Annotated in this window: 49 protein-coding genes (2 of these 49 cut by a window edge); 25 read left to right on the forward strand and 24 right to left on the reverse strand. The window is 68.0% G+C overall.

The window, feature by feature from the left end; all coding sequences use genetic code 11:
* The 3 genes in view from I8N54_RS12915 to I8N54_RS12925 are tightly spaced (at most 54 nt apart) and all read right to left on the reverse strand, a layout consistent with a single transcriptional unit that may run on beyond the window.
* A protein-coding gene (locus tag I8N54_RS12915) for an ABC transporter ATP-binding protein (RefSeq protein ID WP_140197252.1) crosses the window boundary here: on the reverse strand, positions 1 to 344 show its start. 739 nt of this gene lie to the left of the window's left edge; 344 of the gene's 1,083 nt are visible here — the first part of the coding sequence; its start codon is at positions 342 to 344; its stop codon lies off the left edge, out of view.
* A gap of 13 nt (positions 345 to 357) precedes the next feature.
* A complete protein-coding gene (gene arfA / locus I8N54_RS12920; protein ID WP_140197253.1) occupies positions 358 to 1,869 on the reverse strand; it encodes an arabinosylfuranosidase ArfA in 1,512 nt (503 codons plus the stop codon).
* 54 nt (positions 1,870 to 1,923) lie between these two features.
* Positions 1,924 to 2,805, reverse strand: a complete 882-nt coding sequence (locus I8N54_RS12925; RefSeq protein ID WP_140197254.1) for a GguC protein — start codon at positions 2,803 to 2,805, stop codon at positions 1,924 to 1,926.
* A 231-nt stretch (positions 2,806 to 3,036) separates the two neighbouring features.
* Here I8N54_RS12925 and I8N54_RS12930 point away from each other — a divergent pair, with 231 nt between their 5' ends.
* The 4 genes from I8N54_RS12930 to I8N54_RS12945 all read left to right on the forward strand — a co-directional run bounded on the left by I8N54_RS12930 (position 3,037) and on the right by I8N54_RS12945 (position 9,088).
* A complete protein-coding gene (locus I8N54_RS12930; RefSeq protein ID WP_231592753.1) occupies positions 3,037 to 4,020 on the forward strand; it encodes a LysR family transcriptional regulator in 984 nt (327 codons plus the stop codon).
* 201 nt (positions 4,021 to 4,221) lie between these two features.
* Positions 4,222 to 4,692, forward strand: a complete 471-nt coding sequence (locus tag I8N54_RS12935) for a GbsR/MarR family transcriptional regulator (protein ID WP_197097665.1) — start codon at positions 4,222 to 4,224, stop codon at positions 4,690 to 4,692.
* A 5-nt stretch (positions 4,693 to 4,697) separates the two neighbouring features.
* The gene (locus I8N54_RS12940) at positions 4,698 to 5,975 is read left to right on the forward strand and encodes an efflux RND transporter periplasmic adaptor subunit (protein WP_140197256.1); all 1,278 of its coding nucleotides are present in this window, start codon (positions 4,698 to 4,700) and stop codon (positions 5,973 to 5,975) included.
* A gap of 5 nt (positions 5,976 to 5,980) precedes the next feature.
* Positions 5,981 to 9,088, forward strand: a complete 3,108-nt coding sequence (locus I8N54_RS12945) for an efflux RND transporter permease subunit (RefSeq protein WP_140197257.1) — start codon at positions 5,981 to 5,983, stop codon at positions 9,086 to 9,088.
* Positions 9,089 to 9,097: 9 nt separating this feature from the next.
* On the opposite strand, the gene I8N54_RS12950 is transcribed toward I8N54_RS12945, so the two are convergent.
* The 6 genes from I8N54_RS12950 to I8N54_RS12975 all read right to left on the reverse strand — a co-directional run bounded on the left by I8N54_RS12950 (position 9,098) and on the right by I8N54_RS12975 (position 16,387).
* Entirely contained in the window at positions 9,098 to 10,210 is a 1,113-nt protein-coding gene (locus tag I8N54_RS12950) for an ABC transporter ATP-binding protein (protein ID WP_140197258.1), read from the reverse strand.
* Positions 10,192 to 12,129: a glycoside hydrolase family 127 protein gene (locus I8N54_RS12955; RefSeq protein WP_140197259.1), complete on the reverse strand. Its 1,938-nt coding sequence runs from the start codon at positions 12,127 to 12,129 to the stop codon at positions 10,192 to 10,194. The genes I8N54_RS12950 and I8N54_RS12955 overlap by 19 nt, the downstream gene beginning before the upstream one ends.
* A gap of 26 nt (positions 12,130 to 12,155) precedes the next feature.
* The gene (locus tag I8N54_RS12960) at positions 12,156 to 13,052 is read right to left on the reverse strand and encodes a carbohydrate ABC transporter permease (protein WP_140197260.1); all 897 of its coding nucleotides are present in this window, start codon (positions 13,050 to 13,052) and stop codon (positions 12,156 to 12,158) included.
* Complete coding sequence (locus tag I8N54_RS12965; protein ID WP_140197261.1) at positions 13,049 to 13,996, reverse strand: carbohydrate ABC transporter permease; 948 nt, start codon at positions 13,994 to 13,996, stop codon at positions 13,049 to 13,051. Before I8N54_RS12965 ends, I8N54_RS12960 begins: the two co-directional genes overlap by 4 nt.
* 72 nt (positions 13,997 to 14,068) lie before the next feature.
* Positions 14,069 to 15,322, reverse strand: coding sequence for an ABC transporter substrate-binding protein (locus tag I8N54_RS12970; protein WP_140197262.1), 1,254 nt, complete (start codon positions 15,320 to 15,322; stop codon positions 14,069 to 14,071).
* 30 nt (positions 15,323 to 15,352) lie between these two features.
* Positions 15,353 to 16,387 carry a LacI family DNA-binding transcriptional regulator gene (locus I8N54_RS12975; RefSeq protein ID WP_140197263.1) on the reverse strand — a complete coding sequence of 345 codons (1,035 nt, stop codon included), beginning with the start codon at positions 16,385 to 16,387 and terminating at the stop codon, positions 15,353 to 15,355.
* A gap of 281 nt (positions 16,388 to 16,668) precedes the next feature.
* Between I8N54_RS12975 and I8N54_RS12980 the strand changes: the two genes are divergently transcribed.
* From I8N54_RS12980 to I8N54_RS13010, 7 genes are read left to right on the forward strand one after another with little or no spacing between them, the layout of a single operon-like run.
* Entirely contained in the window at positions 16,669 to 18,024 is a 1,356-nt protein-coding gene (locus I8N54_RS12980) for an ABC transporter substrate-binding protein (protein WP_140197264.1), read from the forward strand.
* Positions 18,005 to 19,390 (forward strand): carbohydrate ABC transporter permease, encoded by a 1,386-nt coding sequence (locus I8N54_RS12985; RefSeq protein WP_197097666.1) that lies wholly within the window; start codon positions 18,005 to 18,007, stop codon positions 19,388 to 19,390. Before I8N54_RS12980 ends, I8N54_RS12985 begins: the two co-directional genes overlap by 20 nt.
* 9 nt (positions 19,391 to 19,399) lie before the next feature.
* Positions 19,400 to 20,224 carry a carbohydrate ABC transporter permease gene (locus tag I8N54_RS12990; RefSeq protein WP_140197265.1) on the forward strand — a complete coding sequence of 275 codons (825 nt, stop codon included), beginning with the start codon at positions 19,400 to 19,402 and terminating at the stop codon, positions 20,222 to 20,224.
* Positions 20,224 to 21,285: an ABC transporter ATP-binding protein gene (locus tag I8N54_RS12995; RefSeq protein ID WP_140197266.1), complete on the forward strand. Its 1,062-nt coding sequence runs from the start codon at positions 20,224 to 20,226 to the stop codon at positions 21,283 to 21,285. The genes I8N54_RS12990 and I8N54_RS12995 overlap by 1 nt, the downstream gene beginning before the upstream one ends.
* Complete coding sequence (locus tag I8N54_RS13000) at positions 21,282 to 22,736, forward strand: glycerophosphodiester phosphodiesterase family protein (protein ID WP_197097667.1); 1,455 nt, start codon at positions 21,282 to 21,284, stop codon at positions 22,734 to 22,736. The genes I8N54_RS12995 and I8N54_RS13000 overlap by 4 nt, the downstream gene beginning before the upstream one ends.
* Positions 22,733 to 23,740, forward strand: coding sequence for a LacI family DNA-binding transcriptional regulator (locus I8N54_RS13005; protein WP_140197268.1), 1,008 nt, complete (start codon positions 22,733 to 22,735; stop codon positions 23,738 to 23,740). The genes I8N54_RS13000 and I8N54_RS13005 overlap by 4 nt, the downstream gene beginning before the upstream one ends.
* Positions 23,737 to 24,522 carry an inositol monophosphatase family protein gene (locus I8N54_RS13010; RefSeq protein WP_140197269.1) on the forward strand — a complete coding sequence of 262 codons (786 nt, stop codon included), beginning with the start codon at positions 23,737 to 23,739 and terminating at the stop codon, positions 24,520 to 24,522. Before I8N54_RS13005 ends, I8N54_RS13010 begins: the two co-directional genes overlap by 4 nt.
* On the opposite strand, the gene I8N54_RS13015 is transcribed toward I8N54_RS13010, so the two are convergent.
* The 9 genes from I8N54_RS13015 to I8N54_RS13055 all read right to left on the reverse strand — a co-directional run bounded on the left by I8N54_RS13015 (position 24,519) and on the right by I8N54_RS13055 (position 35,330).
* On the reverse strand, positions 24,519 to 25,262 hold the full coding sequence (locus tag I8N54_RS13015; RefSeq protein WP_140197270.1) for a sulfite exporter TauE/SafE family protein: 744 nt from the start codon (positions 25,260 to 25,262) through the stop codon (positions 24,519 to 24,521). The two genes, I8N54_RS13010 and I8N54_RS13015, sit on opposite strands and share 4 nt — an antisense overlap.
* Before the next feature lie 52 nt (positions 25,263 to 25,314).
* On the reverse strand, positions 25,315 to 26,268 hold the full coding sequence (locus I8N54_RS13020) for an aldo/keto reductase (RefSeq protein WP_140197271.1): 954 nt from the start codon (positions 26,266 to 26,268) through the stop codon (positions 25,315 to 25,317).
* Between the two features lie 196 nt (positions 26,269 to 26,464).
* Positions 26,465 to 28,465, reverse strand: coding sequence for a CocE/NonD family hydrolase (locus I8N54_RS13025; RefSeq protein ID WP_140197272.1), 2,001 nt, complete (start codon positions 28,463 to 28,465; stop codon positions 26,465 to 26,467).
* Positions 28,466 to 28,499: 34 nt separating this feature from the next.
* Positions 28,500 to 29,816: an MFS transporter gene (locus tag I8N54_RS13030; protein ID WP_140197273.1), complete on the reverse strand. Its 1,317-nt coding sequence runs from the start codon at positions 29,814 to 29,816 to the stop codon at positions 28,500 to 28,502.
* Between the two features lie 103 nt (positions 29,817 to 29,919).
* Entirely contained in the window at positions 29,920 to 31,485 is a 1,566-nt protein-coding gene (locus I8N54_RS13035; protein WP_140197274.1) for an ABC transporter substrate-binding protein, read from the reverse strand.
* On the reverse strand, positions 31,482 to 32,516 hold the full coding sequence (locus I8N54_RS13040; protein ID WP_140197275.1) for an oligopeptide/dipeptide ABC transporter ATP-binding protein: 1,035 nt from the start codon (positions 32,514 to 32,516) through the stop codon (positions 31,482 to 31,484). The genes I8N54_RS13035 and I8N54_RS13040 overlap by 4 nt, the downstream gene beginning before the upstream one ends.
* Entirely contained in the window at positions 32,513 to 33,484 is a 972-nt protein-coding gene (locus I8N54_RS13045) for an ABC transporter ATP-binding protein (RefSeq protein WP_140197276.1), read from the reverse strand. Before I8N54_RS13045 ends, I8N54_RS13040 begins: the two co-directional genes overlap by 4 nt.
* Positions 33,481 to 34,380, reverse strand: coding sequence for an ABC transporter permease (locus I8N54_RS13050; RefSeq protein ID WP_197097668.1), 900 nt, complete (start codon positions 34,378 to 34,380; stop codon positions 33,481 to 33,483). The genes I8N54_RS13045 and I8N54_RS13050 overlap by 4 nt, the downstream gene beginning before the upstream one ends.
* Before the next feature lie 5 nt (positions 34,381 to 34,385).
* Positions 34,386 to 35,330: an ABC transporter permease gene (locus I8N54_RS13055; RefSeq protein WP_140197277.1), complete on the reverse strand. Its 945-nt coding sequence runs from the start codon at positions 35,328 to 35,330 to the stop codon at positions 34,386 to 34,388.
* Positions 35,331 to 35,489: 159 nt separating this feature from the next.
* Between I8N54_RS13055 and I8N54_RS13060 the strand changes: the two genes are divergently transcribed.
* The 4 genes from I8N54_RS13060 (at position 35,490) to I8N54_RS13075 (ending at position 39,589) form a co-directional block, all read left to right on the forward strand.
* Positions 35,490 to 36,248, forward strand: a complete 759-nt coding sequence (locus tag I8N54_RS13060; RefSeq protein ID WP_231592756.1) for a GntR family transcriptional regulator — start codon at positions 35,490 to 35,492, stop codon at positions 36,246 to 36,248.
* A 79-nt stretch (positions 36,249 to 36,327) separates the two neighbouring features.
* Entirely contained in the window at positions 36,328 to 37,221 is an 894-nt protein-coding gene (locus tag I8N54_RS13065; RefSeq protein WP_140197278.1) for a LysR family transcriptional regulator, read from the forward strand.
* Between the two features lie 145 nt (positions 37,222 to 37,366).
* Positions 37,367 to 38,302, forward strand: a complete 936-nt coding sequence (locus I8N54_RS13070; protein ID WP_140197279.1) for a pirin family protein — start codon at positions 37,367 to 37,369, stop codon at positions 38,300 to 38,302.
* 30 nt (positions 38,303 to 38,332) lie between these two features.
* On the forward strand, positions 38,333 to 39,589 hold the full coding sequence (locus I8N54_RS13075) for a DUF5996 family protein (RefSeq protein ID WP_140197280.1): 1,257 nt from the start codon (positions 38,333 to 38,335) through the stop codon (positions 39,587 to 39,589).
* 24 nt (positions 39,590 to 39,613) lie between these two features.
* Here I8N54_RS13075 and I8N54_RS13080 read toward each other — a convergent pair whose 3' ends face one another.
* The gene (locus I8N54_RS13080; protein ID WP_140197281.1) at positions 39,614 to 40,582 is read right to left on the reverse strand and encodes an aldo/keto reductase; all 969 of its coding nucleotides are present in this window, start codon (positions 40,580 to 40,582) and stop codon (positions 39,614 to 39,616) included.
* A 276-nt stretch (positions 40,583 to 40,858) separates the two neighbouring features.
* Between I8N54_RS13080 and I8N54_RS13085 the strand changes: the two genes are divergently transcribed.
* Genes I8N54_RS13085 through I8N54_RS13130 form a run of 10 tightly spaced genes read left to right on the forward strand, consistent with a single transcriptional unit; the run spans position 40,859 to position 51,948 of the window.
* A complete protein-coding gene (locus tag I8N54_RS13085; RefSeq protein ID WP_140197282.1) occupies positions 40,859 to 41,878 on the forward strand; it encodes a GntR family transcriptional regulator in 1,020 nt (339 codons plus the stop codon).
* A 27-nt stretch (positions 41,879 to 41,905) separates the two neighbouring features.
* Positions 41,906 to 43,435: an ABC transporter substrate-binding protein gene (locus I8N54_RS13090; protein ID WP_140197283.1), complete on the forward strand. Its 1,530-nt coding sequence runs from the start codon at positions 41,906 to 41,908 to the stop codon at positions 43,433 to 43,435.
* Positions 43,436 to 43,495: 60 nt separating this feature from the next.
* A complete protein-coding gene (locus I8N54_RS13095; protein ID WP_231592757.1) occupies positions 43,496 to 44,689 on the forward strand; it encodes a M24 family metallopeptidase in 1,194 nt (397 codons plus the stop codon).
* 9 nt (positions 44,690 to 44,698) lie between these two features.
* Positions 44,699 to 45,679 (forward strand): ABC transporter permease, encoded by a 981-nt coding sequence (locus tag I8N54_RS13100; RefSeq protein ID WP_140197284.1) that lies wholly within the window; start codon positions 44,699 to 44,701, stop codon positions 45,677 to 45,679.
* Positions 45,680 to 45,682: 3 nt separating this feature from the next.
* A complete protein-coding gene (locus I8N54_RS13105; RefSeq protein WP_140197285.1) occupies positions 45,683 to 46,570 on the forward strand; it encodes an ABC transporter permease in 888 nt (295 codons plus the stop codon).
* A gap of 38 nt (positions 46,571 to 46,608) precedes the next feature.
* Positions 46,609 to 47,550 carry a succinylglutamate desuccinylase/aspartoacylase family protein gene (locus I8N54_RS13110; RefSeq protein WP_140197286.1) on the forward strand — a complete coding sequence of 314 codons (942 nt, stop codon included), beginning with the start codon at positions 46,609 to 46,611 and terminating at the stop codon, positions 47,548 to 47,550.
* Complete coding sequence (locus tag I8N54_RS13115; protein ID WP_140197287.1) at positions 47,550 to 48,551, forward strand: ABC transporter ATP-binding protein; 1,002 nt, start codon at positions 47,550 to 47,552, stop codon at positions 48,549 to 48,551. The genes I8N54_RS13110 and I8N54_RS13115 overlap by 1 nt, the downstream gene beginning before the upstream one ends.
* On the forward strand, positions 48,541 to 49,521 hold the full coding sequence (locus I8N54_RS13120; RefSeq protein WP_140197288.1) for an ABC transporter ATP-binding protein: 981 nt from the start codon (positions 48,541 to 48,543) through the stop codon (positions 49,519 to 49,521). The genes I8N54_RS13115 and I8N54_RS13120 overlap by 11 nt, the downstream gene beginning before the upstream one ends.
* A gap of 7 nt (positions 49,522 to 49,528) precedes the next feature.
* Entirely contained in the window at positions 49,529 to 50,788 is a 1,260-nt protein-coding gene (locus tag I8N54_RS13125; RefSeq protein ID WP_140197289.1) for a metal-dependent hydrolase family protein, read from the forward strand.
* Positions 50,785 to 51,948 carry a hypothetical protein gene (locus I8N54_RS13130; protein ID WP_140197290.1) on the forward strand — a complete coding sequence of 388 codons (1,164 nt, stop codon included), beginning with the start codon at positions 50,785 to 50,787 and terminating at the stop codon, positions 51,946 to 51,948. Before I8N54_RS13125 ends, I8N54_RS13130 begins: the two co-directional genes overlap by 4 nt.
* A gap of 48 nt (positions 51,949 to 51,996) precedes the next feature.
* Here I8N54_RS13130 and I8N54_RS13135 read toward each other — a convergent pair whose 3' ends face one another.
* The 5 genes from I8N54_RS13135 to I8N54_RS13155 all read right to left on the reverse strand — a co-directional run.
* Positions 51,997 to 54,093 (reverse strand): beta-galactosidase, encoded by a 2,097-nt coding sequence (locus tag I8N54_RS13135; RefSeq protein WP_140197291.1) that lies wholly within the window; start codon positions 54,091 to 54,093, stop codon positions 51,997 to 51,999.
* Between the two features lie 39 nt (positions 54,094 to 54,132).
* Complete coding sequence (locus I8N54_RS13140; RefSeq protein ID WP_140197292.1) at positions 54,133 to 55,002, reverse strand: 2-hydroxy-3-oxopropionate reductase; 870 nt, start codon at positions 55,000 to 55,002, stop codon at positions 54,133 to 54,135.
* A gap of 4 nt (positions 55,003 to 55,006) precedes the next feature.
* Positions 55,007 to 55,777, reverse strand: coding sequence for a 2-oxo-tetronate isomerase (gene otnI / locus I8N54_RS13145; protein ID WP_140197293.1), 771 nt, complete (start codon positions 55,775 to 55,777; stop codon positions 55,007 to 55,009).
* Positions 55,778 to 55,877: 100 nt separating this feature from the next.
* Entirely contained in the window at positions 55,878 to 57,596 is a 1,719-nt protein-coding gene (locus tag I8N54_RS13150) for an ABC transporter ATP-binding protein (protein WP_231592759.1), read from the reverse strand.
* Between the two features lie 2 nt (positions 57,597 to 57,598).
* On the reverse strand, positions 57,599 to 57,671 hold the 3' portion of the coding sequence (locus I8N54_RS13155) for an ABC transporter permease (protein WP_140197294.1). 1,124 nt of this gene lie beyond the right edge of the window; only the last 73 of its 1,197 coding nucleotides appear in the window; the start codon falls outside the window, past its right edge; the stop codon is at positions 57,599 to 57,601.

The following is a 57,671-nucleotide window of genomic DNA, read 5'->3' on the forward strand; positions in this document are numbered from 1 at the left end:
ACCTTTTCCTTCACCGTGGCCTTCGGCGCCCGTGCGAGGCGCAGCGAGAAGGCCATGTTCTCGAACACGCTCAGGTGCGGATAGAGCGCGTAGTTCTGGAACACCATGGCGACGCCGCGGTCTGCGGCCTCTTCGTCGGTGACGTCGTCACCTTCGATCTCGATCCGCCCGCCGGACGTGTCCTCCAGCCCTGCGATCATGCGCAGGAGCGTGGATTTCCCACATCCGGACGGGCCGACGAAGACCGCGAAGTCACCCTTCGGTATTTCCATCGAAACGTCGTGAATGACGTCGGCGGCGCCGAACGACTTCTTGACGTTGGTCAGACGAACGCCTGCCGTCATCGCGATCTCCTTCTCAGCCAACCTTGAGTTTCACGACATGATACGACAGCGGCGCGAGGCTGCCCTTCAAGGAACCGTCATCGACACCGATGCCCTTGCCGTCGGTCGGCGCGATGGCGTCGGGCTTGTCGGGGCCGTTGGTCGCTTCGAGGTCGTGACCTTCCATGACTTTGTGCATGATGACCTCGGCGCTGTCGAAGCCGGTAAGCGACATCGAAAGCTCCGCCGTCTCGGTCAGGTGCCGGTTCAGCGCGAAGACCGTCACGGTGCCCGCGGCACGGTCCCAGGTCGCGGCGATATCCATGTAGGGAACGTCGCTGGCGACCTCGCAATTGTAGGTCGGACCATCGACGGAGACGTTCAGCGCCTCGCCGCGGCCGTGCAACGACGCGAACTGGTAGGGCCAGTAGATCGTCTGGCGCCATGCCGGGCCGCCCTTCTCCGCCCGGATCGGGGCGATGACGTTCACGAGCTGCGCGATACAGGCGATGCGGACCCGGTCGGAGCGGCGGATGAACTCGTTCAGCAGGCCGCCGATGAACAGCGCGTCCTCGAAGTTGTAGTCCTCTTCCAGAAGCGCGGGGGCTTCCGGCCAGTCCCACGTGTGCCAGCGCTTATGGTCTTCCTCGCGGATGTGATACCAGACGTTCCACTCGTCGAAGCAGATGTAGACGTCGTTCTTGGCGCGCTTCTTGGCCTTGATGAAGTCGATGACGCCGCCGATCGCCTGGATGTAGCGGCCCGTCTCCTCGATCTTGCCGAAGAAGTTCAGCGTGTCCTTCGAGGAGTTGCCGAAATACTTGTGCAGCGAGATGTAGTGGACGTTCTCGTAGCACTCGTCGAGCACCTGGCGCTCCCACTCGGGGTAGGTCGCCATGCCGTCGTTCGAGGAGCCGCAGACGATGAACTCGGCACCCGGCGTGATCTGACGCAGGGCTTTCGCGGTCTCGTCGGCGATACGGCCGTATTCCTTGGCTTCCTTGTGGCCGATCTGCCAGGGACCGTCCATCTCGTTGCCGAGGCACCACATCTTGACGTCGTAGGGGTCCTCGACGCCGTGGCTCTTGCGGAGATCGGACCAGAAGGTGCCGCCCGGCATGTTCACGTACTCGACGAAGTCGCGCGCATCCTGCAGGCCCTTGGAGCCGAGGTTGACGGCGAGCATCATCTCGATGTCCGTCTCCTTCGCCCAGTGGGCGAATTCATTGATGCCGACCTGGTTGCTTTCGCGCGAACGCCACGCGAGGTCCATCCGCATCGGGCGATCCTCTTTCGGACCGATGCCGTCTTTCCAGTCGTAGGCCGAGACGAAGTTGCCGCCGGGATAGCGGATGGCCGGGATGTTGAGGCCCTTGACCAGCTCCATCACGTCCTTGCGGAAGCCCATGTGGTCCGCTTCGGGGTGGCCCGGCTCGTAGATGCCGGAGTAGATCGCCCGGCCCATGTGCTCGATGAACGCCGCATAGAGGCGGTCGTCGATCGTGCCGATCCGGAAATCGCGGTGGAGCGCCGCATTCACTTTCATTCGTCCTGGTCCTTCTTTTTCGGCCGCGTCAGCGACGCGGGGGAGTCCGTGGTGTCAGAGCGGTGTGACCGCGATGGCGCGCTGTCCCGTCGCCGCGAGAGCGGGGCCGAGCGGGTTGCGCAGCGGCAGGCCGAAGCCGTCCGCCTCGATTTCGAAGATGTCTCCGGGCTCGGATCGGAACTCCTCCCCATGGGAGGAGACGACGCCGCCGAAAATGTGGATGTGGACGTCTCCCGGCCGGCGGAAGGCGTCGTAGCAGAAGTGCGTGCCCTCGAGCATGGCGATGTCATGGGTCATCGTCGCCTCGCCCGTGTGGAAGCGCCGCTCGTGGACGATCGCCGTGCCCCGCCGGATGCGGGAGACGCCGATCACGTCGCGCGGCAGAGAGCCGAGCCGGAGCTCGGGGCCGACCGAGGCGGGCCGCAGCCGCGAGCGGGCGCTCGGCGCGTTCGCCCCGTCGGACGCCACGAACTCGTTGGCGAGCGCAAAGCCCAGACGGAAGGGCGCACCGTCGGTGCCGATGACGTAAAGCCCGGCGAGTTCCGGCTCTTCCGCGGCCTCGTGCGTCGGACGGGGCGGCGGCAGGTCCATGCCCGGCGCAACCAGCGAGTCGCCGTTGCCCTTGTAGTACCAGTCCGGCCCGGTGCCCTCGGCCCCGTCGCGGTCGTCGTTGCCTGCGCAGGTGAGATAGAGCCGGGACGGCTCGGGATGGGTCAGCGGCGGCAGGACGCGCCCTTCGAGGTAGCATTGCTCGAGGTCGATCACCGCGCCGAAGCCGAGCGACTGGATGCGGGCCGAGATGGTCACGCCCCGCTCGATGCAGTCACAGACCAGGTCGTAGACGGTCTGGAAGCCCCGCAGACGGTAGGCTTCCGTCCCTTCGCGCAGAACAACAGCAGTTCGTCCATCGTTATCCCTGACCTGAGAAAGCAGCATGTGTTGTTGTCGACCTCCCCCCGGCAGACAAGCAGGCAGCACGCCCGGGCAAGGTGTTCCCGTCGAGCTGTCCAGCATCTCTGTCGAAGTCTCCTCCCCTGCGCCGCACGTTGTCCGGCGCGTTCTCCGACCACACGGTTACCGGCGCCTCATATTTCATACAAATTCGATGTTTGACTTCCGATATAACGAGGCTGATATATCCACGCAGTTTTTGCAGCGCAGCAAGGGGTGTCGCCGTTGGATCGGGACTCACTTATTCGTCAGGGACTTAAGCTGTCCCAGCTCCGTCTGCTGAGGGCAATCGGCGAGACCGGACAGGTCAGCGCCGCTGCAGCGCAGCTTGCGATGTCACAACCCGCTGCGTCGCGCATGATGGCTGACCTCGAGCGTCTGACGGGGGTCAAGCTCTACGAACGCCACCCGCGGGGAATCATGCTCACCGATGCCGGGCGGATGCTGGCGGCGCGGGCGCGACGGATCACGCAGGAGCTGGAGGATGCCGGCCACGCCCTGTCGAAACTGTCGAGCGGCGTACGCGGACGGGTCATGTTCGGCGCCGTGACCGGGCCCGCGCTGGAGGTCGTGATCCCGGCGATCCGGCAGGCCCGGCTCACCCATCCAGAGATCGAGTTGAGCGTGAACGTCGACACGTCCGACCACCTCGCCGAGGCGCTGGTGGGCGGGGAACTCGACTTCTACATCGGCCGTCTGCTCGGCAATATCGACGCGTCGGACGTCGAGTTGCGCGAGATCGGGCCGGAGTGGATCCACCTGCTCGTCCGCGCCGACCATCCGCTGCTGCGCCGGCCGCAGGTGACGCTGGACGAAGCGCTCGCCTACGACTGGATCATGCAGCCGATCGGCGGTCTGATGCGCCATACGGTGGAGCTGTTCCTGCTCCACCAGGGGTTCGAACTGCCCGCCCGGACGATCAGCACCGCGTCCCTGCTCGTCACCCTCTCGCTCGTCGCGACAACCAACGCGATCGCGCCGGTACCCCGCGCGGTCTACGACTTCTACGCCAGCCAGCAGGGCCTCGGCGCGCGGCTCGACTACCTTCCGGTCGATACCGAGATCAGCGTCGTCCCCTACTCGATCATCACCCGCCGCAACGACCCGCTGTCCGCCTCCGCGCGGCTGTTCCTCGACATCATCGAGGCCCGGCTCGACGCGGAAGGGCCGGACCTGCGGGGCTGGCTGTCGAGCGAGTAGGCGGCGCCGGAGACGAAGACCGGTCCGCCAAGGAAATGCGAGACCACCTTGGTCGGGCAAGCGCGCTCTACAGCCTCAAGAACCGCGACATCTGAGACCTGCGTGCGGCGCATGGCGGGTTGCCGCAGCGCGGCCCGGGGCATTTTGCACTTGCGGCATGAGCGTTCAGTTCATACTGAACACTCTGAACGAAAGAAGCCCATGCAAGACACCGACCTGAAGTTCATCGAGTTGCTCGGCAGCATCGCCCAGGACCAGGGCAGCCCCAGGATCGCCGGAGAGATCATGGGCTACCTCACCTTGTCCGGAGACGATTGCAGTCTCAGCGAGATCGCCGAGGCGCTCGGCGTGTCCAAGGCCTCCGTCTCGACCAATGTCCGGCTGCTCGAGACACGGGGGTCCGCAGTCCGGGTGAACCGGCGCGGCTCCCGGCAGGATCACTGGCGCGCAAGCGATGACCCGCACAGCCGCATCCTCACCCGGATGTCGGAGACCTTCTACCGCTTCGCCCGGCAGATCGAGGACGTCGCCGGTGAGTTTCCCGACGACACCGAAAAACGACGGAAGGTCGAGGAGACCGCGTTCTTCTATCGCAAATCCGCCCGTTTCCTTGCGGCCTGGTCCGAGGATTTCGACCAGCCCGCCCCCGCAACGCCCGCCGAGACCGAGTAGCCGCCATGTCCGACAAACCGACCGAACCACCCAAGCCCGACTGGGCCCTCACCCGTCGCGAGCGCAAGGCGAAGCAGGCCATCGAAGACGGCCGCAAGCCGCCCCGGCGCAAGTGGCCGTGGGTAATCCTGCTGCTCGTCGCCGGGGGCTTCGGGCTCTACACCGCCAACGAACGCGGCCTCATCGACCTGCCCACCGGCGACATGACCGGTGAGGCGAGCGCCGCGCCGGCCGCCGAGGATGCCGAAGTACCCGTGGAAGAAACCGAACCGGCGGAAGAGCGGATCGTCCAGCTTCTGCCGAGCGAGATCGCCGAGATCGAGGTCGGAACGCTGCGCGAGACGGTGCGCATCACGGGCTCCCTCGCGCCGAACCGTCAGCTCGCCATCTCCGCGGAAGTCTCCGGCCACGTCGATGAAGTGACGCGCCGCGCCGGTGAAGACGTGACCGAGGGCGACGTGCTGATCCGGATCGGCCTCGAGACGCTGCGCAACCAGCTCGAACAGAGCCAGGCGACCGCCGACGCGACCCGCGCCCAGCTCGAATTCGCGCAAGGCGAGCTCGAGCGGACGCAGAGCCTCGTCGACCGGGGTGTCGCCACCTCCTCCACGCTCGACAGCAACGTCTCGAACGTTCAGCAACTGCAATCCAACCTTGCCGCGCTCGAACGGCAGGTCGATACCGCCGAGCAGTCGCTTGAGAAGGCGACGATCACCGCGCCGTTCTCCGGCGTCGTGTCGTCGCTCGATGTCGACCCCGGCGCGTTCGTGAGCACCGGCGCGCCGCTCCTGTCGATCGTCGACATCTCCTCGCTGGAGCTCGAGGGCGCCGTTCCGGTCTTCTACGCGCCGCGTGTGCGGACCGGGCAGACGGTCGAGATCCTCGTCGACGGCTTCGGCGACGACAGCTTCGAGGGCAAGGTGGAGCGCGTCTCGCCCGTCGCCGCGTCGGGCACGCGGATGCTGCCGATCTTCGCGGCGATCAGCAATCCCGACGGCGTCCTGCGCGGTGGCATGTTCGCCTCCGGCGAGCTTCAGCTCGACCGCAAGGACGACGTGATCGGCGTTCCGGTCGAGGCGATCCGCGAGGATGCCGAGGGCAACAGCTTCGTGCTGAAGATCGTCGACGAGATCGCCGTTCGGCAGGACATCACCATCGCCCGCATGTGGGACCGTGGCCGGGTGGCCGAGATCTCCGAGGGGCTGGAGCCCGGTGACACCATCGTCGCCGTCGCCTTCGAACGCCTGCAACCCGACACCAAAGTCACGTTGACAGGAGAGTAAGCCCCATGTTCCTGACGCGGATCTCCGTCAACCAGCCGGTCTTCGCCACCATGATCATGGTGGCGGTCTTCGTGATCGGCCTGTTCTCCTATCAGCGTATCCCGGTCGAGCAGCTGCCCGAGGTCGACTTCCCGATCGTCGCGGTCGTGACCTCCTACCCCGGCGCGACGCCGGAAGCGGTCGAGAGCGACATCATCGAGCCGATCGAGGACAGCGTCTCGACGCTTTCGGGCATCGACACGGTGACCTCCACCGCGCTGACCGGCTCGGCCATGGTGCTGATCCAGTTCCAGCTGGAAGTCGACAGCTCGGTCGCGGCGCAGGACGTGCGCGACCGCATCGCCCAGATCGAAGGCTCGTTGCCTGACAACGCAGAGGACCCGCAGATCCTCCGCTTCGACCCTTCGGAGCTGCCGATCATCTCGATCGGGATCTCGTCGGACATCTACGACCCCGGCACGCTGACCGCGATCGCCGAGGATCAGCTCGCCACACGGCTCGCCAACATCGCCGGCGTCGGCCGGGCCTCCGTCGTGGGTGGCCTGCCGCGCGAAGTCCACGTGCTGGTCGATCCCGACCGGCAGGCCTCGCTCGGCATCGGCGCGTCCGAGATCGCCGCCGCGCTCGCCGCGGAGAATGCCGACCTGCCCGCCGGTTCCGTCACGAGCGGCGACAGCACGCAATCGGTTCAGGTCGAGGGCCGGATCGAGACGCTTGGCGGCTTCGACGAGATCATCGTCGCCCGACGCGGCGGCTATCCCGTCCGCCTCGGCGACGTGGCCGACATCGACACCGACCTCGCCGAGCGCACCAGCCTCGCCATGCTGAACGGCGAGACGGCGCTCGCCGTCGACATCGTCAAGACCCAGGGCGCCAACACCGTCGCCGTGGCCGAAGCGGTGCGCGAAGAGATCGCCGAGCTCGCCGAGGATCCCTTCTACGAGGGGATCGACATCGAGATCATCCGCGACAACGCCGTCCCGGTCGAGCACAGCTTCGAGACGGTGCAATCCATGCTGATCGAGGGCGCGATTCTCGCGACCCTGATCGTCTTCCTGTTCCTCAACTCCTGGCGGTCGACCGTCATCACCGGCCTGACGCTGCCGATCTCGATCATCGGCACGATGGCGGCGATCTACTTCCTCGGCTTCACGCTCAACATGATGACGATGATGGCCCTGTCGCTGTCCATCGGCATCCTGATCGACGACGCGATCGTCGTGCGCGAGAACATCATGCGCCACTTGCAGATGGGCAAGAACCACCGGCAGGCCGCGCTCGACGGGACCAACGAGATCGGCCTCGCGGTGCTGGCCACGACCCTGTCCGTCATCGCGGTGTTCCTGCCGGTCGCCTTCATGGAAGGCATCCTCGGACGCTTCTTCCTGCAGTTCGGCGTGACCGTATCCGTCGCGGTGCTGATCTCGCTCTTCGTGTCCTTCACGCTCGACCCGATGATGTCGTCGGTCTGGTACGACCCGGCGGCGGACCCGAACCGCAAGCGGGGGCCGCTCGGCCGCCTGATCCACCAGTTCGAGCGGTTCTTCGAATGGCTCGGCCGGCGCTACGAGGGGCTGCTCCGGACGGCGCTGCGCTGGCGCAAGACCACGCTTATCGCGGCCTTCATGTTCTTCGTCGGCGGCCTTGCGCTGTTCCCGTTCGTGGGCGCCGAGTTCGTGCCCCCGGCGGACAATTCCGAGATGCAGGTCGACATCGAGATGCCGGTCGGCACGCCGCTGGAACGAACCGCCGAGAAGATCGCCCAGGTCGACGCGCTCCTGCGCGAGTTCCCGGAAGTCATCGGCACCTACGCGACGATCAACTCCGGCACCAACTCGGGTGAGAACGCCGCCTCCGTCGTCGTGCGTCTGACCGATCCGACCGAGCGCGAGATGGACCCGACGCAGCTGACACCGCTGGTGCGCGACGCGCTCGACCAGATCCCCGGCGCGCTGTTCCGGGCCGGGCCTCCCGGCTCCTTCGGCAGCGGCGTCGCGACGCCGGTCGAGGTGAAGTTCTACGGCAGCGACCTCGACGTGCTCACGCGGATCTCGTCCGAGCTCGCCGCGAACCTCGAGGCGACCGAGGGCTTCACCGACGTGCGCACCAGTCTCGACGATCCGCAGCCGACCATCGGCATCCGGGTGGATCGCGACGCGGCCTCCGACCTCGGCGTGTCGCTGTCCCAGATCGGGCAGGCGCTGTCACCGATGATCGCCGGGCAGACCGTGTCCGACTGGACCGCGCCGAACGGCGACAGCTACGACGTGCTGCTGCGCCTGCCGGAAGAGGTGCGCAACGATCCCAACCGGCTCGGCTCCCTGCCCGTGGCGACCAACGCCGACGGCACGGGAGTGGTGCGGCTGGACCAGCTCGCCACCGTCGGAAGTTCCGTCGGACCGGGAGAGATCACCCGCGAAAACCGCGAGCGGTCGGTGTCGGTGACCTCCGGCCTCGACGGGATCGACATCCGCGCCGCGCAACCCCTGCTGCAACAGGCGATCGCCGACACCGAGATCCCGCCGGGCTACCGCACCGGCTTCGGCGGCGACAGCGAGCAGATCGCGGAATCCGGTGCTTCCGCCGCTGCCGCGCTGCTGCTGGCCGTGGTGTTCATCTACCTCGTGCTCGCCTCGCAGTTCGCCAGCTTCGTGCAGCCGATCGCGATCATGTCGTCGCTGCCGCTGGCGCTGATCGGCGTGATGGCCGGCCTGCTGGTCGGGGGATCGACGCTGAACATGTTCTCCATCATCGGCTTCATCATGCTGATGGGCCTCGTGGTGAAGAACGCGATCCTGCTGGTCGACAACGCCAACCAGCACCGGCGCGCGGGGATGAACCTGTTCGACGCGCTCGTCGAGGCGGGCACCACCCGCTTCCGGCCGATCGTGATGACGACGCTTGCGATGATCTTCGGGATGCTGCCACTGGCGCTGAACATCCACGGCGGCTCGGGGCAGAATGCGCCGATGGCGCACGCCGTGATCGGCGGGCTGATCTCGTCCTCGCTGCTCACGCTCGTCGTGGTGCCGGTGCTGCTGACCTACATCGACAGCTTCCTGCGGGCGATCAAGCCGCTGCTGCCGCGCGCCCCGGACGAGGGCCACGCCTGACGGCGCGGCCTACCGCATACGCTGGCCGTTCGCATCGAAGATGCGGACGGCATCCTCCACCGGCGTGATCGTCACCGCCTGCCCCGGAGAGAAGTCCTCCTTCCCCCGGTACTCGGCAGAGACATCCGAACCGTCGGCGAGGGTGAGGTGCACGAACTGCGTGCCGCCGAGATATTCCGACAGCTCCACCGTTCCGGAGAGACCCGGCGCGCCCTCGCCCGACGGGCTGACGGACAGGTGTTCGGGACGCAGGCCGACGTCGATGGCGGCCCCGTCCGCCGGCGGCGCGGCGAGATTCACCGGGAAACCCTGCCCGCCGATCCACGCCTGCCCGTTCCGCCATTCGCCCCGCAGGAAGTTCATCCGGGGCGAGCCGATGAACCCGGCAACGAAGGAATTGTCCGGGTCCTCGTAGAGCTGCCGGGGCGTGCCGACCTGCTCGATCCGGCCACTCCTCAGCACCACGATCCGGTCGGCCAGCGTCATCGCCTCTGTCTGGTCGTGGGTGACGTAGATCACCGTGTTGCCGAGTTCGCGATGCAGGCGGGCGATCTCCACCCGCATGCCGACCCGCAGCTCCGCGTCGAGGTTGGAGAGCGGCTCGTCGAACAGGAAGGCGCGCGGCTTGCGCACGATGGCTCGGCCAATGGCGACCCTCTGCCGTTGCCCGCCCGAAAGCTGCGCCGGCCGCCTGTCTAGCAGCGGGCTGATATCGAGCACCTGCGCGGCAGCCTCCACCCGCTCGGCGATCTGAGCCTTCGGCAGACGCTCCAGCGACAGCCCGAAGCCCAAGTTCTCGCGCACCGTCATGTGCGGGTAGAGCGCGTAGGACTGGAAAACCATCGCGATGCCGCGCTTGGACGGGTCGTTGTCGGTGACGTCCTCTCCGCCGATCCAGACGTCGCCGGACGACACGTCCTCCAGTCCGGCGATCAGCCGCAGCAGCGTGGACTTGCCGCAGCCCGAAGGTCCGACGAAAACGCAGAACTCGCCGCTCTGGACGGAGAGGTCGACGCCGTGGATCACCTCGTGCCCGCCGAACTGCTTGCGCAGCCGGCGAAGCTCGATGGTGCCCGCGCCGGTGTCGGCGGTGAGCTCTTCGGTCAGTGTGTCCGCAGCCATACCAGCATCTCCCCCGGTTCGCGGTTGTCCCACAGGTGATAGGGCACGAAGGTCCCCTGCCCTGCCGTGACGGTCGGCGCCGTCGTGCGGTAGAGCGCGCGGCCCCAGTCCTCGTGCGTCTCGACGGTGACCGGCAGGCGGAAGCCGACCGCGTCGCCGAGTGCCGGCAGCGGCACCGTCTCCGCCTTGTCGAGCCCGCCGTTCAGCAACACGGTGTCGAGTGTCACGTCGTTGTCCGCGCCTTCCATGCAATAGACCAGCGGCCCGCGCGTCAGCGCGGAGCGGCCCCGGTCGGCCCGGACGCGCGGGTCCGCCCGCAGCGCGGTGACCGCCATCGGCAGGTCGAGGGTGACGACATCGCCATCCGACCATTCCCGCTCGATCGTGACGTAGCCGGTGCCCTCCGTGCCCGAGAGATCGACCGCCTCGCCGCCGAGCGTGACGGACGGGTCCGCGCACCAGCCCGGCAGCCGCAGCGACAGGGCAAAGCGGGCCGGACCGTCGGTGCCGATCGTCAGCTTGATGCGCCCGTCCCACGGATACTCGGTCTCCTGCTCGATGGTGACGGCGGACCCGCCGAGCGTGAAGCGCGCCTTGCTCGCCCCATAGAGATGCACGGCCAGCGCATCGTCCGCGACCCCGTACATGTAGGTCCCGATCGAAGTCACGGCGCGGGCGATGTTGGGCGGGCAGCAGGGGCAGCGGTGCCAGTCCCAGCGATGGTGATGGCCGTGGCTTTCGAGCGGGTTCTCGTAGAAGAACTGCCCGCCGTCCATCGACAGCCCCGACAGCGCGCCGTTGTAGAACGCGGTCTCCATCACGTCCGCATATTCGCGGTCCGGGCCACGGCCCAGCATCCGGCTGGCCCACATCGCCAGCGCGATCGAGGCGCAGGTCTCGGCATAGGCGGTATCGTTCGGCAGGTGGTACGGATCGGAGAAGCCTTCGTTGTGCTCCTCGGGCCCGATGCCGCCGGTGATATACATCTGGCGCTGCGTGACATCGGCCCAGAGCGTCTCCAGCGGCGCGGTCAGGCTGTTGTCGTTGAACTCCGTCGCGACGTCGGCCATGCCGCTGTAGAGATACATCGCCCGCACCGCGTGGCCGACGACGCGGTCCTGCTCGCGGACCGGCTTGTGGCTCTGACTGTATTCATGGGTGCCGTGCACGAAGCCGTCGGGCGATGCGCCGCGCCGCTTCGCCTCCTCGTCGAAATAGTGGGGCTGCTGGCCCCGGACATCGACGAAGAACTTCGCGAGCTCGAGGTAGCGCGGCTCATTCACCTCGCGGCCGAGCTTGATGAGCGCGAGTTCGATCTCCTCGTGGCCGCAATAGCCCTGCATCTGGTCCTCGCCCCAGCCGAACTTGCGGTCGATCAGGTCGGCGTAGCGGCACATCACGTCGAGCAGCACGCGCTTGCCCGTGGCCTGGTGATAGGCGACGGCGGCCTCCATCAGGTGCCCGGCACAGTAGAGTTCGTGGCAGTCGCGCAGGTTCGTCCATTCCTTGCCCGGCTGCATCCGCAGGTACCACGAGTTGCAGTAGCCGTCCTCGCGCTGGAGCGCGGCGAACATCGCGATGATCTCGTCCACCCGCGCCTCGAGCGCCGGGTCGCGGCGGCGATGGACGGCATAGGCCGCGGCCTCGAGCGCCTTGGCGACGTCGCTGTCCCAGAACATCTGGGTGGTCACGGTCGACTCCTTGCCCTCGCGGCGGTGAAACTTCAGCCGCTGCTCGGGCACCGGGCGGGAGGGGTCGATCTGGTCGAACATCCCCGCCTCGGCACAACGGTCGAGCAGGATATGCACGGTCTTCGCCGACACCGCGTCGGCACGCTCGCCCCAGAAGCCGCGAAGCTCGACATCGGGGATCGCTGGCGGGCGGTACTGGCGGGTCGCCTTGTCTGTCACGGCATCCATGTCGTTGGTCCTTTCAGGTCGTACCGTCACTTGACGGCCCCGGCGGTCAGTCCGCGCAGGTAGTAGCGTTGCAGGGTGATGAAGAGGATCAGGCAGGGCACCATCATGACGGTGACCCCGGCCTGAACCGCGCCCCAGTCCACCGCGCCGAAGTTGCCGGAGCGCACGGCGGCGATGAGAATGGGAAGCGTGTAGTTGTCCTGGTCCGTCATCAGGACCAGCGCGGCAAGGAACTCGTTCCACGCGGCGAGGAAAGCGAAGATCGCGACGGTCACGAGCCCCGGCAGCACGAGCGGCGCCATGACCCGGATCAGCACGGTGAAGACCCCGGCCCCGTCGACGCGGGCGGCTTCCTCCAGCTCCTTCGGGATGCCGTCGAACGCGTTGCGCATCATGAAGACGGAGAACGGCAGTTGCAGCGTCGTGTAGATCAGGATCAGCCCGAACAGCGAGTTCTGCAGGCCGATCTTCGACAGCAGCAGGAACAGCGGCGTCAGGATCGACTGGAACGGGATCATGATCGTCGAGATGATGAGCACGAACAGCAGGTTCTTGAACGGGAAGCTGAACCGCGAGAACCCGTAGCCGGCGAAGAAGCTCACCACGATCGACAGGGCCACCGTCGCGACTGAGACGATCACGCTGTTCATCGCGTGGGTCCAGAGGCCCGATCCCACGGTGCCGAGCACTTCGTAGCTGTCGGTGCTGAAGCCGGTCGTCGGCCACGGCGGGATCGGCGGCTGGCGCGCCTCGGTCGTCGGCTTCAGGCTCGCCAGCAGGGCCCAGGCCAGCGGGGCGAGGAAGATGGCAGATATGGTGATGCCGAACAGATGTCTGAGGACCTTCTCGATCCGGCGGCGTGGCTTGCGGCGTTCCCGCGGCGCATCGGCGGGGGCGAGGTCGTGGTCGGTGATGTCCGTCATTTCGTGTCCCTCGGGTCGCGCAGCAGGCGGAGCTGGATGGTGCTGATGATGACGAGGATGATGAGCAGCACGATCGACAGTGCCGACCCGTAGCCGAGGCGGAACGAGACGAACGACTGGGTGAAGATCCAGTAGACCGCCGTCAGCGTGCTGTTCCTCGGGCCACCGCTCGAAATCAGGTAGAACTGGTCGAACGCCAGCATCGAGCCCGCGACCGACAGCGTCAGCGCCAGCGCGATGGTGCGCCGCATGAGCGGCAGGGTGATCCGCCGGAAGCGCTGCGCCGGCGAGGCGCCATCGATGCGTGCCGCCTCGAGGATGTCGCCGGGCACGCCCTGCAGACCTGTCATCAGGATCACCATCGTCAGGCCGGCAGTCTTCCAGACGACCATGATGATGACCGACCAGAACACGCCGTTGAAGCTGGCGAGCAGGTTGACCGGCTCTTCCGTGATGCCGAGCGCCACGGCGGCGGGGCTGAACAGGCCGGTGTCGACGTTCATCAGCCACACCCACAGAAGCGCGGCGGAGCCGAAGCCGACGACGACCGGCAGGAAGATCGCGGTGCGGTAGAAGCTGTTGGCGCGGTTGGGCTGCTGCACGAACAGCGCCAGCGGGAAGGCGACCGCGAAGATCGCGATGGTGACGACGATCGTGTAGTAGATCGTGAACTGCATCGCGTCCCAGAAGCGCGTGTCGCCCCACATCCGCACGTAATTGTCGAAGCCGATGAAGCGGGCCTCGCCCATCAGTGGCCAGCGGTGGAGCGACATCCACGCGGCGCTGCAGAGCGGGATCAGGAAGAAGACGACCACGAGCAGCACGGCGGGGCTCACGAAGAGGAACCCGGCGAGCGCCCTGCGGCGCTGCTTGCGCCGGCCGCTTCTCGTCCGGTCGGGGCCGGCGATCGCTGCGGCCTCCGCGGTGTGTTCGGTGATGCTCATGGGTCTGCCTGCCAGCTCATCTTCGGGATGACGCCCGCCCCGCGAGGGGGCGGGCGATGGTGGTCACGCGTCTCAGTAGTCGGACATGTCGATGATCGACTGCATCTCGTCCTGGAGGTACTCGAAGGTCCCGTCGACGTCGTCGGTATAGAAGACCTCGCCGATGAAGCTGCTCCACGGGCTGGTGGAGGAGTTGATGAGGTCGTTGTAGATCGGCGTCGCCGGGGTCTTGCCGTTGGCCATAGCCTCGGTCGCGGTCACGTACCGCTCGTCCAGCCCTTCGAGCGCGGCATCCGCCACCGCGCCGTTGACCGGAACGCCGGTCGCCTGGGCCAGCATCGTCTGGCCTTCCTCGGAGTACATGAAGTCCACGAACTCGCGGACCGGGGCCATGTCCTCGATGCCGGCCGTGACGACGAAGTTGTCGCCGCCCGCGAAGGAGGAGAAGCCGCCCTCTTCGCCGGGGATGAAGCCGACACCGTAGTCGAGATCGGGGTAGTCGTTCTTGAGCGCACCGATCGCGAAGGCGCCGGAATATTGCAGCCCGATGTTGCCCCCCGCGAAGGCGGCGAGGAAGTTCGCGCCGCTGTCGGTCTGCGCGCCCGCCGGGACCAGCCCGTCCTCGATCATGCCGCGATAGAGGTCGACCGCCGCCCGCATCTGCGGCGTGTCGAGCGTGACGGTGCGCGTGTCGTCGGAGAACAGCGTGCCGCCCGAGGCCCAGACCATCGGCAGGAAGGTGAAGGCGTTACAACCCGGACAGGCCCCGGCGTAGTAGAAGCCGTGGATGTCCTCGCCCAGCGCGTCGACCGCGGCGGCATGTTCGGCCACTTCGGCGAACGTGGTCGGCGGGGCCTCGGGATCGAGACCGGCCTGCTCGTAGAGGTCCTTGTTGTAGATGATGAGCGAGGCGTCCGCGCCGAGCGGCAGGCCATAGATCTTGCCATCATAGGTTCCGACGCCGACGTGGGCCGGGGAAAGCTGGTCGAAGTAGGGCAGCTCCTGCGCGAACTCGGTGAGGTCCTCGAGCTGACCGGCCGCCGCGAAGGCTGGGGTGTAGATCAGGTCGATCGAGACGAGGTCGGGCGCGGAACCACCGGCGGCGGCGGTCGCGTACTTCTGAACCATCTCGGCGCTCGGTACGATCTGCAGGTCGATCTGCGTCTCGTGGCTGGCGTTGAAGGCCTCCACGAGGTCCGGCAGGAAGACGGCGACGTCGTCCCTGCCCCACATCGTGAGGGTCTCCTGCGCCGCCAGCGGCGTCGTCGTCGCGAGCAGCGTCGCGATCGTCAGTCCGGTCGTGAACTTGCGTGTCGTAAGTGTCATTGTGGTCCTCCTCCTCAAATGACGGTCCGGTCAGCCGGCCGGGCCGATGGTCGACGCCCTCGGCACCAGCGTGCAGGGCAATCGGGTCGTTCCTGTTGCCGGGCTCTCCCCCGCGATCATACGCGTCAGGGTGCGCCCGACTTCCCTGCCGAGCTCCGGCAGGTTCATGTCGATCGAGCTCAGCGGCGGGCGGGCCTGCGCGGCCAGCACCTGCCAGTTGTCGAAGCCGATCACCGCGATCTGGCCGGGCACGTCGATGCCGCGCTCCCGGAACGCGTCGATCATGCCGAGGCCGATCTGGTCGCTGCCGCAGAACACCGCGTCGGGCCAGTCGGAGGCCGGGCGCCCGTCGATCAGGTGCGCCGCCGCCGTGTGACCCCAACCTTGCGACCAGTCTCCGTGAAGCGCCTCGCCCTCCTTCCAGAGACCCTCTGCCGCGAGCGTGTCGCGCCAGCTTTCGGCGCGCTCCATCGCGACGCGGAACCGGCGCGGGCCGGTGACGTGGGCGATCCTGCGGCGCCCGATCTCGATCAGGTGCGAGACGGCGAGCGCCGCACCGTGGCGTTCGTCCGGGGCCAGCGTCACGCCGTCCGCCGGGCCGTGGCTCAGCGCGTAGACGGTCGGCACCGTCACCCCGGTCAGGTCGATGTCGGGCAGCCGGTCGACCCGGCGGCCGGATATGATGAGCCCGTCGACGCGCTTCTGCAGCAGCGCGTCGAGATGCGTCGCGCCGAGCTCTTTCGGGCCGTCGATCACACAGAGGAACACCGACATGCCCTGCGCGATCAGCCCCTCGGTCAGCCCCGCCATCAGCGGAAGGCTGAAGCGGCCGTAGGTATCGTCCGTCAACAGCCCGACCGAGGAGCTACGGTTCGACTGCAGCGCCCGCGCCATCGCGTTAGGGCGGAAGTCGAGCTCCCGCGCGGCCTCGAGAACCGCCTTGCGAGTCTCGGCAGACACTCTGCCCGTCGCGTTCATCACCTTGGAAACGGTCGCGGTGGACACGCCTACCGCGTTGGCGACATCACGAATCGTGGCGCGCCCGCTCCCCCCTTGGTCCTGCATACTCTCTCCCTGAGTAATCGTTTAACCAATACGAAAAGGTGCGCGATTCGCAAAGGGTAAACGGTTACCCATGCAATTTTCTGATGTCTGGCAAATCAGCACGGCGAAGTCGTTCAGCGATTCCAGACACCTGGCGACCGGGCCACACAGACAGCGGCGACCACCGCCGGGATTGTCGCGAAACCGACATGAAGCCTTTGTCCGGCTGTCACCGAATCCACCGATGGTCCGGCCTTGCACACGAGTGCAACGGACATGAAACCGAACATCTGGGAATTGCCATGACCATTCTCGACAAGCCCGTCCGCCTCGGGCTCGGCGCTGCGCTGCTCTCCTGCTGCGCCGTCTCCGCCCTCGCGCAGGACTACACCATCACCGTCTGGTCCGGAGGGACCGGCGACGATTCCAACTACCGCTACGACGCCATCGGCATGGCCGCCGAGATCCTCGAGCGCGAAGCCGAGATTCGCGGCGAAGAGCTCAACATCACCGTCGAAAGCCAGGCCTGGTCCGGCTGGGACGATTTCAAGCAGGCCTTCACCCTGGCCGCCGAAGCGGGCAACGCGCCCGACATCCTCGTCTCCGGACACGAAGACATAGGCCCCTGGTCCGAAGCCGGCCTGATCGTGCCGATCGAGGATTACACCTTCTTCGACGTCTGGCCGCTGAGCTCGATCTACCCGAACCTGATCGACGTCGCGAGCTACAACGGTCAGATCTGGGGCGTGCCGCAGGACGCCGAAGCGCGCGTCATGTACTGGTCGATCCCCGCGCTGGAGGCGATCGGCTGGTCCGCCGAAGAGATCGAAAGCCTGCCCGCCCGCGTCGAATCCGGTGAGTTCACGCTCTACGACATGCTCGACGCCGTGAAGCAGATGCAGGACGAGGGCGTCATCGAGGCCGGCATGGGCTTCGGCCCGCGCGTGTCGAACGGTCCGGACTACTGGCAGTTCTACCAGTCCTTCGGCGGCGAGATGGCCGACCCGGAGACCGGCAAGCTCGTGGTCGACACCGAGGCGCTGACCGGCATGTACCAGTTCTTCACCGACGCCGCCGAGATGGGCGTCGTGTCGGACACCCACCTCGGCACCGAGTGGGACAGCTGGCACCAGAACGCGGCGTCCGGCAATTACGGCGTCTGGCACGGCGGCACCTGGCACTATGCCCAGTGGACGAACCAGTTCGGGCTCGAGGATTTCTTCGGCACGGTGCAGTACACGCTGATCCCCGCCGGGGACGAGAACGGCCGCGCCAACTCGATCACCCACCCGCTCGTCTACCTGCTGACGTCCGCCGCGTCCGAGGACGAGGCGATGATCGCGGCCGAGCTGATCGCCATCGCCTCCGAACCGCGCATCAACGCGCTGCACGCGGTGAAGTCCGCCCACCTCGGCATCTCCGAGGCAGAGACGCTTGTGCCGATCTACGCCGACGACCGCTGGCTCTCCGCCGCGTCCGAGCGGCTGGCGCCCCACACCAATGCGATCCCGAACAACTCCGACTTCGGGACCTATTGGACGGCGATGTTCGACGGGCTCGAAGCCTCGTGGACCGGCGTGACCTCGGTCGAGGACGCTGTCTCGGAAGTCGAAGCCAACGTGACTCAGGCGCTCGGCGATGATGTCATCGTTCGCTAAGCCGATGACGGACGGGACGGCGCGCGCGACGCGCCGTCCCACTCGCCGAAAGGCCCGGGGGCATGTCTCCGGGCTCGGCCTGCTGATGATGGCGCCCGCGCTGATCATGCTGCTGGCCTTCTTCTTCACGCCGGTCGCGCTGACCGGGGTCTTCGCCTTCACCGACCTCTCGACCTCGACCGGGATCGGGCGGGGCACTTTCGTCATCACGCCGACCGACCTGCGCCAGCTACGCGACCGGGGCCTGACCGAGGACGAGGCGCTCGCCATTTCCGCCGCGACCTACTCCGTCGATGACGCGGGGCTCGCGGCCGCGCGCGCTGCCGGCGCCGACGCCGCCTTCGTCGACCAGATCGCAGAGCGCCTGACGGGCGAAAGCTACGAAGACCAGCGCGATTTCGAGCGCGTCCTGCGCGACCTCCCCGCCGCGCCCCGCAGCCCGCGCGCGATCAAGTCCGCCGCCGAAGCCTTCGGCCAGTCCGTCCTGAACCGCCGGCACGAGACGCGCGACGCGCTTGCCGCGCAGCTCGACGCGACCGCGCCGGACCTGTCGGACGCCGTGCGCGACATGGTGCTCGACGCCTCCTACACCGGCGCCGTCTTCACGACTGAGAACTTCACCCGCCTCGCCACGCAGCCCGAAACCGGACGGCTGATCGCCAACACCGCGCTCTACGTCGGCGCGACCCTGTCGGTCTTCAACGTCGGGCTCGGTCTCTTCCTCGCCATCGTGCTGTTCTACATGCCGAAGCCCGTGACAGGCTTCTTCAGCACCGTCTGGCTGTTGCCCCGGATCACGCCGGTCGTGCTCTACACGATCATGTGGAAGTGGTTCACTTGGGAGGACGGCTTCCTGCCGATCCTGGCCGAGCAGGTCGGCCTGCCCTCGTTCAACTACATGAAGGGCTCGGTCGTCACCGCGTGGATGACGATGATCTCCGTCAACGGCTTCATCGGCGCCTCGTTCGGACTGATCCTGTTCTCGGGCGCGCTGCGGGCGATCCCGGTGCAGCAGCTCTGGGCCTCAGAGGTCGACGGCGCGACGCGGCTCCAGCAGGTGCGTCGGATCATCCTGCCGCAGATGCGCTGGCCGATCCTGTTCGTGACCGCCTACCAGACGCTTTCGCTGCTCTCGTCCTACGAGCAGATCTGGCTCACCACCAACGGCGGCCCCGGCAAGACGACGACGGTCTGGGCGCTCGAAGCGTTCAAGACCGCGCTGTCCAACTACTCGGGCAACCTCGAATACGGAATGGGGGCAGCGATGGCGCTGATCCTCGTCGTGGTCGGGCTGGCGCTCTCCATCATCTACCTCATGATCTTCAAGTTCGGCGAGCTCGTCTCGCGTCCGAAGATCGAATTCTGAGGCACCGCCATGACGCGCAACTTCTCCACCATCCCGCTGATCCTCGCCATCACGCTCGTCAGCCTGCCGCTGATGGTGATGTATGGCTTCCTGATCCTCGACACCTTCACCGACGCCCCGCCGGGAGAGCTGTGGCCCGACCGGTTCACGCTCGAGCACTGGCGGTTCCTGTTCGATACGTCGGTGGTCGGCAACGTCTGGGCGGCGACGGGCAACAGCCTCATCCTCGCCCTGTCGATGATGGTGATTGTGCTGTCGCTGTCGACCACGGCGGCCTACGCGATCTCCCGGCTGCACCTCCCCTACCGGCGGTTCTTCCTCGCCGGAATCATGGTGATGCACGCCTTTCCCGCCGTGACCCTGCTGATCGGAGTGTTCTTCGTTCTGAACTTCACCGGGCTCTACAATTCGATGATCGGGGTGATCCTCGTGAAGGGCGCACTGATGCTGCCCTTCGGCATCTGGATCATGAAAGGCTTCTACGACGCCGTCCCGTGGGAGATCGAGATGGCGGGCGTGCAGGACGGGGCGAGCCGCTTCACCGTCTGGCGCCGCCTGATCCTGCCGCAGGTCAAACCCGGCCTCGTCGCGCTCGGCGTGTTCTCCTTCCTCGATGGCTGGGGCGAGTACCTGCTGCCGCGCATCCTCGCGCCCGGCTCGGAGATGACCGTGCTGTCGGTCTTCCTCAATGAACTCATCGCTGCCGACCAGCTCGGCTACGACTTCAACCTCTTCAAGTCGGTTGGCGTCTTCTACACCCTGCCGGTGATCCTGCTCTTCGTGATCTTCCAGAACCGGCTCATGAACATCTTCGGCGGAGGCACCAAGGGCTGATGCGACTGCACCTCGACAATTTCACCAAGCGGTTCGACGGGACCGCTGTCATCGAAGACCTCGACCTCGTGGTCGAGGACGGAGAGATGATGGCCCTGCTCGGTCCCTCCGGCTGCGGCAAGTCCACGACGCTCCTGTCCATCGCCGGTATCTACCGCGCCGACGGCGGGCGCATCCTGTTCGGCGAGCGCGACGTCTCCAACCTGCCGAGCCAGCGGCGCAACGTCGGCGTCGTGTTCCAGAACTACGCGCTCTACCCGCACATGAGCGTTGAGGAGAACATCGCCTTCCCGCTCACCGTCGGCGCCAACCGCGCCGACGCGGCCGAGGTCACGCGCCGGGTGCGCGAGACGGCGGAACTGGTCCACATCGAAGAGCTGCTGGCCCGCAAACCCGCGCAGCTGTCCGGCGGCCAGCAACAGCGCGTCGCCCTCGCCCGCGCCATCGTGCGCCGGCCGGACGTGCTACTGCTGGACGAGCCGCTCGCCAACCTCGACGCCAAGCTGCGGCTCGAGATGCGCTCCGAGATCCGGCGCATCCAGCTCGAGACCGGGATCACCGCGATCCTCGTCACCCACGACCAAGTGGAAGCGATGTCCATGTGCGACCGCGTCGCGATCATGAACAAGGGCGAGATCATCCAGCTCGACCGGCCGACCGAGATGTATCGCTCGCCCGTGAACCGCTTCGTCGCCGGCTTCCTCGGCAACCCGCCGATCGTGTTCCTCGACGGGCGGACCGCCGAGGGCGGACGGTTCGAGATGGATGGCCTGTCCCTGCCCCTGCCCTCGCACCTCGGCGCGATGCCGGGCGGACGTCCGATCAGCCTCGGCCTAAGGCCCGAACATTTCGGCGCCGGCGGAAGCGCAAGCGCGACGGGCCGCGTGACCTTCGTGGAGCCGCAGGGCCGCGAGACGCTGTTCGACGTGGAGGCTGCGCCGGGCATCGTGCTGCGGTCGGTCCAGCCGGTGCGCGAGGATGTCTCGGTCGGCGACACGGTGACCTGGCCCGTCGACACCGAGAAGATGCTTGCCTTCGATGCGAACGGAGCACGACTGTGAGACCCTCTCTCACCCATCCCTGGCCCACCCGCGCCGATGGAAGACCGTTCTGCATCGCGCATCGCGGAGCCTCCGCCCACGCGCGCGAAGGCACGCCGCAGGCGTTCGACTTCGCCGCCGACCTCGGCAGCGACATGTGGGAAGCCGACATCTGGCTGACATCGGACAAGTGTCCGATGGTGAGCCACGACCCCAGCTTCACCGCCACCGATGGCAGCATGGTGGAGATCGCCGCGCTGACCGCCTGCGAGATGGCCGAACGTCACCCCGAGGTGCCGACGCTCGCGGCGACCATCGCGCAGGCGCGGCAACGCGGACAGGCGCTCTACCTCGACCTGAAGGCGCCCGGTGCGGGGCCGCTCGCGGTCGTGGAGCTCGAGAAAGCCGGCTTTGCGCCCGCCGCGCTCGGCGCATTCGACGACGCAGAGGCCCGCGCCCTGATCGAGGCGGATTGCCCCTGGCCCGTCACCGTGCTCGTCCGGCTCGGCGAGGATCCCTTCGCTCGTGCCGACGCGACCGGTGCGGACATCATCCACCTCTGCTGGGAACATGCCGGCGACCGGCCGCAGGACCTCGTCACGCCCGACCTGCTGGCCGAAGCCGACCGGCGGGGCCTCGGCGTCGCGATCTGGCACGAGGAACGGCCCGAGGTTCTGGCCGATCTCGTCGCGCTGCCGGTCCTCGGCATCTGTACCGACAATCCCGAACGGCTCGGCGGTTTCCACGCCCTGCCCCCGACGGGCATCGAGGTGGTCTGCCATCGCGGCATCAATCATATCGCGCCGGAGAACACGATGGAGTCCGCCGCGCTGACCTACGACATGGGGTGCGACTGGCTGGAGCTCGACGTGCGGCAGGCGAAGGACGGCACGATCGTCGTGATGCATGATCCCACCGTCGACCGGACGACGGACGGCACCGGACGTGTGTCCGAGATGACGGCGGAGCAGCTCGTCAGGCTCGACGCCGGTTACTGGAAAGACCCGCACTGGCGCGGCGCGACGGTGCCGACGCTCGACGCCGCGATCGACCTCTGCCGCGCGCGCGGGCGGCGCATGTATATCGAGGACAAGGATGTCCCCGCGCAGGCGCTTGTCGATTTCGTCCGCTCAAAAGGCTTCATGGCCGACTGCTTTTTCTGGTCGCCCCACTCCGAGCTCTTGCAAGAGATCCGACGGCTTGCGCCGGAGGCGAACATCAAGGCCAACATCTTCCACTTCGACGGTTTCGACGCGATGGTCGCCACGCTGGACCCGCAGATCTGCGAGATCCAGGTCAGGGACTGGGAGGTCGAGGCGCCGCTCTGCCGGGCGCACGGCATCCGTCCGATGCTCCAGTATTTCGGCTCGGAGCCGGAGGTCTTCGACCGGATCGCGGCGTGGCGGCCCGAGATGATCAACCTCGACCGGGCGGACCTGCTGCTCGCGGCGCTGCGCAAGACGATCCGATGAAGGACAGGAACGTGACTGCGCTCGACGTGGCGCGCCATGCCGGGGTGTCCCGCTCCGCCGTCAGCCGCACCTTCACCGACGGGGCGAGCGTCTCGGAAGAGACCCGCGCCAAGGTCATGTCCGCGGCAGAAGAGCTCGGCTACCGGGTGAACTTCCTCGCCCGCAGCCTGATCCGGCAGCGTTCGGAACTCGTCGCGCTCGTCGTCTCCGACATGGACCACTCGTTCCGCGCGATCCTCGTCGACCAACTGTCGCGCGGACTGGTGGCGCGCGGCTATCGCCCGGTCCTCCTGCCGTGGACCGACGGGGACGAGCCGCGACGTCTGATCGACATGATGCTGCACTACAACGTCGCCGGCGCCATCGTCACGTCGGACACACCGCCGGTGGAGATCGCCGACGAATCCGCCCGCTGGGGCGTGCCGCTGGTGCTGGTGAACAAAGCACCGGTGCACGAACGGGCCGCGCGGGTGATGCAGGATACCGACGCGGCCGGCCTGCTCGCCGCCGAAGCGCTCTACGAGGCGGGGTGCCGCCGGGTGGCTTATGCCGGACAGCGGCGGCGATCCTTCACCATCGACGCGCGGCGTTTGGCATTCGAGCGGCGGCTGGCCGAGCTCGGCATGTCGCTTGCCGGATCGGTCGCCGGAGCGGCGCAGAACCACGCCGGCGGGATGGAGGCCGGAGAGGCGTTCCTCGCCTCGGGCCTGTCCGTCGACGGCGTGCATTGCGCGAACGACTTCATCGCGCTCGGCTTCATCGACCGCTTGCGGCAGGCCGGCATCACCGCGCCGGAGGATGTGAAGCTGGTCGGTTGCGACGACATCGCGGAGGCGGCGTGGCCCGCCTACGACCTCACCACGATCCGTCAGGATGTAGACGCGCTCGCGCAGGCCGCGCTCAAGGCGCTGGCGGGGCGTATCGAAGCGCCGCAGACGCCGGCGGACCTCTCGCTGCTCGGCGTCGGCCTCGTGCGGCGCGGCTCGACGGGGGTGCCGTCATGACTGGCCTCGAAGACCGTTGCGACGCGGGGGCGCGGATCGTCGGTCATGCCGGGGACCTCGCGCTCGACTATTTCGCGCGGCGGGCGGAGCTCGACGTGTCGGCCAAGGCAAACCCACAGGACCTCGTCAGCGAGGCGGACCGCGCCGTCGAACTGCTGATCCGCGACGCGATCCACGACGCTGTCCCCTGTGACGGGATCATCGGCGAGGAACACGGATGCGCGGCCGGTGACAGCGACTGGAACTGGATCGTCGATCCGATCGACGGCACCTCCTCGTTCCTGCACGGCTTGCGCGGATGGTCCGTGTCGGTCGCGCTCCGCCACGGTACGCGGACGGTCGCGGGCTGGGTCGCGGACCCGAGCGGCGGGCGGCTCTACCGCGCGGTCGCCGGACAAGGCGCTTGGCTTGGCGACAGCCGGTTGCGCGTGTCAGAGGCGCGCCTGCTCGAAGACGGGCTGACGGCGGTCGGCTCCGGCCATCCCGACCGGATGGGGGCACTTATCGCCGCGCTCCTGTCGCGAGGCGGCGCGTTTCAGCGGAACGGATCGGCCGCGCTCAGCCTCGCGCATGTCGCCGCTGGTCACTACCTCGGCTTCTACGAACCCAGGCTGTCCCCGTGGGACTGCGCCGCCGGGCTGCTGCTGATCGAGGAAGCCGGCGGCGTCAGCGACCCCCACCCGCTCGACCGGCCTGCGCCGGTCCTTGCCGGGGCGCCGGGCGTGATCGCGGAACTGCGCAACCTCGTGGCGACGACCGAACTCGCGGAGCCGGTGGACTAGGCGCCCAACAGCTCCGCCCCGCCGCGGAACAGCAGCGCGACGGACAGGATGAACAGCATCGCCTGGATCACCTTGAGATAGCCGTCCTCCGACAGCCACGCGGTCACGGCCTTGCCGATCACCGTGCCCACGATCCCGGTCACGGCGAGCCCGGCGATCAGCGGCCAGTCCAGCCCATCGAGCTGGCCGATCGCCCAGTAGGCCGGCAGCTTCACGAGGTTGCCGATCGCGAAGGCGATGGCAACTGTGCCCGCGAACTCCAGCTTCGGCAGCTTCTGCGGCAGCAGGTAGGCCTGGCTCGGCGGCGCGCCGGAATGGGTGATGAAGCTCGCGATGCCGGTGAGCGTGCCCCAGAAGATGCCGGGCAGCACCTTGGCCTCGGTCCTTTCCACCGTGCCGCGTTTCAGCCAGCTGCGCAGGCAGTACCAGAGGCCGATGAGACCGGTGAAGATCAGCAGCAGCGACTCCGGCGTGTAGGGCGTGATGATCGTCGCGACGCCGACGCCGAACAGCAGGGAGGGCGTGAGGATCCAGAGGTTCCGGCGCGAGTAGCTCCTGCGGTAGAGCCAGACGCCGACCCAGTCGGTCACGATGTAGACCGGCAGCAACATCGCCGCCGCCGTGACCGGGTTCATGAAAAGCGCCAGCAGCGGCACGGCGATGGCGGCCGCCGAGGCGAGGCCACCCTTCGACATGCCGACGATCAGGGCGGCGGCGATCAGCAGTACGGTTTCGGTCATCTGTCGTCCGGTTGAGCGGGCCGCGACGGTCGATCCGCCGCGGCCCCGTTGGTCAGGCTCCCGCCGCCGTCAGCCGGGAGAGGTCGTCGTCCGACAGCTCCATCGCCGCCGCTTTCGCGAAGCTCTCGACCTGCGCGACGCTGGTGGCGCTGGCGATCGGCGCGGTGACGCCGTCCTGCGCCATGAGCCAGGCGAGCGCCACTTCGGCGGGCTGCGCATCATGGCCCTCGGCGACCTCGTTCAGCACGTCGATCAGCCGGGTGCCGCGCTCGGTCAGGTACTTCTCGACCATGCCCCCGCGCTTGCGCCCTTCGAGGTCGGCCTTGGTGCGGTACTTGCCCGACAGGAAGCCGGCGGCAAGCGAGAAATAGGTGACCACGCCGATGTCCTCAGCCTTGCAAAGGTCCTGCAACGGCCCCTCGAAGGAGGCGCGATCGTAAAGGTTGTACTCGGGCTGCACGACCTCGTAGCGCGGCAGCCCTTCCGCCGCCGCGGTGTCGAGCGCCGCCTTCAGCAGGTCGGCATCGTAGTTCGACGCGCCGATGGTTTTGATCTTGCCGGCCTTGATGAGCGTGTCATAGGCACCGAGCGTTTCGGCATGGCTTACGTCCGGATCGGGCCAGTGCGAGAAATAGAGGTCGATCACCTCGATCCCGAGCCGGTCGAGCGACTTGTCGACAGCCCTGGTGATCCAGTCCTTCGACAGCCCCTTCTCACCCGGACCGCCCATGTCCGAGCCGACCTTCGTGAAGATCTTCACCCGGTCGCGCATCCCGGGCCGCGCGGCGAGCCAGCGGCCGAGCACCGTCTCGGACTCGCCGCCCGAATGGCCGTCGGCCCATGCCGAGTAGACGTCGGCAGTGTCGATGGTGTCGAAGCCGTGGTCGACGAAGGCGTCGAGGACGCGGAAGCTCTCCGCCTCGTCCGCAGTCCAGCCGAGCACGTTGCCGCCGAAGACGATCGGGGCGGTCTCGAAGCCGGTGGTGCCGAGCTTTGCGGTTTTCATGGTGTCTCTCCTTCTGGGGCGGGCCGCGCTCGGGTCGCGCATCAGTCGATGCCGAACCCGACCGCAGGCCCTGAATGTCGGGGCCGGGAAACTCCGGCGGGACGAAGCCCTTGAGTTATCCCGGCTTTCCGACGCTTCAAGCGCAGAAGGGATGTGCGCAGTCCGCCGACCGGAAGGGCCGGCGGCGGCACATGTGTCAGTAATCGACCTCGTGGCGCCATTTGCGCTCGAATACCTGCTCCTCGCCCTCGAAGGCCTCGTACTTCGAGACGAGCACCATCTTGCCGCCCTCCCAGAACACGTCGGAGGAGGATTTCATCCGCACGGTCCAGTCGTCTCGCGTGAAGTGCTGCTCTCCGACGAAACGGGCGCGGGCGGACTGGCCGTCGTCGGGCAGGATGGCATAGCTGTGCCCGCCCTGCCCTCCGATGGTCAGCCCGTCGATGGTCCAGGTCGCCCGCTGGTTCTTCGAGATCACCTCGACCTGCCCGCTGGCGAGGTCGGTGACGATGTCGCGCGAGATCGAGCCGGGGGCGACCGTCTCGGTCGGAACCGGGCAGGCATGGACCGGCGGGCCGTATTCGGGCTGCGTGTGGTCCGTCTCGGGCGGCATCCCCGGCAGGGTGAAGGACAGGCTCGCCGGATCGAAGGTGACCGCGTTGTCCTTGCCCTCGGGCCATGCCATCGGCCAGTAGCTCGTCGAGACGGCGAGACGGATGCGGTTGCCGGGGCTGAACTCGTGCGTGACGCCCTTGAGCGGGATCTCGGCCTCGAACATCTCGCCAGGCGCGACGCCCTCGGGACGCGTCAGCCGACGCAGCGCGAAGGTGATGCGGCCGGAGGTGCCGTCGGGCATCACTTCGTTCAGACGCAGCACGACGAGCGCCTTCGGCCCCATGAAGGCCAGACGGGTCTTCAGTACCGGATAACCGACGAGGTACAGCGGCTCGGTCAGCGGCATCGTCTCGAAGCAGACCGACTGGCCGTCATCGGCGCGGGCATCGGCCGCGAACTCCGGCCCGTTGCCACCGCCGTCCAGCGGGCACCACTCCCCCCCGTAGGTTCCGAGGCTGAGCGGCGAGTCGACCATGATCGCCTTCTCCGTCGCCGTGCCGCCGGACAGCGACAGCCGCCGGTCGTCGAGCGTGAACACCTGGTCCTCCTGCGTCGGCGGCCAGGACGGCAGGCCGATCCAGCGGCCGCCGATCTCGGGGTTGCGGGTGTCGGGCTCGGGATCCTTGCCGAGCCACAGCTGCAACTGCGGCTCGTCCATGATCCCGGTGTCCTCGTCCATGAGCCAGTGGCGCCACCAGCGCATGCACTCCTGCAGGAAGCCGATCTTCGGCCCAGGCTGACCCCACGTCGGATACATGTGCGTCCAGGGGCCGATCAGGGCCTTCTTGGGCGCGGACAGGTTCTCCATCAGGCGCAGGATCGGGTCGGTGTAGCCGTCGACCCAGCCGCCCACGGCCCAGACGGCGCAGGTGATGTCGTCGTAATCCTCGCAGACCGAACCATGCTTCCAGAACTCGTCGTACTCCGTGTGCTGCATCCACGTGGCGAGCGGCGGCTCGTCGATGCCGTTCAGGCGGTTCAGCCAGATCTCCTTCCAGCGGTCGCCGACGTGCTTGGGGTCGGCCGGCCGGCCGAGCTGCGCGAACAGGCCGTTGCCCCACTGCATCCCGTCCGACAGCAGCGTGCCGCCCATGTAATGGACGTCGTCCGTGTAGCGATTGTCGGTCGAACAGGCCGTCACGATGGCCTTCAGCGCAGGCGGGCGGCGCGCGGCGATCTGGAGGCCCGCGAAACCGCCCCACGAGATGCCGATCAGACCGACGCTGCCGTTGCACCAGTCCTGGCTGGCGAACCACTCGATCACCTCGCAGGCGTCGTCCTGTTCCTGCTTGAGATACTCGTCATGCAGCAGCCCGTCCGAGTTGCCCGAGCCCCGGATGTCGACCCGCGCGGCGGCGATGCCGCTCTCGGCGAAGTAGCCGTGCATCATGCTGTCGGCGAGCGCGGTGCCGTCCGATTGACGGTAGGGGATCCACTCGAGCACGAGCGGCACCTTTTCGGCCAGCGGCTTTTCAGGCAGCCAGAGACGGGCGTGCAGGATGGTGCCGTCTGACAGCGGGATCTTGATCTGCTGAAATGGCGCGGGCGTGTCGCTGGTGACGCTCACCGAATAGTTCTGCATGGGAATGTCCTTCTGGTCGTTTGGCCCGGTCCGCTCACGGAGCCGGGGGAATGGAGCGCGCGGCCTGGGCCGAGATGCGTTCTGGATTGCTGGTCGGGCCGTCGTCGAGCAGCCCGTCGGGATGGCGCAGGCGGTGCCACGCGGCTCCGAGCGCGGTGGCCGTGCAGAGCAGTCCGCCGATGACGAACACCGCCGGCATCCCGATCAGGCTGGCGAGCCCCCCGGCGACGAGGGAGCCTATCGGCACGGTGCCGAGCATCATCATCGAATAGATCGCCATCACCCGCCCCCGCATCCCCGGCGGCGCGAAGTGCTGGAGCATCGTGTTGCTGGCGAGGTTCTGGGACAGGATCGCGAAGCCCATCGGCAGCGCGAAGAGGCACGTCAGCCAGACGCTGCGCGACAGGCCCATGCCGATCAGCAGAAGGCCGAGCGCGAAGGAGGACCAGACCGGCCAGAAGCGCATCGACTCCAGCCGGTCGTTGAAGGTCAGCGTCAGCCCCGCCGCGACCGCGCCGATGCCCGAAACGCTCATCAACAGTCCCGCGAGGCTGGCGTCGGCGCCCAGCATATCGCCCGCCAGCACCGGCAGGAACGAGAAGTAGGGCACCGAGGTGAAGCTGCAGATCCCGACGAGGATCAGGATCCGCGCCGCCTCCGCGTGGGAGCGCACGAAGGCGAGCCCCTTTCGCATGTCCTCGAAGAAACGCCCGCGCGAGGTCGGCTCGGGACGGGGCAGCTTCATCGTGGCGATCACGTAGATCGGCGCGATGAAGGCGACCGCCTTGAGCGCGAAGGCCCAGCCCTCGCCCGCCCATGCCGCGACCACGCCGCCGATCGCCGGCCCGACGAGACGGGCGGAGTTGAACAGCAGCGAGTTCAGCGCCAGCGCGTTGCGCAGGTCTTCCTGCGGCACCAGTTCGGCCACGAGCGTATGGCGGGCCGGGCTCTCGAACGCCTGCACGATGCCGATGGCGGGGGTGAGCAGCAGCATGACGAGGATCGTGACGCTGTCGGTGATCGACAGGATCGCCAGGAGGCTCACGAAACAGAAGTTCAGCCCGAGCAGGATCAGCAGCAGCTTCCGCCGGTCCACCCGGTCGATCACGGTCCCCGTCAGCGGCCCCAGAAGGAACGTCGGGCCGAGGTCGCAGAGCGCCAGCACACCCAGCATGAAGGGCGAGGCCGAGAGCCGCCACATCAGCCAGCCGAGCGCGATGGAGTGGATCCAGTTGCCCACCACCATCGGGATCTGGGCATAGAAATATCGCTTGTAGGCGGGTTGCCTGAGGGCACGGAAGGCGCGCTGCCAGCGATCTATCGCCGGGGTCTGCACGGACGGACTGGACAAGGGGGGTCTCCTGCCGGGCGCGACGGTCCGGTTTGCTTGGTGGTCTGGAATTGGTCCTCCGGCGGACGGGCAAGGGGATGCCGCCCGCCGGAGGCAGGGGACATCACTCGGTTCCGGTGAAGTCCCGCAGCAGGGCCCACTGGGCGTCCGCGCTGTAGGCGGGGTCGACGTCGGGCGCCGACACCCACGCGTTCACACCGTGGTAAAGGAAGACGTAGGCGCCGGTTTCCTCGAGCTGGTTCTGGAGGTCGATGTACATCTCGGCGCGGGCGGCCTCGTCCGTCTCTTCGGCGGCGGCGGCGTTCTGCGCGTCCCACTCCTCGGAACAGGTGCGCTGGAAGTTCCAGACGCCGACCTGGCTGCAGGTGAACCACTCGGTGACCCAGCTCGGGTCGGGGGCGGTGGTGAAGGTCGAGAAGAAGAGCTCGATCTCCTTGTAGGTGCCGCCCTCGTTATCCTGCTGCTGCGCGGTCAGCGTCGCCCCGTCCATCGACCGGATCTCGAGCGAGATGCCGGCGGCGGCGAGGTGCGCCTGGATCACCTGCGCGGCGATCAGCAGGTCCGGATCGCCGCCGAAGGACAGCGTGACCGACAGGCCCTCCGCCCCGGCCCCGGCCAGCAGCGCCTGCGCCGCCTCGGGATCGTAGCCGTAGATGTTGCTCTCCCGCGCGCCGAGCAGCGGCGGCGGCACGACGCCGTAGGCCGGGGTGACCGCCTCGCCGAAGGTGGCCAGCACGACTTCCGCCGGGTTGATCGCCTGCTGGATGGCGCGGCGCACGCGAACGTCCTGCAGCTTCTCGTTCTCGACGTTCATGCCCAGCCACGTGTAGGCCAGCGCCGGCTTGACGACGAGGTTGTCGGCCTCCGGGTCGCGGGTGACGATCGAGTTCACCGCGATCTGCGTCACGTCGAGGTCACCGGCGTCGAACGCGGTCTCGGCGGCGGTCAGATCGTCGATCGGCAGGATCTCGATCGTGTCGTAATAGGGCTCCGGCCCGGTCCAGCCGGGGTTGCGCACCAGCCTGATGATCTCGCGCGGGCGCCATTCGCCGATCTGGTAGGGCCCGGAACAGGCGAGCGGGTCCGTCTCGATGTTCGGGCTGCCGGACGCCTCCATCGCAGCCTTCGAGACGATCAGGCCCGAGGCGTGGGGCATGGTCGAGGTCAGGAGCGGCGCGAACGGCTGCTTGAGATGGATGATGCCGCTGTAGGTGTCGGTCACCTCGACGGAGTCGAGCGCCACCCAATCGGAGCCGTAGACCGCGTTCACTGCCGGATCGAGGAACCGCTCGTAGGAGAACTTCACGTCCTCGGCCGTCAGCTCGCCGAAGTCGTTGGTGAACATGATGCCCGGCCGCAGGGTGAAGGCGATGTTCAGCGGGTCGCTGTCGTCGATGCTCTCGGCCGCGTCGAGCTGCCAGCCCCACTCGTCGCCGGAGGTGTAGCGCACGAGGCCGGCGTAGATCGCGAACATGATGGTCTCGTCGTACCAGCCGCCGCGCGTGGCGGGATCGAGCCGGCGGATGTCTCCGTCGTTGCGGATGCGCAGCGTCCGGCCTTCCTGCGAGATCGCCGCGCCGACGGCCAGCAGGTTGCCCGCCGACATCGCGAGGCCCCCTGCCCCGAGTGTCTTCATCAGCTGGCGTCGGTTGAGTTTGAATTCGGTCACGTCGATACCTCCAGGTCAGGTCCTGTTGTTGTCGGTTTCTTGGATTGGGCGGCTGCGCCCGCCATCACCGCCTCGGCGAAATGGCAGGCCACGATGTGTTTGCCGCCGAGGCTGCGCAGCGATGGCGCCTCGGTGCGGCAGCGGTCGGCGACGAGCGGGCAGCGCGTGTGGAATTCGCACCCTTTCGGCCGGGAGGTCAGGCTCGGGACTTCTCCCTTGATGGGCGTGCTGATGCCGCCCTTGCGCCGCGCGCCGAGAAGCGCACGGGTGTAGGGATGGGCGGGCCGGGCGAAAATCTCGGTCGACGGGCCCGTCTCGACGATCCGGCCGAGGTACATGATCGCGATCCGGTCGGTGACGTGTCGCGCCACGGCGAGGTTGTGGGTGATCAGCAGGAAGCTGATCCCGAGCCGCGCCTGCAGGTCGTTCAGAAGGTTCAGAAGTTCGCCCTGCACCGACAGGTCGAGCCCCGCCGTCGGCTCGTCCGCGATCACCAGCGACGGGTCGAGCGCGAGCGCCCGCGCCACGGTCGCCCGCCGCGCCTGCCCGCCCGACACCTCGTGCGGGAAGCGGTCGGCGAATTCCTCGCCGAGGCCGACCTGCGCCAGGAGCTCCACCGCCTTCGCGCGGCGGTCGCCGTTGAGCATCCGGTGGATCACCAGCGGCTCCGTCACCGAGGTGCCGATCCGCATCCGGGGGTCGAGCGCTGCGACCGGGTCCTGGAACATCAGGCCGACGTCGCGGCGCATCCGGTCCCAGGTCGCGCCGCCCTGCATCGAGGTCGCCTCCTCCCCGATCCGGATCGTCCCGCCCGAGATCGGCGCCAGCCCGACCGCCGCGCGGCCGAGTGTCGTCTTGCCCGAGCCACTCTCGCCGATCAGCCCCAATGTCTCGCCCGGCGCGATGTGCAGGCTCGTGCCCGGCAGGATCGTCACCTCGCGCGGCCCACCGGCGAGGCGCGACAGGATCGACCCGGAGGGATAGCGCACGGCGAGGTCGTTGATCTCGAGCAGCGGAATGGCTTGGCTCATGCGGGCTCCTCCACCAGAAGGCAGGCGGCGGTGCGGCCCGGTCCGGCATTTCGCAGCGCGGGATCCTTGGTGCGGCAGGCGGCCATCGCCTCCGGACAGCGGGGCGCGAAGACGCAGCCGTCCGGCCGGTCGTCGGGCGGCGGCACCGTGCCGGGGATGGTCGGCAGGTTTCGGGTCGCCACCTCGATCTCCGCCGGATCGCAGGCGAGCAGCGCCTTGGTGTAGGGATGCTTCGGCGCGGTGAAGATCTCGGCCACCGGACCGGCCTCGACCACCTCCCCCGCATAGAGCACCGCGACCTTGTCGCAGAGCCGCCGGACCACGCCCATGTCGTGGGTGATGAAGACCACCGCGCCCTCGATCGCCTCGCGCGCCTCGCGGATCAGTTCAATGATCTGGTCCTCGGTCGTCGCATCGAGCGCGGTCGTCGGCTCGTCCGCGATCAGCAGGCGCGGCGCGACCAGAAGCGCGGCGGCGATGGCGACCCGCTGCCGGATGCCGCCCGAGAGCTGATGGGGGAACTGCTTCATCCGCATCTCCGGATCGGACAGGCCGACCTGCTTCAGCATCTCCGTCGCCCGCGCCCAGCGCGCCTTGCGGTCGAGGTCGCTGCGCCAGTGCTGGAACTCGACCAGTTGCCGGCCGATCCGCACGACGGGGTTGAGCGAGGTGAAGGGATCCTGCGCGATGGTCGCGATCGACGCGCCGAGCAGCCTGCGCCGCGCGTCGGGCGCCATCGCCGCGATGTCGGTGCCCTCGAACCGGATCGCGCCGTCGACGCGCGCCGACTTCGGCAGCAGCCCGGTCATCGCGGCGGCGAGGCTCGACTTGCCCGACCCGCTTTCGCCGACGAGGCCGAGCGTCTCGCCCTCCTCCACGGTCAGGGTCACGTTGCGCACCGCCGGGGCGACCTTCGGGTCGCGCGAGTAGCGGATCGAAACGGCGGTGAGATCGAGAACGGCGGTCATTTGCGGCCTCCCGCGGCCTTGGGATCGAGCGCGTCGCGCAGGCTCTCTCCGAAGAAGGTGAAGGCGATGGTGGCGAAGATGATCGGCAGGCCGGCCGTCATCGCGATGTGCGGCGCCTGGCGAAGGTAGGCGTAGCCTTCCGACAGCATGGTGCCCCAGCTCGCCTCGGGCGGCTGGACGCCCTGACCGAGGAACGACAGCCCGGACTCGATGCCGATGACTGCGGGGATGTCCATCGCGACCAGCACGAGGATCGGCCCGATAAGGTTGGGCAGCAGGTGCGTCACGCCCAGTCGCAGCTTCGAGGCGCCCATCGCCTGCGCCGCAATGATGTAGTCGGCGTTGCGCAGCACCAGCACCTGATTGCGCACGACCCGGAAGTAGCCCGGCGCCATCGAGATCGTGATGACGGTGATGAGCGTCACCATCGACGGCCCGTAGATCGACACGAGCGCGAGCGCGAACAGCACAAGAGGCAGCGCCTTCAGCGAGTCGTTGAGCAGCACCAGCAGGCTGTCGAGCCACTTCGGCCCGAGCCCCGAGATCATACCGAGCGCGATCCCGACCGCCAGCGCCCCGAAGGTGCCGGACAGCGCGACGCGCATCGCGGTGCGGGTGCCGTAGATGATCCGGCTCAGCACATCGCGGCCCAGCTGGTCGGTGCCCAGCCAGTGCGCGAGCGACGGCCCCTGCATCCGCTCGAGCGGCGAGATCGCGATCGGATCGTAGGGCGCAACCAGCGGCGCGAAGATCGCGGCGAGGAACATCACGACGATGAAAGAGAGTGATGTCGCGCCGACCGGGTTCTTCAGCAGCCGGCCGAGGATCGCGGCGGCGGGCCGGGCCTTGGCGCGGCGGGCTTTGGCGGGGGGCATGGTGGCGGTGATGTCGGTCATCCGTCTCACCCCTGTTCCGCCACGCGCGGGTCGAGCAGCGCGATCGCCGCGTCGGCGAGAAAGTTCGCCGCGACATAGAGCGCCGTCGTCACCACCACCGAGCCGAAGAGAACCGGGAAGTTCCGGCTGATGACCGCATCGTAGGCGAGGCTGCCGAGGCCGGGCCGTGCGAAGACCACTTCGACCAGCACCGCACCCGACAGCAGGTTGCCCATACCAACGCCGAGGACCGACAGGACCGGCACCACCGCGATCGGCAGCACGAAGCGCATCGCGATGCGGAAGTCGGAGACGCCGAAGGCGCGGTATGTCTTGACGTGGTTCTCGCCCAGCACCTCCAGCATGGAGACCCGCACCAGCCGCGCGATATAGCCGACCCACGCGATCCCGACGGCGAGCGATGGCAGCACGAGGTGGCTGATCTGGTCGCCGAGGTCGCCCGGCTCCCCTGCGCCGATGGCGGGGAACCACTTCAGAGTGACGGCGAACAGCATCAGCCCGTAGATCGCCATCAGGAACGCCGGCAACGCGACGACCGAGGTCGAGATGATACCGACGATCCGGTCGATCCAGCTGTTCGGCTTCAGCGCCGACCACACGCCGAGCGGCAGCCCCACGACGATCGCCCAGCCAAGCCCGGTGATGGCGAGCACCACGGTGCGCGGCAGCGCCGCAAAGACGAGATCGGTCACCGGCCGCTGCGACAGCAGATCGGTTCCCATGTCGCCCTGCAGCAGCGACAGTATGTAGTTGATCGCCTGTACGAAAAGCGGATCGTCGAGGCCCATCCGCTCGCGGAACGCCTCCTTCTGAAGCTCCGTCGCACGAGGGCCGAGCGCGATCGTCGCCGGGTCGCCCGGCACCGCGTAGATCAGCAGGAACAGGACCATGAGCGCGATCACCAGCACCGTCAGGGCCAGCAGGAATCGTCGTGTCAGGTAAGTCGCCATATCGTCCCTTCGCGTCGCGCCAGTGCCGCAATCTGGTAATATATTACGCAATACGTTGCGGCAGACAGTTGCCGTGTGGAAGAAGGGACCGAAGTTAATCGTGACGCGACGGACAAACGGCGGACTTTTGGGCGTAATGAGTGGAGGAATGACGTGCGATTGAGCAGTATCGAGGCGGAACGCCACTATGTCCTCGAGATCGAGGCCCCCGAGCGGAGCCCGAAACGCGTCTCGCTGACCGATCAGGCCTACGAGATCATCCGCCGCAGGATCGTTCTCTGCGAACTCGAACCGGGGCACACCTTCACCGAGGCGGAGCTCTCCGACCAGATGGCGATGAGCAAGACCCCGATCCGCGAGGCGCTCCTGCGGCTTCAGGTGGAGCGGATGGTGCAGGCGATCCCCCGGCGCGGCTACACCGTCACCCCCATCCACGTCTCCGACATCAACGACATCTTCGACTACCGCGTCATTATCGAGGGCGCCTGCGCCGAGCTCGCCGCGACGCAGGCCAGCGAAGACGACGTGGCCAAGCTCGCCGCGCTCGCCGAGCGATCCTCCGAGGAGTTCGACAGCATCGAGGGCTCCGACATCGACAGCGTCACGGAGCAGTCGCTGCTCAACAACGTCTTTCACGAATCCGTCGCCATCGCGGCCCGCAACGCGCGGCTGCACCGGGCGGCGGTCGGCGCGATCCGCGAATACGACCGGTTCTTCTTTCTCGAGTGGAGCGCGCCGTCCGTCTACCCGGAAAGCCACAGCGACCACCGCGAGATCGCCGCACGGATCGCCGCCCGCGATCCGCAGGGCGCCCGGCGCGCCATGATCTCCCACATCGAGAACGCCCGCGCCTCGCTGCTGGCCGCCGTGACGAACGCGACGGCCTCGGGCGCAGGTGAACTGCTACGTCTGCGCTGACCACGTCGGCGTTGCGGGCTTTCCCGGCGGCGCTATTCTCCCCGGTGCGGCAGGGCCGGCCGCGGAAGGACTCCCGCCGATGGATATCGAGGATTTGCAGACCTTCGTGGTCGTCGCCGACACCGGCGGCATCTCCGCCGCCGCCCGACGGCTGGGAATTGCGAAGTCCGTCGTCAGCCGCAGGCTCGCCAAGCTTGAAGCGGAACTCGGCGTGCAACTTCTGGCCCGAACGACCCGCGGCGCCGCGCTGACCGAGGCCGGCGCGATCTTCCGCGACCACGCCGCGCGGGCGGGGGCGGAGATCGACACCGCGCGCGAGACGATGCAGCCCGACGGCGCGCTTCAGGGACGGCTGCGGGTGGCGATGCCGCTGACCTTCGGGCCGACGCACTTCGCCCATGTCCTAGCCGAGATGGCGCGGCGCAATCCCATGCTGCGCATCCAGAGCGACTACAGCGACCGCTATGTCGACCTGATCGCCGAGGGGTTCGATTGTGCGATCCGTGTCGGACACCTGCCCGATTCCGACCTGCTCGCCCGGCGGGTCGGGCCGATCCGGGGCCAACTGGTTGCAAGCCCCGAATACCTCGCCGCGAACGGCGCGCCGGAGAGCCCGGCCGATCTCACCCGGCACGAGGCGCTGATGCAGGGGACGGAGGCCTGGCGGCTGACGGTCGAGGGCGAAATCGTCACGGTTCAGCCTCAGGGGCGCTACAAGGCGGACAACGGCACCGCGCTGCTCGCGGCGGCGCTGGCGGGCATCGGGATCGGCTACCTGCCCGATTGCGTGACCCATGAGCATCTCGAGTCCGGCGCCCTCGTCCCCGTTCTGACCGACTGCCCGCCGCCGCCGGCCGCAGCCTACGTCGTGCGGCCGCCGGGCCGGAACCCGGCACGCAAGATCAGGGTGCTGACCGAGATGCTGATCGAGGACTTCGAGACGAACCCCGCCCGATGGGGTCTCGCCGAATGACGTCGCGGCCCCGCCCGGCGTTCCGCAAACCGGAACAGGGCACGCCGCCTCCGACAACTAGCGTTCGACCTCTTCGGACATCTATGTCGGTCACGATAACAGAGGCCGCGGACCATGGGCCGGGCCGCAACGGAGGATCACCGAAATGAGTTGGAACCCAGCCTTCGATCCGGCATGCCCCGACGACGTCGGCCCCGACGCGATCGAGACGCTCATCATCCCGCGTTCGCGCGATCTCGGCGGGTTCGAAGTGCGCCGCGCGCTCCCCGCGCCGAAACGGCAGATGGTCGGGCCGTTCATCTTCTTCGATCAGGCCGGCCCGGCCGAATTCCTCACCGGACAGGGCGTCGACGTCCGCCCCCACCCGCACACCGGGCTCGGCACGGTGACCTACCTGTTCCAGGGCGACTTCCATCACCGCGACAGCACCGGGGCCGATCAGGTCATCCGCCCCGGAGAGCTGAACTGGATGATCGCGGGGCGTGGCGTGTCCCATTCCGAGCGGACCTCCTCGACCGCCCGCAGCGGCCCGAACAGCCTGTTCGGCATCCAGACGTGGCTCGCCCTGCCCGACGCGCACGAGGACATGGATCCGAGCTTCGAACATCACGGCAAGGGCACGCTCCCGGTGATCGAGGACGACGGCCTCTCCGTCCGGCTGATCCTCGGCACCGCCTACGGCGAGTCCGCCCCCGCGACGATGTTGTCGGAGACGTTCTATGCAGACGTCACCCTCGGCGCCGGCAAACTGCTGCCCATGCCGGACGATCACGAGGACCGGGGCATCTACATCGTCAGCGGATCGATCAGCGTCGCAGGACAGATGTTCGAAGCCGGACAGATGATGGTTTTCCGACCCGGGGACAGGATCTCGGTCGCCGGCGGGGAGCGGGGCGCACGACTGATGATCCTCGGCGGCGCGACGCTGCCCGGCCCGCGCTACATCTGGTGGAACTTCGTCGCGTCCTCGCGCGAACGGATCGAGGCCGCGAAGGCCGAGTGGCGGGCGGAGAAATGGGGCACCGGCCGCTTCGACCTGCCCGTCGACGATCGTGAAGAACATATCCCGCTGCCGACCTGATCCGACGCCCTCCGCAAGAAAGCGAGTCCCATGACGACCCACTGGCCCGAACTCGACTACCTCGGCTGGCGCGACACCTGTGCGGCGCTGCACCTCTACCTTCAGGTCGCCGGCAAGTACCGGCTGGCGCATACGCCGTGGCTGAACCACTCGTGGAACGCGACCTTCTACGTCACGCCGCGCGGGCTGACCTCGTCGCTCATCCCGGACGGTCCGGGGATCGAAATCACGTTCGACTTTCACGCCCACAAAGTGCGCGGCGCCTCCGGCGACGGGCGGGAGGCCTCATTCGCCCTCCGGCCCATGACCGTCGCGTCGTTCCACGCCGACTTCGTGACGCTGGTGCGCGACCTCGGCGGCACGCCGACCTTCAACGGCGTCCCGAACGAAGTGCCTTTCCCGCAGCCGTTTCACGAGGATCACCGCGACCGCCCCTACGACGGCGACGCCGCGCGCCGCTACCACCAGGCGCTTCTGGCCACCGACCGCGTGTTCAAGACGTTCCGGTCGTCGTTTCTCGGCAAGTCGAGCCCGTCCCACCTGTTCTGGGGGGCGCTCGACCTTGCCGTGACCCGCTTCTCCGGCGGGCGCGCACCGCTGCACCCCGGCGGCATTCCCGCCCTGCCCGACGAGGTGACGCACGAGGCCTATGACCGCGAAGTCTCCTCCGCCGGGTTCTGGCCGGGCGGCAACGGAATCGACTATCCCGCCTTCTATTCCTACGCCTACCCCACGCCGAACGGCTTCCGCGCCGCGAAGGTCGAGCCCGACGCGGCCTTCTGGAGCGAGGAGCTTGGCGAGTTCCTGTTGCCCTACGAGGCCGTTAAGGCCTCCGCCGATCCGGCCGCCACGTTGCTGGCGTTCCTCACGTCGACCTACGAGGCAGCGGCGGATCTCGCCGGCTGGGACCGGGAGCGGCTCGACTGCCTGCCGGGCCGACGCGGACAGGCGCGGCCCCACGATGCCGAGACGCCCACCGCGCCCGAGCCGCCAGCGGACGACACGCCGATCTCGCGCGAGGACACGGGCCCCAAGGGCCGCTACGTGATGGTGGTCGACGGTGTCGAGGCGGAGATGACCTTCAGCCGCGCCGGTGAAGGCATGCTCATCATCGACCATACCGAGGTGCCCGCTGCGCTGCGGGGCCGCAAGGTCGGCGAGAAGCTCGTCCGCCGGGCCATCGAGGATGCCCGGCGCGACGGCACGATCATCGTCCCGCTCTGCCCCTTCGCGAAGGCCCAGATCGACCGGCACCCGGACTGGCAGGACGTGTTGTCCCGGCGGTAGCGGCAGTCACCGCCGGGCACGTCATCAGACGTGGCCGGCGACCGGCTTGGGCGCATAGGGCGCTTCCAGCGTCGCGACTTCCTCGTCCGTCAGCGTGATGTCGAGCGAGGCCACCGCATCGGACAGCAGTTCGGGGCGCGAAATGCCGACGAGCGGCGCCGTGATCGCCGGCCGGGTCGCGACCCAGGCATAGGCGACCTGCGCCATCGGCACGCCCCTCGCCTCGGCCACGGTGCGCACCGCGTCGGCCACCGCGTCGTCCTGCGTCTTCGTCGCCTCGTAGAGCGCCTTCACCTGCCCGTCCGTCTCGGACCGGACGGAGCTGCGCTTGCCCGCCAGCACACCACGGGCGAGCGGGCTCCATGGCAGCACACCGACCCCTTCCGACAGGCAGAGCGGCAGCATCTCGCGCTCTTCCTCGCGGTAGATCAGGTTGTAGTGCGGCTGCATGGAGACGAACTCCGCCCAGCCGTTCGCGCGCTGCATCCCGATCGCCTTCATGAACTGCCACGCGAACATCGAGGACGCGCCGAGGTAGCGCACCTTGCCCGAGCGGACGACATCGTTCAGCGCGTCGAGCGTCTCTTCCAGCGGCGTCTCGTAGTCGAACCGGTGCAGCTGCCAGAGGTCGATGTAATCGGTGCCAAGCCGCTTCAGTGTGCCGTCGATCGATTCGAAGACGTGCTTGCGGGACAGCCCGCGGTCGTTCGGGTCGTCGCTCATCGGGTTGTAGAGCTTGCTCGCCAGCACGAGCTTGTTGCGCGGCAACTTCGGCAGAAGCACCTCGCCCAGCACCTCCTCGCTCGCCCCGCGCGAATACATGTCAGCCGTGTCGAACAGGTTGATTCCCGCATCGACGGCCGCTTCGATGATCGGGGTGGAGGCCTTCGCATCCAGAACCCACGGCGCCCAGTCGGGCGAGCCGAAGGTCATGCAGCCCAGCCCCAGACGGGACACCTTGAGGCCGGTCCGGCCGAGATTGACATAGTCCATTGTCACACCTTTCGCAGTCGTTTCGACGCTGAATGCGTACTGCCCTCGCCGCCGTGCGCGACCGGGTCTGATCGACCCTAGGCAGCCGAATCGTCTTGGCACAAGGGTTAATGGGCGATTTCGGGGCATGTGAGCCCCGCGACCTGCACAATAATTAGGCAAACAGAGAGCACTTAGGACCGACTTCGGCGCCGCCGGCAAAAAGTTCTTGCGTGATGGAGCGCATCACACCCAGCGTTGAAGTGTTCTGGATCAGTATAACACCCCGAGTCACGCATGGCCTTCGACATCGACCCGAGCATCATCGACAAGTCCCTGCCCGTTCCGGTGGGGCGTCAGCTCTATGGGTTGCTGAGCTACCAGCTCTCTCATGGCGACATTCCCAAGGGCACGCGCCTGCCCTCGGTGCGGCGACTGGCGAGCGATCTCGGTATCGCGCAGGTCACGGTGGCACAGGTCTACCAACAGCTCCGCGACGCCGGGCTGCTCGAGATGCGCAAGGGCAGCGGGGCCTTCACCCGGCTCGACGTGCCCGACCATCACGACACCACGGCGCTGAAGACCGACGTCGACCTGCTGCTGAGCAAGGCGGAGCGTATGGGCATCGCGCCGATGGCCCTCGTCGCGATGGTCAGCGCGCAGGCCCAGATGCGCCGCTCCCGCGCCGGGCTGACGATCATCTTCGTCGGCGTGTTCGAAGGACCGGGCAACGACTACGTCGCCGAGCTTCAGCCGCTGCTGACCTCCCGCGACCGGATCTCGCTGGTCACGCTGGAACAGCTCCGCGACGACACCGACGCCCGCGCTGCCTGCGAGGCGGCGGACCTCGTCCTGACCTTCGTGCACCGCAAGACCGAAGTCGCCGGCATGGTGCCCGGCGCGGACATCCTCGGCCTGCGCTTCATCCCCTCCGACGCGACCCGCGCGGCGCTGGCGCGGATCGACCCGCGCGCCCGCGTGGCGGCGATCACCCAGCTGCGCGACTACATCGCGATCATGCGGCCGAGCGTGCAGCGCTTCGCGCCCCACGTGTCCAACATACAGGTGAGCTGGTCCTACGCGCCCGAGCTCGACGAGATCCTCGCCGGGTCAGACGTCGTGATCTACGCCTCTGGCGCCGACCACATCGCCCGCGCCGTCCGGCCCGGCGTCACCTGCTTCGAATATCGCCACGCCCCCGACCCGGCGGCGATCGAGAACGAACTGCTGCCCTACCTCGCCGCGCTTCGCGAAACCCGTGCCCGCGGTGACCTCAAGGTCGTCTCCGGCGGCAGGGCAGTCACGGACGACCAATAAATTACTCAACAGGAGAGACTTGTAACCATGAGGAAATATGCACTCCGCGGAACCGCCGCGACGCTCCTCGCCCTGGTGGCGGCCGGTGCCGTCTCTGCCCAGGAAAGCCTTGTTATCGGGACGGATGTCGATGCCGGCACGCTGGACCCCCGGCTGTCGCGGGACACCACGGCCTACCGCACGAACAACCTGATCTACGCGGGTCTCGTGCACCTGACGCCCTCGCTCGAGCCGGTGCCCGATCTCGCCGAGAGCTGGGAAAGCCCCGACCCGCAGACCGTGGTCTTCAAGCTGCGTGAAGGTCTGACCTTCTCCGACGGCTCGCCGCTCACGGCCGAGGACGTGGTCTTCACCTTCTCGACGATCACCGATCCCGACTTCAACGCACCCCAGCGCACGCTCTACGAACCGATCGAGAGCGTCGAGGCGATCGACGAGACCACGGTGCAGTTCAACCTGTCGACCCCCTACGCCCCGCTGATGAGCTATCTCGACATGGGCATCGTTCCTTCCGACTACGAAGGCGACCTCGCGACGGAGCCGATGGGCGCGGGCCCGATGGTGCTGGACGCGTGGAACCGCGGCAGCTCGCTCGAACTGTCGGCGTCCGACAGCTACTGGGCCGGTGCGCCCGAGATCGAAGAGGTGACGATCCAGATCGTCGGCGACAACTCCGCCCGCGCGCAGGCATTCGAAGCCGGCGACCTCGACGTGATCCAGTCGCCCCTGTCGCCCAACGACATCCAGCGGCTCGAAGCGGACGACCGCTTCGGTGCGGAGATCATGGCCGGCCTCGGCGTGACCTATCTGAACTTCAACGTCGCCGATCCGATCCTGTCGGACCCGGAGATGCGTCAGGCGCTCGCGATGCTGGTCGACCAGGACACGATCGTGAACCAGATCTACCAGGGCGTGGACGAGGTCGCGACGTCGATCATCCTGCCGTCCTCCTGGGCCTACGATCCCTCGATCACGCAGCCCGGCTTCGACATCGAAGGCGCGATGACCAAGCTGGCGGAACTCGGCTGGTCCGACAGTGACGGTGACGGCATCCTCGACCAGGACGGCACGCCGCTGTCGATCACCCTGTCGACGCACTCCGAGGACCCGAACCGGATCCAGGCGACCGAATATATCCAGGCCGTGATGCAGTCCGCCGGGGTCGACGCCCAGATCCAGATCTCGGATTGGCCATCCTTCTCCACCGGGTATGTCCAGCAGGGCGAGCACCAGATCGCGCTGCTCGGCTGGCTGAACCTGACCGACCCGGACCGGCTCGGCTACGCGCAGCTGACGACCGGCGGCTCCCAGAACTGGGGCGGCTACTCCAACGAGGCGGTCGATGCCGCGCTCGAGAAGGGCCGCACGTCGACCGATCAGGAGGCCCGCGCCGCCGCCTACCAGGAGGCCGCGTCGATCATCGCCGAGGAGCTGCCCTACTACATCATCTCCTACCAAGGGTATCAGATGTTCTACGCCAGCGACCTGCCCGTCGAAGTGACCGCCAACCCGCGCGGCAACTTCCGCGGCCTGATCGGCATGCCCGAGACAGAGTAATCCGGACCGGCCGGCCGCAGTCGCGCGGCCGGCCACCCTCCCCCAGCTGGAGACGATCCCTTGCCCGACGACCAGAAACGCACTTTCCGCCAGTCGCTGCCGAAGCGCCATTACGAGGCGATCCACGCCAAGATCCGGCTTCGCATGGCGGCCGAGGGGCTCGACCTCCTGCTGCTCGATTCAAACGATGACGTGATCTACACGACCGGCTTCTCGCACTACACGACCGAACGGCCCGTGGTCTTCGCGATCACCGCCGACGACGCGTTCCTGCTGGTGCCGAAGCTGGAAGAGCGCCACGCCGCGCACCAGTCGGTCCACGCCGACCTCGTCACCTATTTCGAATTTCCGGGCGTCGAGAGCCCCTTCTCCGCCCTTGCCCGCATCCTCGGAAACCGCTCTGGCACCATGGGCGTCGGCCCCGCCATGTCGCTGGCCCGGTTCGACGCCGTGCGCGCCGCCTTTCCGAAGTTCGAGGCCCGGCCCACCGGCCTCGTCGGCACGATGCGTCTCACCAAGACCGCCGACGAAGTTGCGCTCCACCGCGAAGCCGGCCGCATCGCCGACGCGATGGTCTCCACCGGGGTGGAGATGATCGCCGACGCGATGAAGACCGGCGGCGACCTGCCCTCCGAGATCGAGATCGAAAGCGCCGTCTCCCGCCGCGCGATGCGGATCATGTACGAAGAGCACGAGGACCAGATGCTGGTGCAGGGCCTCGCCTCCGGCCTCGTCTATTCCGGCGTCCGCTCCTCCTTCCCGCACGGGATGCCCTCGGGCAACGCCGTGAAGGTGGGCGAGAGCATCATCCTGTCGCTCGGCTGCCGGGTTGGCGGGCGCGCCTCCGAGAGCGAGCGCACCTTCTTCATCGGCGAGCCGACGGAGGAACAGGCCGGTCACTACGACATCGCCTACGAGGCGCAACGCCGCGCGACCGCCGCGCTGATCGCGGGCAACACCTGCGCCTCCGCCGATGCCGCGGGGCTCGACTACATCCGCGCCAACGCGCCGGAAGACTGGCTGCTGCACCGCGTCGGCCACGGCATGGGCGTGCTGTTCCACGAACCGCCGTGGGTCGAGGCCGGCGACCAGACACTGCTCGAGCCCGGCATGATCACATCGTCCGAACCGTCGCTCTCGGTGCCCGGCTTCGCCGGCTACCGGCTGGCGGACACCGTCCTGATCGCGGAGGCCGGGCCCGACAGCCTGACCAACTACCCCCGCAAGATCGACGACATCATCATCGGCGGCTGAGGAGAGGACATGACGGCCTATCTCGTCCGGCGGCTTCTGCTGCTTATCCCGATGGCGGTGGGGATCGTCATCGTGACGTTCTGCCTGCTGCTGCTGATCCCAGGTGACCCGGCGGCGGTGCTGCTCGGCCAGGAGGCCACGCCCGAAGGCGTCGCCTCGCTCCGGGCGGCGCTTGGGCTGGACGACCCCTGGTATATCCGGCTCGGCCGCTACTTCGGCAACCTGCTGCAGGGCGACATGGGCCGCTCCATCTTCCAGAGCGCGCCGGTCTCCGAGATCATTCTCGGCCGGCTCGGCGCGACCGTCGAACTCGCCACCGTGGCGCTGCTGATGTCGGTGATCGTCGGCGTGACGCTCGGCGTGCTGGCGGCGATCCGGCAGGGCGGCATCGTCGATGCGCTGACGATGCTGATCGCGCAGCTCGGCATCTCGATGCCGGTCTACTGGCTCGCGCTGCTGCTGATGCTCTACGTCTCCGTCATGAACGGCTGGCTGCCCGCCATCGGGCGCGACGAGCCGCTGATCGACGCGCTCGGCATGGCGCTGCTCGGCAACCCGGCGCCGCTGCTCGACTCGATGGCGCATATCGCGCTGCCGGCCCTGTCGCTGGCGCTGAACTCCGCCGCGATCATTTCACGCCTCGTGCGGACCTCGATGCTGGAAGTGCTGCGCGAGGACTTCGTGCGCACCGCCCGCGCCAAGGGCGTGCGCCGTTCGGCGGTGGTCTGGAAACACGCGCTGCGCAACGCGCTGCTGCCGGTCCTTTCGGTCATCGGGCTGCGCTTCGGCGCACTGCTCGGCGGCGCGATCCTGACCGAGATGATCTTCGCCTGGCCCGGCCTCGGCCAGCTGACCATCACCGCGATCTCGCAGCGCGACCTGCCGCTGATCCAGGGGATCGTGCTGACCTTCGCCCTGGTCTACGCGACCGTCACCCTCCTCGTGGACATCGCCTACGCGGCGGTCGATCCGCGCATCCGGCTGAGCTGATCCATGAGCGACGTAACCCCCTCCCCCGTGACCGCGCTGCGCACCCGCACGCGCTTCCGCCTGCCCAAGAAGCTGCGGAACGCCTCGCTGATCGCCGGCGCGCTCATCACCTCCACCATCGTGCTGCTGGCGATCTTCGCGCCGTTCGTGGCGACGCATGACCTGCTGCAGATGGACATGCCGAACCGCTTCTCAGGCCCGTCCGGAGAGCACTGGCTTGGCACCGACAACTTCGGCCGCGACCTTTGGAGCCGGCTCGTCGCAGGCGCCCGGATCTCGCTGTCGATCGCGGTGATCGCGGTCGGGCTCGCGGCAATCATCGGCACGATCATCGGCCTCGTCGCCGGTTACTTCGGCGGCTGGATCGACCTCGTGCTGATGCGGATCACCGACGTGTTCCTCGGCTTCCCGCCGCTGGTGCTGGTGCTCGCCATCGTCGCGGTTCTCGGCCCCGGCTTGCTGAACGTCGCGCTGTCGCTCGTGATCGTGACGTGGACCGAATACGCCCGCGTCGTGCGCGCCACGACGCTCAGCCTGCGCGAACAGAACTACGTGCAGGCCGCGCGCGCCCTCGGCGCGTCGCCGGTCCGCATCCTGTTCCGTGAAATCCTGCCGAACTCGCTCGGGCCGATCATCGTGCTCGCCTCGCTCGGGCTCGGCACCGCAATCATCTGGGAAAGCGCCCTCAGCTTCCTCGGGTTCGGCCTGCCGCCGCCGGCGCCGACCTGGGGGTGGTCGCTGTCCTACGGCACCCGCTTCATCCGCGACGAACCGTGGATGTCCATCATCTCGGGCGCGACCATCATGGTCACCGTGCTCGGGTTCAACCTTCTCGGCGACGGGCTGCGAGACGTTCTCGACCCGCGCCACCAGACCCGCGGCAAGGGCTGAACGCCCCGCAAGGACCGCAACGAGGACAGGAGTAGTCAATGGTCAAGGAAATCGTCCGGCATAGCCCGAAAATCACCACGCTCGCGGACGGAACGGATGCGTGCCTGCACATGACCGACCTTGTCGGCGAAACCGATGGCCCGCTCGTCGGGATCTCGGCCTCCGTGCACGGCAATGAAAACTGCGGGAGCCAGGCGATCCTGGATCTCTTCCGCATCCTGAAGGACATGCCGATCAAGGGCACCATCCGGCTGCTGCCGGTGGTCAACGCCCGCGCCATGGTCGTGAACTCGCGCTTCTCGCCGCTCGACCAGCGCGACCTGAACCGCGAGTTTCCCGGCGATCCGAACGGCACCTTCTCGCAGCAACTCGCCGCGACGATGTCGAAGGAGTTCCTTGGCCAGATCGACGCACACATCGACCTGCACTCCGGCACCGACCGGCCGACGGTGGATTACGTCTACCTGCTGAACGACGAGAAGCTGAGCCGCGCCTTCGGCTCCAAGGTCCTTTACCGCCCGGACGAGGGCAAGCAGGGCACGCGCTTCAACGGCACCACGAAGGACGTCACCATGCCCCGCGGCATCTCCGCCGCGGTGATCGAGCTCGGCGGCGGCGTCGTCGATCAGGGGCCCTACATCCAGCGCATCATCGACGGCGTGATGAACATGCTGCGCCAGCTCGGCGCGATCGAGGGCGACGTCACGCCCCCGCCGGAGCAGATCGTCGTCAACGAGATCGCCGGCATCCGCCCCACGGTCGGCGGCTGGATCGAGCCCTCCTCCCCGCCGCTCGGCGAGCCGGTCAAGGGTGGCTCCACGCTCTTCAAGGTCGTCAGCCCCTACAGCTTCGAGGTTCTGGAAGAGGCCACCTGCCCCTTCGAGAACGGCGTCATGATCATGGCGCACCTGACCCGCAACATCGTCGAGGCCGGTGACTACGGCTGGATGATCGGCAACATGGAGGGGTCCACCCCCTGATGGCGACCGAGGTTTCCTCCCAACAGACGCGCGGACCGGCCCTGTCGGTCCGCGACCTCCAGCTGCGGATCACCTCTGCGGAGGAGCCGTTCACCGTGGTCTCCGACGTCGCGCTCGAGGTCGCGCCGGGCGAGACGCTCTGCATCGTGGGCGAGTCCGGCTGCGGCAAGTCGCTGACGGCGCTCTCCCTGATGCGGCTGCTGCCCGACGGCGTGTCCGTCGCGGGCGGTGGCATCCAGCTCGGTGAGACCGACATGCTGGCGCTGTCGGAACGGGCGGTCGAGGACATCCGGGGCGATCGCATCTCGATGATCTTCCAGGAGCCTCTGACCGCGCTGAACCCGGTGATGACCGTCGGCGCGCAGATCGCCGAGGTGCTTCGGCGGCACCGCAAGCTCGGCCGCCGCGCCGCGTGGGAAGGCGCCGTCACCGCGTTGACCTCGGTGCAGATGCCCGACGCCGCCCGCCGCGCGCAACAATATCCGCACGAACTCTCGGGCGGGATGCGCCAGCGCGCGATGATCGCGCTCGCCCTCTGCTGCGAGCCGGACGTCATCGTCGCCGACGAGCCGACGACCGCGCTCGACGTCACGGTGCAGGCCCAGATCCTCGGCCTGATGAGCGAGCTGCAACAGCGGCTCGGCACCGCGCTGATCCTCATCACCCACGACCTCGCCGTCGTGGCGGAGACGGCGGACCGCGTTATCGTCATGTATGCCGGCCGTCGCGTGGAAGAGGCGCGTGTCACCGATCTCTTCGACGAACCGCTGCACCCCTACACCCGTGGCCTGATGGGCGCGATCCCGCGCGGCGCGACGCTCGGCCAGAAGCTGACCGACATCCCCGGCACCGTGCCGCCGATGTGGGACCTGCCGCAGGGCTGCGCTTTCGCCCCGCGCTGTCCGCTCGCCACCGACCGCTGCCGCGCCGAGCGTCCGCCGCTGCGCGAGGAGCGTCCCGGCCACCTCGCCGCCTGCTGGGAGATTCCCGATGCCGCTTGACCAGTCCGACCCGCCGCTGCTGAGCGTCCGCGACCTCCAAGTCCACTTCCCGATCCGGCAGGGCGTGTTCCAGCGCACCGTCGGCACCGTCCGCGCGGTCGACGGCGTGAGCTTCGACCTCGGCCGGTCCGAGACGATCGGCCTCGTCGGCGAGTCCGGCTGCGGCAAGTCCACCACCGGCCTCGCCCTCACCGGACTCGTGCCCGCGACCGGTGGCCAGGTGACCTTCGACGGCGCGACCGTCGGCGCGGCGCGGGGAAGCGAGCTGTCCCGCTTTCGCCAGCGGATGCAGATCGTGTTCCAGGACCCGTTCTCGTCGCTCAACCCGCGCCAGCGGATCCGCGACATCCTCCGCGCGCCGCTCGACATTCACAACATCGGCAAGCCCGCGGAGCGCGACGAAAAGGTCATCGCGCTGATGGAGCGGGTCGGCCTGCGCGCCGACCAGGCCCGCAACTACCCGCACCAGTTCTCCGGCGGTCAGCGCCAGCGCATCGGCATCGCCCGCGTCCTGACGCTGGATCCGGACGTCATCGTCTGCGACGAGCCGGTCTCCGCGCTCGACGTCAGCGTGCAGGCCCAGATCCTGAACCTGCTCGGCGAGTTGCAGGAAGAGCTCGGTGTGTCGTTCCTGTTCATCAGTCACGACCTCGGCGTGGTCGAATACCTCTCCCACAAGGTCGCGGTGATGTACCTCGGCAAGATCGTCGAGTTCGCCCCGCGCGAGGCGCTCTTTTCCAATCCTCGCCACCCCTACTCGGAGCTTCTGCTCAACTCGACGCCGTCGCTCGATCCGCGCGCACGGCACACCTTCGCCGCCAACAGCGAGACGGTCCCCTCCGCCACGCAGAAACCGTCGGGCTGCGCCTTCCGCACCCGCTGCCCGCTCGCGACCGACCATTGCGCGAAGGTCGAACCCGCGCTCGAGGCGCGCGAGGACGGACGCCTCGTCGCCTGCCATCACAGATGAGACTGCCATGACCCAGATTGCCCCGAACCGGATTGCCCTGACGGGCGCCCGCCTGCTCGACCCCGAGGCCGGCACGCTGCTGGAAAACCGCACCATCCTGATCGAGGACGGCCGGATCACCGACGTCGCCGAAGGCCAGCCAGCGCCGGACGATGCCGAGGCCATCGCGCTCGACGGCAAGGTGGTGATGCCCGGCATGATCGACTGCCACATGCACGTGGTCGCCGAGACGCTGGACCTCTGGGCCAACATGATCGCGCCCTCCTCCCTTGCCGGCCTGCGCGCCGCGCGGGTGATGGAGGAAACGCTGGACCGCGGCTTCACCACGATCCGCGACCTCGGCGGCGCGGATCACGGGCTGGTGCGCGGGGTCGAGGAAGGCCTGATCGACGGACCCCGGCTCATCATCTGCGGCAAGGGCCTCTCCACCACCGGCGGCCACTGCGACCTGCGCGCCCGCACCGACGACAGGCCCGGTATCATGTCCGACCGGCTCGGCAGCATGGGCATCCTCGTCGACGGCACCGACGACGTCCGCCGTGTCAGCCGCACCTACATCAAGGAGGGCGCGCGCTTCATCAAGCTGATGGCGAACGGCGGCGTTTCCTCCCCCAACGACCCGATCCACACGCTCCAGTTCTCGCGGGACGAGATCCTCGCGGCGGTAGAAGAAGCCGAAAACGCCGGCCTTTACGTCTCCGCCCACGTCTACACCGACCGGGCGATCCGGCGCTGCGTCGAACTCGGGGTGCATTCGCTCGAACATTGCAACCTGATCGAGGCGGAGACCGCGATGCTCGCCGCCGAAAAGGGCTGCATCGCGGTTCCCACCCTCGTCGCCTACGAGGCGCTCGCGCTCGAGGGCGCGGCGCTCGGGCTCGGTCCCGACAGCGTCGCCAAGATCGACACGGTGCGCGAAGGCGGCCGCCGCTCGCTCGCCATCATGCGCGACGCCGGGCTCGAGATGGCCTTCGGCTCCGACCTGCTCGGCGAGCTGCGCAAGTACCACTGCATGGAAGTCGACCTGCTGGCCGAGGTGCTGACCCCGGCGGAGATCCTGCGCTCGCTGACGACCATCGGCGCGAAGCTCTGCGGGCTGGAAGGCGAGGCCGGCGTGATCGCGCCCGGCGCCTCCGCCGACCTGCTCGTGCTCGATGGCAACCCGCTCGACGACATCTCGCTGCTCACCGACGACGGCGCGAACTTCCGCGCCGTCATGGCACGCGGCCGGTTCGTCCGGTCCGACCTCGAAGGAGACCACGCATGAAAATCGGACAGGACCTCGCGGAAATCACCGCCGGGATCGACCGGCTCTACCGCACCGGCCTTGGCGGCGAGAACTTCCTGCAGAAGGAAGGGCTGATCCCAGTCGCCGTGGCCGAGGTGACCCCCCGCCCCTTCCGCGACTGGACCGAGGTGCAGGACAGCCTTGCCGCCCTGCGCGAACGTATCCCGGCGGAGGCCGAGACCACCCGGCGGACGGGCTGGCTGGACGAGATGTCGACCTCCCTCGCCTCCCTCTCCCGCCTGTTCGCAGGCGAGGAGCAGAGCTTCGAGCTGCGGCTGAAGGAACAGGTCCGCGTCGACACGACGCTGATCGGCGACGACATCCTCGACACCTACCGCGCGGATCTGCGAGACGCGCTCGACGAAATGGGCTTCCGGAACGGCGACCTCGCCGAGGACGTGGCCCGTTGGGAGGACTCGACCGCCGTGCCCGCCGAGCAGGTGATCCCAACCCTAGATACGCTCGAGGCGGAGGCGCAGGCGCGTTCCAACGGGCTGATCTTCGACATCGGCGACGACTGGATCAAGTGCGTCGGCGTGCGCGACGTGCCCTTCAACGCCTATTGCGACTACCCCGGACGGCAGCTGCTGCTGAACCTCGGCTATCGCTACACCCGGTTCGAACTCAAGCACCTCGCCGCCCACGAGGCCTTCCCCGGCCACCTTGTCCACCTCGCCCGGCGCGAGGCGCTCGTCGCCGACGGGCGGATGCCGCTCGACGGTGCGCAGGTGGTGACCAGCACCGCCTCGAGCCCGCTGTTCGAAGGGATCGCCGACAACGGGATGGAGATGCTCGGCTGGATCGAGACGCCCGAAGACGTCGCCGGCCTCGCGCTCATGCGGCTGCGCAGCGCGTTGCGCTGCAACGCCTGCTGGATGACCTTCGCCGAGGGCAAGTCCATCGACGAGGCCGCCGCCGCCACCGCTGGCCCCTCCTTCCAGGAGGTCGACGTGATGAAGCATCGCCTCGCGCTTGTCTCCCACGAACTGCGCGCGCCGTTCCTCTATGCCTACTGGTGCGGTGACGATGCCGTGCGCCGGTTCCTCGCCGCGACGAAGGACTGGGACCGCAAGGACGTCATGGCCGAACTCTACGACCACATGCACACGCCGACGACCCTCCTCGCCGCGGCGGCGTGAGCGGGCGGGCGCGGGGCGGTCTCACTCGCCGCCCCGCGCTGCCTCGCCTCAGAGTGCGAGAACGATCGCGTCGCGGCCCGGCACCGTGACGTCCGGCCCGCTCGCCTCGCCCATCAGGGCCCGGCCGGTCACGGCTTGTCCGTCGACGGACAGCTGTCCGGACTGCGCCTCCCGCGAGGGGTTCACGACCCACAGGAACCGACCACCCGGCCCCTCGTGGAGTCGCGCGATCAGATGTCCGTTTCCGGTCGCCACGCGCGGCGGGACGCCCGCCCATTCGAGGCAGCCGTTCCACCATGCCGGCGCGCCCTCGCCGCCGGCTTCACGTTCGCGGAAGTGGCCGACCGAGACGTGGGAGCCGACAAGCAGCGTGCGGCCCTTGCCGAAACCGTTCTCGACCATCGCGGTGCCGCCGATGTCGAACTCGGCAAGGCCCTTCCCCGAGGCCGGCGCATAGACCTGCCGGAAGCCGCCGCAGGGCAGGTCCGTCCCGTTCCACAGGATGCGGTCGCGGTCGGCGATGTCAGGCATGAACTCGACATGCGCCTCGGTCGCGCCGAACACCTCGTCGAAGCCGAAATTGGGCTGATGCATTCCGACGTGGCCCATGTCGCCGAAGTAGCCCGGACAGGCCTCCGAGATCAGGACGCCGCCGGCCTCCACCCACGCCTTCAGCTTCGCGGCGATCGCCTCGGGCCACATGATCGGATAGGGCGCGTAGAGCACCGGGTAGGCGTCGATGTCGTCGACATGAACCCAGTCGGCCTGCACGTTCTGCTCGAAGAAGCCGCGATAGGCGCCCCACATGGCGTGGGAATAGGTCTGGAATCCGCCCTCGGCGGAGAGAACCGTGTCGAAGGCCTGCGTCTCGGGCACGACCAGCAGACCGACCTCGCCACGCACCGGCTTCGCCTCAATCGCGTCCTTCTGGGCGGGGTCGTTCAGCCACTTGGCGACGGCGGAGGCGGCCTCCGAGCGGTCGGTGCGCGAGCCGTCGAGCGCGTAGGACCCGAAGGCCCCGAACAGCGGCCCGTCGAGCAGCGGCCGGTAACGCAGGTTCATCATGCCGCGCGCCCCGGCGGCGAAGGACGCGAGCGACCAGAGCCGTACGTCCTCGGCCTCGGCCACGCGGGCGTCATCGCGGTCGCGGCCCAGGACCTGCGACTGCATCCACAAGGGGCCGCCCTGCCGTTCGGCATGCCAGTAGGGCTTGCCCCGCGCCGCGCCCCGGATCAGGTCGCCGCCGTAGAAGTTGCGCCAGGGCTGGTTACCCTTGCGCGCCGCGATCCAGGTGTAGCCGTAGATGTCGACCTGTTCCGCCGCGCGCCAGTCGTTGCAGCCGTGCCCGGCCATCGCGGTCATCGCACCGGCGATCCCGTGGCTGATGATCGCGGCGTCCGGATCGACGGCCTTGATGGTGGCGATCTTGTCGGCGACGTGGCCGTAGAAATTGTCCTGCCGGAACGCCATCCAGTCGAGGCACTCCGGGTAGGGCTGCACGAAACGGGGCGGCACGATGTCGTCCCACTCGGCATAGGAATAGCGCCGCCATGCCTCGCCCAGCGTCTCGAGGTCGCCGTACTTCTCCTTCAGCCAGAGCCGGAAGGCGGCCTTCGTCGGATCGGAATGGTCGAAGTCGGGCTGGTAGTTGACCTCGTTGTTGACGTCGTAACCCAAGAGGCCCGGATGCCCCCTGTAGCGCTCGGCCATGCGGGTCAGGAATTCCATCACCCGCTTGTGGACCTCCGGATCGTTCAGCGTCAGCGCGCCCGCACCGCCGAGGCCCTGACCGAAGCCGCCGACGGCGACCGAGGGCGAATGGCAGGAGGCCATCGTCGTGCCGTCGGCCTTCTTCTGGACCGCGTGGGACAGCTCTCGCTGCAACCACTCGGGCGCGGCCATCGTGAACTCGGCGATGACCGTCTGCATCCCGTTCTCGGCGGCGAGGTCGAGCTGGCGGTCGCACTCGTCCCAGTGGAATTGCCCCGGACGGCGCTCGATCACAGACCACATGAACCAGTGGCGGAAGGTGTTCAGCCCGTCTTCGGAGGCGATGCCGTAATCGCGCTCCCAATCCTCGGGCGGTGGGTTTGACTTGCGGAAATAAACGGCACCGAACGGCACCTGCGGCTGCGTGCTGGCCACGGCGTTCTTCCTTCTTGAAGCTTCCCCATGGGGAAGGTGTTATCGGCCGGACAGGCCCTTGAGCGTGCGGATCAGCGCGGAATGGTCGAGGTCCCCGTCCCCCCGCCCAATCGCGGCGTTCATCATCTGCTGCACCGTCGCGGTGTTCGGCAGCGCGAGGTCGAGCGCCTTGGCGCTGTCGACGGCGAGCGTCATGTCCTTGCGATGCAGGTTGATGCGGAAGCCCGGATCGAAGGTCTCGTTCAGCATCCGCTCGCCATGCACCTTGAGGATCGTGCTGTCGGCGAAGCCGCCGAGAAGTGCCTCGCGCACCATTGCCGGATCGGCGCCCGCGGCCTCGGCCAGCGTCAGCGCTTCGGCGACCGCCTGGATGGTGAGGCCGACGATGACCTGGTTGCAGACCTTGGCGGTCTGCCCCGCGCCGGCGTCGCCGACATGGGTGATGCGCTTGCCCATCAGTTCCAGAAGCGGCTTCGCCTTGCCAAAGGCCTCTTCCGAGCCGCCGCACATGATCGTCAGCGCGGCGTTCTCCGCGCCCGCCTGACCGCCGGAAACCGGCGCGTCGAGCCAGAGGCCACCGGCGCCCTCGATCCTTGCCGCGAACTCCTTGGTCGCGACGGGGGAAATGGAGCTCATGTCGATGACGAGCGTCCCCTGCCCCAGCCCCTCGGCGGCGCCTCCCTCGCCGAAGAGCACCTCTTCGACGTCGGGCGTGTCGGGCACCATCAGGATCACCACGTCGGCACCGCTCGCCGCCTCCTTCGCGCTCGCGGCCTCGGTGCCGCCCTTCTCGACGAGGGGGCGGGAGACATCCTTGACGCGGTGCAGGGACAGGTCGTGTCCCGCGTCGATCAGGTGTCCGGCCATCGGGCGTCCCATGACGCCCAGTCCGATGAATCCGATCTTCATGGGTTCAGGCTCCTTTCATCCAGCCGAGCCCCTCGGACGTGCCGGCGGCGGGCTTGTATTCCGCGCCGACCCAGCCGGCGTAGCCGAGCCGGTCGAGGCTTTCGAACAGGTAGGGGTGGTTGATCTCCCCGGTGCCGGGTTCGTGGCGGCCGGGATTGTCAGCGATCTGCACGTGGGCGATCCGGTCCTGAAGGGCCTGATAGGTCGGGATCAGGTCCCCCTGCATGATCTGCATGTGGTAGAAATCGTATTGCAGCCACAGGTTCGATGAGCCGACCCGGTCGGCGATTTCCAGGAACTGATCGGTGCCGTTGACGAGGAAGCCGGGGATGTCGCGGGTGTTGATCGGCTCCAGCAGCAGACGGATCCCTTCGGTGCCGAGCCGGTCGGCGGCCATCTTCAGGTTTTCGACCAGCACTGCCTCGTGCGCGGCCTCGTTCCCCGCGGGCGCGATGCCGGCGAGGCAGTTGACCTGCTCGCACCCCAACGCCTTGGCATAGCGGATCGCGGTGTCGACGCCCTCGGCGAACTCCGCCTCGCGACCCGGCAGGCCGCCGAGGCCGCGCTCTCCGCCCGCCCAGTCGCCGGACGGCAGGTTGAACAGCACCTGCGTCAGGCCGTTGTCGGCGAGCGCCTTGGCGACGGTGTCGGGCTCCTCGTCGTAGGGGCCGAGGTATTCGACCCCCTTGAAGCCGTCCGCCGCGGCGGCGGCGAACCGGTCGAGAAACCCGTGCTCGGTGTAGAGCATGGACAGGTTGGCAGAGAACTTGGGCAAAGCGGGCCTCCTCCTCGGGGTCCGGACAGGCGTCCGGTCTTGGATTTGGGTCCGATGCCGGACAGCCGCGCGTGAACGGACGGCTGCCCGGTATCGGACATCAGGGTTCGAAACGGGTGCGCAGGGACATGCGCTTGTTGCGGGGATCGGGGCTCGGCACGGCCGAGATCAGCGCCTGGGTGTAGGGATCGTCCGGCGCGGTGCAGATGCGTTCGGCCGGGCCGGTCTCCACCACCTTGCCGCGGTGCATCACCGCGACCCGGTCGCAGAAGTAGCGCACGACGGAGATGTCGTGGGCGATGAAGACGTAGCTGAGGCCGAGACGCTCCTGCACTTCGAGCAGGAGGTCGAGGATCTGGGCGCGGATCGACACGTCGAGCGCGCTCGTCGCCTCGTCGGCGATGATGATCTGCGGATCGAGGGCGAGCGCCCGCGCGATGCCGATGCGCTGCCGCTGACCGCCGGAGAAGGCGTGCGGGTAGCGCTCCATCGCGGACCGGTCGAGGCCGACGAGCTCCAGCAGCTCGCCCACCCGTTGATCGAGCGCGCGACCGCGCGCCTTGCCGGACACGTGCAGCGGGTCGCCGATCACCTGCTTCACCGTCATGCGCGGGTTGAGCGAGGCGAACGGGTCCTGGAACACCAGCCGCACCGCACCGCGGTAGGTCTTGAGCGCGCCCTGGTCCATCGCGGTGACGTCCTCGGGCGCGGCGCCTTGGGAGGGCCGCCAGAGCACCTTGCCCTTCGAGGGGTCGGTAATCCGCAGCAGCATCTTGCCGAGCGTCGTCTTGCCCGAGCCGCTCTCGCCCACGATGCCGAGGTTCTCGCCCGGCCAGAGGTCGAGGTCGACGTTGTCGACGGCGGTGATCGCCCACTTCTGGCGACCGGTCCAAGTGTGGGCGCCGAAGCCCTTGGTCAGGCCCCGCGCGGACAGGATCGGCGCGCCGTCGGTCGGCGGCGGGGGGCGGTCGCGCCCCTCTTCCAGCCGCATCGTCGCGCCGAGCAGTTTCTGCGTGTAGGCGGTCTGCGGGTCGTGGAAGATCCGGTCGACCGGCCCCTGCTCGAGGATGCGGCCCCAGCGCATGACCGCGACCTCGTCCGCGATCTCGGCGACGAGGCCGAGGTCGTGGGTGATCATCAGCATGGCCATGCCGCGCTCGTCCTGCAGGCGCTTGATCAGGTCCATGATCTCGGCCTGCGTGGTCACGTCGAGCGCTGTCGTCGGCTCGTCCGCGATCAGCACGTCGGGGTCGCAGGCCAGCGCCATCGCGATCATCGCCCGCTGCCGCATCCCGCCCGAAAACTCGAACGTGTAGCGGTCGGCCATCTGGCGCGGGTTCTTGATCTCGACCTGCTCCAGCAGGCGCACCGTCTCTTCCTTGGCCTGCGCTTTGGTCATGTCGCGGTGCAACAGGAGGCTTTCGACGATCTGCGCGCCGATGGTGCGCACGGGCGACAGCGATGACATCGGTTCCTGGAAGATCAGGCCGATGCGGCCGCCGCGGATCGCGCGGATCTCCTTACCCGTCTCGCTGAGCTGGTCGAGCCGCTCGGGCCCGTTCGGGCCGGTGAGCGTGATGGTGCCGGAGGTCACCGTCGCCGGCGTGTCGATGATCCTAAGCAGCGCGCGGGCGGTCACCGACTTGCCCGAACCGCTCTCCCCAACCAGCGCCATCGTGCGGCCGCGCTTCAGATCGAAGCTGACGTCTCGGACGGCGTGCAGGATGTGCGTGCGCAGGTGGTAGTCGATGGACAGGTCGCGCACCGAGAGAAGCACGTCGGTGTCCTGTTCCGGTCTCATGTCGGACGCGTCGGGCATCATCATGTCTCGTACGGGTCGGCGGCGTCGCGCATCCCGTCTCCCAGGAAGTTGAAGGACAGCACGGCGACGACC

The organism is Pelagovum pacificum, from assembly GCF_016134045.1.
In the GTDB taxonomy this organism is placed as follows: Bacteria; Pseudomonadota; Alphaproteobacteria; order Rhodobacterales; family Rhodobacteraceae; genus Oceanicola; species Oceanicola pacificus_A.

Excerpts from the sequence above, each read along its gene's own strand:
- arfA (WP_140197253.1), bottom strand. The coding sequence starts at position 1,869 with ATGAAAGTGAATGCGGCGCTCCACCGCGATTTCCGGATCGGCACGATC.
- I8N54_RS12925 (WP_140197254.1), bottom strand. The coding sequence starts at position 2,805 with ATGCTGCTTTCTCAGGTCAGGGATAACGATGGACGAACTGCTGTTGTT.
- I8N54_RS12935 (WP_197097665.1), top strand. The coding sequence starts at position 4,222 with ATGCAAGACACCGACCTGAAGTTCATCGAGTTGCTCGGCAGCATCGCC.
- I8N54_RS12940 (WP_140197256.1), top strand. The coding sequence starts at position 4,698 with ATGTCCGACAAACCGACCGAACCACCCAAGCCCGACTGGGCCCTCACC.
- I8N54_RS12945 (WP_140197257.1), top strand. The coding sequence starts at position 5,981 with ATGTTCCTGACGCGGATCTCCGTCAACCAGCCGGTCTTCGCCACCATG.
- I8N54_RS12950 (WP_140197258.1), bottom strand. The coding sequence starts at position 10,210 with ATGGCTGCGGACACACTGACCGAAGAGCTCACCGCCGACACCGGCGCG.
- I8N54_RS12955 (WP_140197259.1), bottom strand. The coding sequence starts at position 12,129 with ATGGATGCCGTGACAGACAAGGCGACCCGCCAGTACCGCCCGCCAGCG.
- I8N54_RS12960 (WP_140197260.1), bottom strand. The coding sequence starts at position 13,052 with ATGACGGACATCACCGACCACGACCTCGCCCCCGCCGATGCGCCGCGG.
- I8N54_RS12965 (WP_140197261.1), bottom strand. The coding sequence starts at position 13,996 with ATGAGCATCACCGAACACACCGCGGAGGCCGCAGCGATCGCCGGCCCC.
- I8N54_RS12970 (WP_140197262.1), bottom strand. The coding sequence starts at position 15,322 with ATGACACTTACGACACGCAAGTTCACGACCGGACTGACGATCGCGACG.
- I8N54_RS12975 (WP_140197263.1), bottom strand. The coding sequence starts at position 16,387 with ATGCAGGACCAAGGGGGGAGCGGGCGCGCCACGATTCGTGATGTCGCC.
- I8N54_RS12980 (WP_140197264.1), top strand. The coding sequence starts at position 16,669 with ATGACCATTCTCGACAAGCCCGTCCGCCTCGGGCTCGGCGCTGCGCTG.
- I8N54_RS12985 (WP_197097666.1), top strand. The coding sequence starts at position 18,005 with ATGATGTCATCGTTCGCTAAGCCGATGACGGACGGGACGGCGCGCGCG.
- I8N54_RS12990 (WP_140197265.1), top strand. The coding sequence starts at position 19,400 with ATGACGCGCAACTTCTCCACCATCCCGCTGATCCTCGCCATCACGCTC.
- I8N54_RS12995 (WP_140197266.1), top strand. The coding sequence starts at position 20,224 with ATGCGACTGCACCTCGACAATTTCACCAAGCGGTTCGACGGGACCGCT.
- I8N54_RS13005 (WP_140197268.1), top strand. The coding sequence starts at position 22,733 with ATGAAGGACAGGAACGTGACTGCGCTCGACGTGGCGCGCCATGCCGGG.
- I8N54_RS13010 (WP_140197269.1), top strand. The coding sequence starts at position 23,737 with ATGACTGGCCTCGAAGACCGTTGCGACGCGGGGGCGCGGATCGTCGGT.
- I8N54_RS13015 (WP_140197270.1), bottom strand. The coding sequence starts at position 25,262 with ATGACCGAAACCGTACTGCTGATCGCCGCCGCCCTGATCGTCGGCATG.
- I8N54_RS13020 (WP_140197271.1), bottom strand. The coding sequence starts at position 26,268 with ATGAAAACCGCAAAGCTCGGCACCACCGGCTTCGAGACCGCCCCGATC.
- I8N54_RS13025 (WP_140197272.1), bottom strand. The coding sequence starts at position 28,465 with ATGCAGAACTATTCGGTGAGCGTCACCAGCGACACGCCCGCGCCATTT.
- I8N54_RS13040 (WP_140197275.1), bottom strand. The coding sequence starts at position 32,516 with ATGAGCCAAGCCATTCCGCTGCTCGAGATCAACGACCTCGCCGTGCGC.
- I8N54_RS13045 (WP_140197276.1), bottom strand. The coding sequence starts at position 33,484 with ATGACCGCCGTTCTCGATCTCACCGCCGTTTCGATCCGCTACTCGCGC.
- I8N54_RS13050 (WP_197097668.1), bottom strand. The coding sequence starts at position 34,380 with ATGACCGACATCACCGCCACCATGCCCCCCGCCAAAGCCCGCCGCGCC.
- I8N54_RS13055 (WP_140197277.1), bottom strand. The coding sequence starts at position 35,330 with ATGGCGACTTACCTGACACGACGATTCCTGCTGGCCCTGACGGTGCTG.
- I8N54_RS13065 (WP_140197278.1), top strand. The coding sequence starts at position 36,328 with ATGGATATCGAGGATTTGCAGACCTTCGTGGTCGTCGCCGACACCGGC.
- I8N54_RS13070 (WP_140197279.1), top strand. The coding sequence starts at position 37,367 with ATGAGTTGGAACCCAGCCTTCGATCCGGCATGCCCCGACGACGTCGGC.
- I8N54_RS13075 (WP_140197280.1), top strand. The coding sequence starts at position 38,333 with ATGACGACCCACTGGCCCGAACTCGACTACCTCGGCTGGCGCGACACC.
- I8N54_RS13080 (WP_140197281.1), bottom strand. The coding sequence starts at position 40,582 with ATGGACTATGTCAATCTCGGCCGGACCGGCCTCAAGGTGTCCCGTCTG.
- I8N54_RS13085 (WP_140197282.1), top strand. The coding sequence starts at position 40,859 with ATGGCCTTCGACATCGACCCGAGCATCATCGACAAGTCCCTGCCCGTT.
- I8N54_RS13090 (WP_140197283.1), top strand. The coding sequence starts at position 41,906 with ATGAGGAAATATGCACTCCGCGGAACCGCCGCGACGCTCCTCGCCCTG.
- I8N54_RS13100 (WP_140197284.1), top strand. The coding sequence starts at position 44,699 with ATGACGGCCTATCTCGTCCGGCGGCTTCTGCTGCTTATCCCGATGGCG.
- I8N54_RS13105 (WP_140197285.1), top strand. The coding sequence starts at position 45,683 with ATGAGCGACGTAACCCCCTCCCCCGTGACCGCGCTGCGCACCCGCACG.
- I8N54_RS13110 (WP_140197286.1), top strand. The coding sequence starts at position 46,609 with ATGGTCAAGGAAATCGTCCGGCATAGCCCGAAAATCACCACGCTCGCG.
- I8N54_RS13115 (WP_140197287.1), top strand. The coding sequence starts at position 47,550 with ATGGCGACCGAGGTTTCCTCCCAACAGACGCGCGGACCGGCCCTGTCG.
- I8N54_RS13120 (WP_140197288.1), top strand. The coding sequence starts at position 48,541 with ATGCCGCTTGACCAGTCCGACCCGCCGCTGCTGAGCGTCCGCGACCTC.
- I8N54_RS13125 (WP_140197289.1), top strand. The coding sequence starts at position 49,529 with ATGACCCAGATTGCCCCGAACCGGATTGCCCTGACGGGCGCCCGCCTG.
- I8N54_RS13130 (WP_140197290.1), top strand. The coding sequence starts at position 50,785 with ATGAAAATCGGACAGGACCTCGCGGAAATCACCGCCGGGATCGACCGG.
- I8N54_RS13140 (WP_140197292.1), bottom strand. The coding sequence starts at position 55,002 with ATGAAGATCGGATTCATCGGACTGGGCGTCATGGGACGCCCGATGGCC.
- I8N54_RS13150 (WP_231592759.1), bottom strand. The coding sequence starts at position 57,596 with ATGCCCGACGCGTCCGACATGAGACCGGAACAGGACACCGACGTGCTT.